We start from the raw sequence: 56,213 nt of genomic DNA, 5'->3' as shown, positions 1-56,213 counted from the left end.
AAAGTGTCCGGAAAGGTGTCCGCGGACACCCGGACACTTCAGCACGCCGCCCAACTCATTGACCTGAAAGGAAATAAACTTGGCACGCTACGTGCTTGGTACTGGCTACCACCGTCAGGCACGCACCCGATGATCCGCGACACTTCCGCACAGGACCAGATCGTTTCCTCCGCCCCGGCCGGCACCACCCGCGCCAACTGGCAGCGCTACCGCTGGCCGGCACTGGGCGCCATCGTGCTGCTCGCCGGCATCGGCTGGGCCGTGCACGCCTGGTCCAACGCCAGCCGCTCCTTCGACAGCAGCCGCGTGCGCATCGCCGAAGTGAAGCGCGGCGACCTGGTCCGCGACATCGCCGCCGACGGCCGCGTGATCGCCGCCAACAGCCCGATCCTGTACGCCATCTCGGCCGGTACCGTGGACCTGAAGGTGGTCGCCGGCGATGTGGTGAAGAAGGGCCAGGAGCTGGCCATCATCGACAGCCCGGAACTGCGCAGCAAGCTGGCCCAGGAACAGGCCACCCTGGCCGGCCTGGAAGCCGAGGCCAGCCGCGCCGCGCTGGACGCCACCCTGGCCCGCGCCAAGTCGCGCAAGGAAACCGACCAGGCCACCATCGAGCGGCAGGCCGCCGACCGCGACCTGCAGCGCTACCAGCGCGGTTACGACGGCGGTGCAGTACCGCAGATCGATCTGGCCAAAGCCAAGGACTCGCTGAAGAAGGCCGACATCACCCTGGCCAACGCCACCACCGACGCACGCCTGCAGAGCCAGGGCGCCGACCTGGATGCCCGCAACAAGCGCCTGCTGGCCGACCGCCAGAAGGCCGTGGTGGCCGAGGTGCAGCGCCAGGTCGATGCACTGACCCTGCGCGCCCCGTTCGATGGCCAGGTCGGCCAGGTGCAGGCCGTCCAGTCCACCAACCTGGCCGCCAATGCGCCGGTGCTGGGCGTGGTCGATCTGTCCAAGTTCGAGGTCGAGATCAAGGTGCCGGAAAGCTTCGCCCGCGACCTGGCGATCGGCATGCCGGCACAGCTGACCGGCGGCAATGGCCAGCCGTTCCCGGGTGAGATCAGCGCGGTGTCGCCGGAAGTGGTCAATGGCGAGGTCAATGCCCGCGTGCGCTTCGCCAGCGCGCAGCCGGAAGGCCTGCGCCAGAGCCAGCGGATGTCGGTGCGCGTGCTGCTCGATACCCGCAAGAACGTGCTGAAGGTCGAGCGCGGTCCGTTCGTCGAACAGGGCAACGGCGTGGCCTACGTGATGGATGGCCGCACCGCCGTGCGCCGTCCGGTCGAACTGGGCGTCAGCAGCCTGGGCGAAGTGGAAATCAAGTCGGGTGTGCAGCCGGGCGACCGCATCGTGGTCTCCGGCAGCGACCTGTTCAAGGACGCCGAACGCGTCTCCGTCAACTGATACCTGAACCCTGAATCCTGGAGAGAGGACACCCCATGTACATGCTCGAAATGCGTTCGGTCGCCAAGGTCTTCCGCACCGAACAGGTGGAAACCCACGCACTGCGCTCACTGGAACTGCAGGTCAAGGAAGGTGAGTTCGTCGCGGTCACCGGCCCGTCAGGCTCCGGCAAGACCACCTTCCTCAACATCGCCGGCCTGCTGGAAACCTTCACCAGTGGCACCTACATGCTGGACGGCCAGGACGTGAGCACGCTGGGCGACGACGCCCGCAGCCGCCTACGCAACCAGAAGATCGGCTTCATCTTCCAGGGCTTCAACCTGATCCCCGACCTGAACCTGTTCGACAACGTCGACGTGCCGCTGCGCTATCGCAAGATGAGCGCCAACGAGCGCCGCGAACGCATCGAGAAGGCGCTGACCCAGGTCGGCCTCGGCTCGCGCATGAAGCACTACCCGAACGAGCTGTCCGGCGGCCAGCAGCAGCGCGCGGCGATCGCACGTGCCCTGGCAGGCAGCCCGCGCCTGCTGCTGGCCGACGAACCGACCGGCAACCTGGACACGCAGATGGCCCGCGGCGTGATGGAGCTGCTGGAGGAGATCAACGCTGCCGGCACCACCATCGTGATGGTCACCCACGATCCGGAACTGGCCGCGCGCGCGCAGCGCAACGTGCACATCGTTGATGGCCAGGTCACCGACCTGGTGCGCGAGCCGGTGCTGGCCACGCCGCCGCGCCACATCGTCGCCGTCAACGAGTGAGGGCCCTATCATGTTCGCCTACTACGCCCGACTGGCGGTGCGCAGCTTCCGCCGCAACAAGGTCCTGACCGCGCTGATGGTGGTTGCCATCGCGCTCGGCATCGGCGCCTCGATGACCACCCTGACCGTGTTCCACGTGCTGTCCGGTGACCCGATTCCCGGCAAGAGCGACCGCCTGTTCTACGTCCAGCTCGACGCCGCGACCGGCGCCTACGTCGCCGGCGAGGAGCCGGAAACCCAGCTGACCCGCTTCGACGGTGAAGCCCTGCTGCGCGAAGCCAAGGGCGAGCGCCAGGCGCTGATGAGCGGCGGCGGCGGCACCATCGAACCGGACAACAGCACCCTCAAGCCCTTCAGCATCGACACCCGCTGGACCTCGGCCGACTTCTTCCCGATGTTCGAGGTGCCCATGCAGTACGGCCGCCCCTGGACGCGCGAGGACGATGAAGGCCGTGCGCGCGTGGTGGTCATCTCCAAGGCGCTCAATGACAAGCTGTACCAGGGCGCCAACAGCGTGGGCCGCGACCTGCGCATGGAAGGCCAGAGTTACCGCATCGTCGGCGTGATGAAGGAATGGAGCCCGGAACCGCACTTCTACGACCTGACCACCGGCAGCTACGGCAAGAACGAAGACCTGCTGCTGCCGATCTCCACCTCCTTCGACCTGAAGCTGGGCAGCAACGGCAACATGAACTGCTTCGGCGAGAATCCCGACGGCAACAGCTATTCGCTCAACGCACCGTGCGCGTGGCTGCAGTACTGGGTGGAGATGGACCCGGCCAAGGCTGGCGACTACCGTCGTTACCTGGAGAACTACTCGACCCAGCAGCGCGAGGCCGGCCGCTTCAAGCATCCGCCGAACGTGCGCCTGCGCACCGTGATGGAATGGCTTGACTTCAACGGCGCGGTGCCCAGCGACGTGCGCCTGCAGCTGTGGCTGGCGTTGGGCTTCCTGGGTGTCTGCCTGGTCAACACGGTGGGCCTGCTGCTGGCCAAGTTCCTGCGTCGCAGCGGTGAGATCGGCGTACGCCGCGCGCTCGGTGCCAGCCGCGGCCAGATCTTCCTGCAATGCCTGGTGGAAGCAGGTGCGGTCGGCGTGGTCGGTGGCGTGCTGGGTATCGGCCTGGCGCTGCTCGGCCTGTTCGCGGTGCGCCAGCAACCGGTGGAATACGCCAAGCTGGCCCACCTGGACGGCAACATGCTGCTGCTCGCACTGGGCCTGACCCTGCTCGCCAGCCTTGCTGCCGGTTTCCTGCCCGCCTGGCGCGCCATGCAGGTCACTCCGGCCATCCAGCTCAAGTCGCAGTAAGCACCCGAACGAGGACTCCCATGGACATCCGCCCCATCCTCAGCACGCTGCGCCGGCACAAGACTGCCGCTGCCCTGATCGTGCTGGAAGTCGCACTGACCTGCGCCATCGTCTGCAACGCGCTGTTCCTGGTCAGCCAGCGCGTGGAGAAGATCAGCATGCCCAGCGGCATCGCCGAGAGCGAACTGGTGATGCTGCGCGTCAGTGGCATCGGCAAGCAGACCGACGCCATGGCCCGCACCCGCGAGGACCTGGCATCGCTGCGCGCGATTCCTGGCGTCAGCAACGTCACCATCATCAACCAGGTTCCCTTCCGCAACGGCTCCTCCAGCAGCAGCATCTCGCGCGAGGTCGACCAGGAACGGCCGACCACCAACGCCTCGATGTACACCCTGTCCGAGAACGGGCTGGCCACGATGGGCATCAACCTGATCGCAGGCCGCGATTTCCTGCCCGACGAATACCAGAACTTCGAAGACGCCAGCAAGGGCGGCGCCAAGGAAAAGGCGATTCCGGTGATCTTCACCCAGGCCACCGCCGCCAAGATGGAACCCAACGGCAGTGCGCTGGGCAAGACCTACTACATGGGCAAGCAGCCGCTGCATGTGGTCGGCATCGTCGACACGCTCAGCACGCCCAATGGCTGGAATGACAACTGGACCAACTCGATGCTGCTGCCCATGCGGCGCACCTTCGATGAAGGTGGCACCTATGTGCTGCGCACTTCGCCAGAGCGCCGCCAGGAGGTCCTCGATGCCGGTGCCGCCGCGCTGGAACGCAACGATCCCAACCGGCTGATGCGCGACAAGCTGACCTATGAAGACCAGCGCAAGGACTTCTTCAAGAACGACCGCGCGATGGTCGGCCTGCTGATCACCGTCAGCATCTCGCTGCTGGTGGTCACTGCGCTGGGCATCATCGGCCTGGCCAGCTTCTGGGTGCAGCAGCGCAGCAAGCAGATCGGCATCCGCCGTGCGCTGGGCGCGACCCGCGGGCAGATCCTGCGCTACTTCCAGACCGAGAACTTCCTGCTGGCCTCGCTGGGCATCGTGCTGGGCATGCTGGCGGCCTACGCGATCAACCTGGCGCTGATGAACCTGTACGAGCTGCCGCGCATGCCGCTGTACTACCTGCCGCTGGGTGCGCTGCTGCTGTGGGTGCTGGGCCAGATCGCGGTGTTCGGTCCGGCACGGCGTGCGGCGGCGGTACCGCCTGCGGTCGCCACGCGGGGCGCCTGAGATGCGTGCCTGCGCGATGTGCCTGATGCTGCTCCTGCCGCTGCCGGCGCTGGCCGGCGGTGGCAACGCGCAGACACTGGAATGGCGCCAGGATGCCGCGCGGCTGTCACTGCGCTCGACCGAGGGCCAGGTACGCGTGGAGGCTGCCAGCCCGGAAGCACGCTTCGGCGTGCGCAGCGGTGATCGCATCCTCCGCGTGGACGACACGGCGGTGCGCCGGGTCGAACATCTGGCCGAGGCACTGCGCCATTCCCACGCCGCCACCGCCTATCTGTTGCTGCGCCGCGACAGACGCGAACTGACGGTGGCGGTCGACGCCGCAGCCTGGCGCCAGGCACTGGAAGTGCCGCCGCCACCTGCGCCGCCAGCGCCCCCGGCGCCTCCCCGGCGCTGAGCAGGGGCCGCTCCTGCACAGCCACGGGTTTGGCTATGCTTGATGGGTGGCGCCGGGCTCTCCCGGTGCGTGGACACGAACGGCTCCAACGGCGCCGCCCATCCCTTTCTGCAGAACCGTTTGATGCCTGCGATCCTGATCATCGACGACAACGCCAGCGTGGGTACCGCGCTGGACGTACTGTTCTCCCTGCACGACATCGACACCCTGCAGGCGCAGACGCCCGCCGACGGGCTGGCGCTGCTCGAATCTCAGCCGGTCGACCTGGTCATCCAGGACATGAACTTCAGCGAGGACACCACCTCCGGCGAGGAAGGCGAGGCCCTGTTCGCGCAGATCCGCGCGCGCCATCCGGACCTGCCGGTGATCCTGCTCACGGCGTGGACCCATCTGAGCAGCGCCGTGGACCTGGTCAAGGCCGGCGCCGCCGACTACCTGGCCAAGCCCTGGGACGACCGCAAGCTGATGACCACGGTCAACAACCTGCTGGAACTGTCCGAGGCGCGCCGCGAACTGGACCGGCGCCGCAGCCGTGAACTGCACCAGCGCAACGCACTGGAAGAGAAGTACGACCTGTGCGGCGCGGTCTTCGCCGACCCCGCCAGCGAGCGCGTGATCGCGCTGGCCTGCCAGGTCGCACGCTCGGAACTGCCGGTATTGATCACCGGCGCGAACGGTGCCGGCAAGGAAAAGATCGCGCAGATCATCCAGGCCAATTCCCTGGTGGCCAAAGGGCCGTTCGTGGCAGTCAACTGCGGCGCGCTGCCCTCGGAACTGATCGAAGCCGAACTGTTCGGTGCCGAAGCCGGTGCGTATACCGGCGCCAACAAGGCCCGCGAAGGCAAGTTCGAGGCCGCCGATGGCGGCACCCTGTTCCTGGATGAGATCGGCAACCTGTCACTGGGCGGGCAGATGAAGCTGCTGCGCGTGCTGGAAACCGGCCGCTTCGAGCGCCTGGGCTCCAACCGCGAGCGCCAGGTCAAGGTCCGCGTGGTCAGCGCGACCAATGCCGACCTGCCGGCGATGATCCGCGACGGTACCTTCCGCGAAGACCTCTATTACCGCCTCAACACGGTAGAACTGGTGCTGCCGCCGCTGGCCGAACGACCGGGCGACATCGTGCCGCTGGCCGAGCGCTTCCTGACCGCTGGCAAGCCGTTGTCCACTGCGGCCACCGCGGCCTTGCAGCGGCACCCCTGGCCGGGCAACGTGCGCGAGCTGCGCAACGTGATCCAGCGCGCCGAGCTGCTGGCCACCGGCAACCGCATCGAAGTGGCCGATCTCAACCTGCCGCGCGCAGCCGCCACACCGCGCCCGGCCCCCAGTGCGGGCAATGATCCCGACCGTGCACGCATCGAAGATGTGCTGGCGCGCAACCATGGCGTCATCGCCCAGGCCGCCGCAGAACTCGGCCTGAGCCGCCAGGCGCTGTACCGGCGCATGGACCGCCACGGTATTCCCCGCGAATGAAACGCCGCTCGTTCACTTTCCGCCTGTTCCTGCGCCTGCTGCCGGTATTGGCACTGGCGGCGGCACTGCCGTGGCTGCTGGCCTACTGGATGGACCATGGCTGGGTGGTGACCACGGTGTCGGCGTTGATCCTGCTGTCATTGATGTGGTGGACCCTGCGCCGGGCGACCGCCCCGGTGCGATCTCTGATGCGGGCCCTGGCGGGTACCACCAGCAGCTATCGCGACGGCGAGTACAACTTCGGCGTGCACTGGCCGGGGAACGACGAGCTGGGCGACCTGGTGCAGGCCCACCGCGAACTGGGCGATGTACTGCGTGAGCAGCGGCAGGGCCTGGTGCAGCGTGAACTGCTGCTGGACACAATGGTGCAGAACACGCCGGTGGCGATGCTGCTGATCGCCTCGGGCGGTGATGGCATCGCCCGGGTGGTGTTCTCCAATCTGGCGGCACGCAAGCTGCTGCATGGCGGCTGGAAGCTGGAAGGCCAGCGCCTGGAGGACGTGCTGGAACAGGTGCCGGTGGAACTGCGCGATGCCATCGCCCGTGGCGGTGACAGCCTGTTCGCGGTGCATGCCGAGGGCGAGGACGGCGACGAGGATGACGAGCAGGTCTACCACCTCTCGCGCCGCGCGTTCCAGCTCAACGGCCGCCCGCACGACCTGTTGCTGGTGCGGCTGCTGACCGCCGAACTGCGCCGCCAGGAAGTGCAGACCTGGAAGAAGGTAATCCGGGTGATCAGCCACGAACTGAACAACTCGCTGGCGCCGATCGCTTCGCTCGCCCATTCCGGCGGCGTGCTGGTGCAGCGTGAGCGCTTTGACCGGCTGCCCGAGATCTTCACCACCATCGAGGACCGGGCGCGTCACCTGGAAGGCTTCATCCGTGGCTACGCACGCTTTGCCAAGTTGCCGCAGCCGCAACTGCAGACCGTGCACTGGGCCCCCTTCCTGTCCAGCTTGCGCCAGCAGATCCCGTTTACCATGGAGCGCGAGCCGGACGAAGAACTGAGCAGCCGCATCGACATCGCGCAGTTCGGGCAGGCGCTGCTGAACCTGTTGAAGAACGCGCACGAAGCCTGCGCCGAAGCAGAGCCCCCAAACGATGACGTACAGGTGCAGCTGACGCGGCTGCCGCAGTGGCTGCGGCTGGACGTGCTGGATCGTGGCAAGGGCATGAACGAGCAGGTGCTGCAGAACGCACTGATGCCGTTCTATTCGACCAAGCGCAATGGCACCGGGCTGGGGCTGGCCCTGACCCGCGAGATCGTGGAGGCCCACGGTGGTCGGGTGTCGTTGCAGAACCGCGGCGATGGCGGGCTGTGCGTGTCGATTCTGTTGCCGGTGGGCTGAGCGGGCAGATCCACGCCATGCGTGGACGTGCCGACCAAGGTCGGCACCTACCAGGCCTGCCGCATCGCCACCCGCAGGTGCATCGGGAACCCAAGCGCGGCTTCTTCGGCCATCACCGCACGCAGGCCATCGTTCCACTGCGCCTCGGGCACTACCTCGAACCCTTCACTGGCATAGAAGGCCGCATTCCATGGCACGTCGGACAACGTGGTCAGCACCGCTGCCCCGTAGCCGCCAGCCCTGGCCTGTGCCAACGCATGGCGCAACAACACGCGACCATGACCGCGGCGCGCGTGCGCGGGGTCCACGTCCATCTGCAGCACATGGAAGTCACCGCACAGCTCACCGGCCAGCAGGTAGCCCGCGATGCCACCGTCAGCCGCATCCACCACCCACAACTGGCCACGTTGAAGGCCATCCTGCAGCGTCGGCAGGTCCAGGCCATGCCCGGCAAATACCGGGTAGGCCTGGTGCCCCTTCAGCAGTTCACCGGCACGTTGCTCAATTGCCGGCAGCATGCCGAGTTCGTCGGCGTGCGGGATGCGTGGCTCAGGACTTCTTGAGCGGGCGCTTCCAGCCATCGATGGTTTCCTGTCGTGCACGTGCCAGTGTCAGCTTGCCATCCGGGGCGTTGCGGGTGATGACCGAACCGGCAGCGATGGTGGCGCCCTCACCGATCAGCACCGGTGCCACCAATGCGCTGTTGGAACCGATGAAGGCGTTGTCGCCGATGGTGGTGGTCGACTTGTTCACGCCGTCGTAGTTGCAGGTGATGGTGCCGGCACCGATGTTCACCTTGCTGCCGATCACCGCGTCGCCCAGGTAGGTCAGGTGATTGGCCTTGCTGCCAACACCGAGGGTGACCTTCTTGGTCTCGACGAAGTTGCCGACATGCACGCCATCGGCGAGCACTGTACCCGGGCGCAGCCGTGCGAACGGCCCCACCAATGCAGCACCTTCGGTGACCACGCCTTCCAGGTCACAATGCGCGCGCACTTCGGTGCCCGGGCCAAGATTGACGTCCTTCAGCCGGTTGAACGGGCCCACGGTGACGCCGTCGCCGAGCACGATATTGCCTTCCAGAACGACGTCGACATCGATCAGCACGTCGCTGCCCACGGTGACGGTGCCACGGATATCCAGGCGTGCCGGGTCACGCACGCGCGCGCCCTGCGCGCACAGGGCCCGAACCGCACGGCGCTGCCAGGCACGCTCCAGCTGCGAAAGCTGCCAGGGATCATTTGCCCCTTCGGCTTCCTGCGCGTCGGCCACCAGCGCCATCTCGGCCGGGGTGTACTCGTGCGCGGCAAAGGCGAACACGTCGGTCAGGTAGTACTCGCCCTGCGCGTTGCTGTTGGACAGCTGCGACAGCCAGCGCCGCAGCGCGGTCGACTCGGCGGCAATGATGCCGGTGTTGATCGTGCGCACACGCAGCTGGTCGTCGGTGGCGTCCTTCTGTTCGACAATCGAGCCGACCTTGCCTTCGGCATCGCGCAGCACGCGGCCGTAACCGGTCGGGTCATCGACATCGGCGACCAGCACCGCCAGTCGACCCGGCTGTGCCAGCAGGTCGCGCAGGGTCTGCGCGCGGATCAGCGGCACGTCGCCGTACAGCACCAGCACCTGCGCGGCGTCGGGCACCTGCGGCATCGCCTGCGCGACGGCGTGCCCGGTACCGAGTTGCTGTGCCTGCTCGGCCCATTGTAGATCGGGCTGGTCGGCAAAGTGCTGGCGCACCGCTTCACCACCATGGCCGTAGACCACGTGGATCGCGGCCGGCTGCAGCTCGCGGGCGGCATCGATCACATGCGCCAGCATCGGCTGCCCAGCGATCGGCTGCAGCACCTTCGGCAGCACCGACTTCATGCGCTTGCCCGCGCCAGCGGCGAGGATGATGACGTGCAGGGCTTGGGTCATGGGAGCAGCAGTCCGTAGTTCGTTGCCGGTGATTCTAGAGCGTGGGCCGTTAACATGTGCATCCCACCTCCTTCACCACGCTGATGGGCCTCGTTCGCCAGGGAAGCACCTATCTCGTCATCGGGCTCGTGCAGCTGCTGCTCGACTGGCTGATGTTCGTCGCCGCGACCGCGCTGGGCCTACCCGTGGTGCCAGCCAACATTGCCGGTCGACTGGCCGGGATGCTGCTGGGCTTCTGGCTCAACGGCCGTTACACCTTTGCCAACGCAGGTGACGCGCGCCATGGCTGGCGTCGATTTTCACGTTTCCTGGGGATCTGGGCCGCCCTTACCGCGGCCAGCACGGTGCTGGTCGCTTTGACCAGCCGCCACCTTGGATTGGATTGGGCCTGGCTGGCAAAGCCGCTGATCGAAGGTGGGATCGCTTTGATCTCCTTCCTGCTCCTGCGCCATGTGGTCTTCCGCTGAGACCTTCAGCCTGCTCCACCCTTCGCGAATCGCTTCCGCAACCCATCCCGCCATAGCTGCAGGGGACTGTATCCAAGTTCCACGCGATGCCGCCCCGCGGGCACGCACACCGCGTGGAAAAGCCCATTGGCACGCATCAGCGGCAACGACGCTCCGCCATCCAGGCGGGCCTGCCAACCCTGGGCGGTCACCTCATTGATCACCAGCCACGCCGGATGCTCGGCGTTCACGTCAAGGGCAATCCATCCGGGCTGATAGGCCTGCGAGAGCACCTTCAGCTGGCCTGCCTCACGATCAGGGCAGTCCGTCTGCTGCCCGCTGGGCAGCCAGACCACCTGGCTGAAGTCCGTCTGGTTGAACTCAGCGGCCGGTGGCAGGCGTTCAAGGTGCCGTTGCACCCGTTGCGGGTTGAGCGTACGCGGCAGCACACTGCCACGTAGCGCCAGCTGCACGTCGCTGCCTTGGTCATCGGACCCTGCAAACGGCTCCGGTGACAGCAGCCAGCGGACCCCCAGCAGGTCGTACACGGGGGCATCCATGTCTGGCGCCCAAGGGGTCGTTGCCTTCTGTTGGAAGGCAGCCACGGGCTCTGTCGGCATGCCGACCATCTGCTGGTAGTCACTGGACAGCAGCGGGTTGTAGCCATTGGCCAGTGGAATCGCGTGCACGGCCGCGCCATTGGTCAGCACACCGATGCCGAAAACGATGGCGCGCTCGGGCAGGCCTGCGCTCCGCTCGGCAGCGAGCAACGCATACGCGCGCTGCGTGGCGCCATTGCGCTCGGCCGTCATTACCGGCGGACGGGCACCCGATGTATTGAAGCGTGCTCCTACGTTGAACAGCAGCATGTCGAACACGACCAGTGCGATCAGCCACCGCATCGGAGCCGGGTGCCGGCGCAGCAGCTGCACTGCGGCAATGCCGATGCCGGCACTGGCCGCCAACCACGCGAAGGCGTCCAGATGCCCGTGGCTCACGGCCAGCCAGGAGGCAACGGACACGAGGACAACGACCACCCCAAACGACACCCGATGCGGGCGCAGTGCGCGCTTTTCCAGCGCGACCTGCAACGCCTGTGCCCCCAGCCAGGCCGCCGCCGGTACCGCAAGGAACAGCGCATCGGAGGGCCGTCGGAACAGATCAAGACCGGGCAACCCGCTGAAGAGCCACGCGAACAGCGGCGTGACGTCACCCAGGGCGACCAGCGTCGTCAACAGCAGTACGGTCAGTGCCAAACAGGTGGCGCGTCGCTGCCGGTGCACAACGCTGCCACCCCAGGCCAGCCAGAGCGCAAGAGGCACCGCGCCGAAATAGAGGTAGTCGGTGCTGATGTCGCCGAAGGACCAGCTGGTCCCACGCACCTGTGAGAACACATTCCCCGAGAGCACTGTCACCAGTCCCTGCCAGTGCATCGCACCGGCCAGCGCCGTCTCCAGGTTCATGCCATCTCGATTGGTGTCCCCCAGCCAGGCCAACGTGGAAAGCCACTGGGGGGCGCTCACTGCTGCGGCGATCAGGGCGACCGCGGACAGCTGCAATGCGAGGCGGAGTCGCTTGCCCGTTGCCCAAAGCACTGCACCTACGGCGTACACGGCACACGCAAGGATGATGAAATAGGTCACCTGGGTCAGCTGCAGCGCACACAGGCCTCCTGCAAGTCCCGCCAGCAGCACGTCACGCGCGCGGCCCTGGTTCCGAACATTCGACAGGCCCAGCCAGATCCAGGGAAGCAGGCTGTAGCTGACGATCATCGGCGTGTGCTGCAGGCGGGAGGCTGCCACCGCACCGAACATCAGCACCATCGCAAAGAACCACTGTGCGGGTGCAGAAAGACCGAATGAACGCGCCAGGCGCAGGGCGCCGAAGCCACCCGCCAGCACATGCAGCAGCACCACCGCGGTGAACAGATGCAACGACGCGGGCGCCAGCAGCATCGGCAGGACCATGGTCGGTTGCAGCGTCATCATCTGCGGATCGGCGATCTGCGGATAGCCACCGAACAGGTAGGGATTCCACCAAGGGGCCTGCAGGTTCCGAAGCTGCTCGGCACTGAAACTGACCGCCGGGAAGAACTGCTGCACGGCGTCGTACGGAATGACCTTGGTACCGATCAGCCACGGCAGGCACAGCAGCAGCCAGCTTGCCACCCACAGCGTTTCAGGCCGAGCCCATCGGGTGCGGGCTGCATCCGTGGCGCCGATGCTCGTGGTCGATGCGTACTGCATTCCGTGCATGCCTCCCTTCTCCTCAACGAAAATCGCCGGCACTGAGCCGGCGATCTTCCATCACTACCGGCGTTGCTGCCGATGGTTCCCGAGCACGTATCAGTGCTTGAGGTTCTTGCGCAGGCGCTCCAGCGCCTGCAGCTGGACAACGGCTTCAGCCAGCTTCTGCTGGGCCTCAGCCACTTCCATCGCCTCGCCGCGGTTGGCCAGGATGCGCTCGGCTTCTTCCTTGGCCTTGCGGACCGAGGCTTCGTCGATGTCCTGCGCGCGGATCGCGGTGTCGGCCAGCACGGTCACCACCTGCGGCTGCACTTCCAGGATGCCGCCGGAAATGGCGAAATCCAGCTGCTCGCCGTTCGGCGTGGTCACCACCACCTTGCCCGGCTTCAGGCGGGTGATCAGCGGCGCGTGCTTGGGCGCGATGCCCAGTTCGCCCAGCTCACCGGTGGCCACGACCAGGGTCGCTTCGCCACGGAAGATTTCCTGCTCGGCGCTGACGATGTCGCAACGGATCGTGCTCATGCAAATCTCTTCGCTGTTCGCGGCGGCGCAATGCCACCGTGGGGGTCCACCGGCGCGGGCGGTTGCCCGGCGCCGGCGTCAGGTCGGGCAGGATCGCTCCCGCCCGTCCCGGATCAGGCCTTCTCGGCCATCTTCTTGGCCTTCTCGACCGCTTCTTCGATGCCGCCGACCATGTAGAACGCCTGCTCCGGCAGGTGGTCGTACTCGCCATCAACGATGGCCTTGAAGCCACGGATGGTGTCCTTCAGCGGCACGTACTTGCCCGGCGAACCGGTGAACACTTCGGCCACGTGGAACGGCTGGCTGAAGAAGCGCTCGATCTTACGGGCGCGCGACACGGCCTGCTTGTCCTCTTCGGACAGCTCGTCCATGCCCAGGATCGCGATGATGTCCTTCAGTTCCTTGTACTTCTGCAGGGTCTGCTGGACGCGCTGGGCGGTGTCGTAATGCTCGTGGCCGATGACCAGCGGGTCCATCTGGCGGCTGGTGGAGTCCAGCGGATCGACGGCCGGGTAGATACCCAGCGAGGCGATCGAACGCGACAGGGTGACAGTCGAGTCCAGGTGGGCGAAGGTGGTCGCCGGCGACGGGTCGGTCAGGTCGTCCGCGGGAACGTAGACGGCCTGGATCGAAGTGATCGAACCGTTCTTGGTCGAGGTGATGCGCTCCTGCAGGACGCCCATTTCCTCGGCCAGGGTCGGCTGGTAACCCACGGCCGACGGCATACGGCCCAGCAGTGCCGACACTTCGGTACCAGCCAGGGTATAGCGGTAGATGTTGTCGACAAACAGCAGGACGTCCTTACCCTTGCCGTTTTCGTCCTTCTCGTCGCGGAAGTACTCGGCCATGGTCAGGCCGGTCAGGGCGACGCGCAGACGGTTGCCTGGCGGCTCGTTCATCTGGCCGTACACCATCGCCACCTTGTCGAGGACGTTGGAGTCCTTCATTTCGTGGTAGAAGTCGTTGCCCTCACGGGTACGCTCACCCACGCCGGCGAACACGGACAGACCGCTGTGCGCCTTGGCGATGTTGTTGATCAGTTCCATCATGTTGACGGTCTTGCCGACGCCGGCGCCGCCGAACAGGCCGACCTTGCCGCCCTTGGCGAACGGGCACATCAGGTCGATGACCTTGATGCCGGTTTCCAGCAGTTCGGTGGCCGGGGACTGGTCTTCGTACGACGGGGCCGCACGGTGGATTTCCCAGCTGTCGCTGGCGGCCACCGGGCCGGCTTCGTCAATCGGACGGCCGAGCACGTCCATGATGCGGCCCAGGGTGCCGGCGCCGACCGGCACGGAGATGCCGCGGTTGGTGTTGGTGGCAACCAGGTTGCGCTTCAGGCCGTCGGTGGAACCGAGGGCGATGGTACGCACCACGCCGTCACCCAGCTGCTGCTGGACTTCGAGGGTGATTTCGGTGTTGTCGACCTTCAGTGCGTCGTACACCTTCGGCACCGACTCACGCGGGAATTCGACGTCGACGACCGCGCCGATGATCTGAACGATCTTGCCCTGACTCATTGCTGCATCCTCTAAATGTGTGCTTTGAACGAACGCGGTCAGACTGCTGCCGCGCCGCCGACGATTTCGGAGATTTCCTGGGTGATCGCTGCCTGGCGCGCCTTGTTGTAGACGAGCTGGAGGGTGCCGATCAGCTTGTTGGCGTTGTCGCTCGCCGCCTTCATCGCAACCATGCGTGCGGCATGCTCGGAGGCGACGTTTTCCAGCAGTGCCTGGTACACCAGCGACTCGATGTAACGCGTCATCACGTGCTCCAGCACGGTCGCGGCATCGGGTTCGTACAGGTAATCCCAGTCGTGGTGAGCGACCTGCTTCTCAGCCGGCGGCAGCGGCAGCAGCTGATCGAAGCTGGCCTTCTGCACCATGGTATTCACGAAGCGGTTGTAGACCAGGTACACGCGGTCGACCTTGCCTTCGGTGAAGGCGTCGAGCATGACCTTGATCACACCGATCAGCGATTCCAGCTTCGGCACGTCGCCGATGTGGGTCACGCTGCCGACCATGTTGACCTTCACGCGGCGGAAGAAGGTCGATGCCTTCTGGCCGATGGTCACCAGGTCCACTTCCGCACCCTTGTCCTGCCATGCCTTGGCTTCGCCCAGCATCTTGCGGAACAGGTTGTTGTTCAGGCCGCCGGCCAGGCCGCGATCGGAGGAGATCACGATGAACCCGACCCGCTTGACCTGCTCGCGCTCGACCAGGAACGGATGCTGGTAGTCGGTGCTGGCCTGGGCCAGGTGGCCGATCACCTGCTTCATCGCCTGCGCGTACGGACGCGAGGTCTTCATCCGATCCTGCGCCTTGCGGATCTTGGAGGCCGAGACCATTTCCAGGGCGCGCGTCACCTTGCGGGTGTTCTGCACGCTCTTGATCTTGGTTTTGATTTCGCGTCCGCTTGCCATCTCTTGTTTCCCGTGGCGCGGGGCTGATGCCCCGCGTTGTTCAACCGTTTGAGCGGGGCGAGCCCCGCTCTACGAGCGCTGGATTACCAGCTGCCGGTGGTCTTGAACTCGGCGATGCCCTTCTTGAAGGCACCTTCGATGTCATTGTCCCAACCGCCGGTGGCGTTGACCTTGCTGACCAGTTCGCCCTGGGTGTTGGCGAAGTGGGCGTGCAGGCCTTCTTCGAACGCCAGCAGCTTGTTGACCGGCACGTCGTCGAGGTAACCCTCGTTGACGGCGTAGATCGACAGCGCCTGGTTGGCGATCGACATCGGCGCGTACTGCTTCTGCTTCATCAGCTCGGTGACGCGCTGGCCACGCTCCAGCTGCTTGCGGGTCGCCTCGTCCAGATCCGAGGCGAACTGCGCGAACGCAGCCAGCTCGCGGTACTGGGCCAGCGAGATACGGATGCCGCCCGACAGCTTCTTGATGATCTTGGTCTGGGCCGAGCCACCGACGCGCGACACCGAGATACCGGCGTTCACGGCCGGGCGGATGCCGGCGTTGAACAGGTCGGTTTCCAGGAAGATCTGACCGTCGGTGATCGAGATCACGTTGGTCGGAACGAAGGCGGACACGTCGCCGGCCTGGGTTTCGATGATCGGCAGCGCGGTCAGCGAACCGGTCTTGCCGGTGACCTTGCCTTCGGTGAACTTCTCGACGTATTCCTCGGACACGCGGGCAGCGCGCTCGAGCAGGCGGGAGTGCAGGTAGAACACGTCACCCGGGTAGGCTTCACGGCCCGGCGGGCGCTTCAGCAGCAGCGAGATCTGGCGGTAGGCAACGGCCTGCTTGGACAGATCGTCGTACACGATCAGCGCGTCTTCGCCGCGGTCCATGAAGTACTCACCCATGGTGCAGCCCGAGTAGGCGCTGATGTACTGCATGGCAGCCGATTCGGAAGCAGTCGCGGCCACCACGATGGTGTGGGCCAGCGCGCCGTTCTCTTCCAGCTTGCGCACGATGTTGGCGATGGTCGAAGCCTTCTGGCCGATCGCAACGTACACGCACTTGATGCCGGTGCCCTTCTGGTTGATCACCGCATCGATCGCCATCGCGGTCTTGCCGGTCTGGCGGTCACCGATGATCAGCTCGCGCTGGCCACGGCCGATCGGGATCATCGAGTCGACCGACTTGTAACCGGTCTGCACCGGCTGGTCGACCGACTTGCGCCAGATCACGCCCGGAGCAACACGCTCCACCGGAGCGGTCAGGTCGGTGCCCAGCGGGCCCTTGCCGTCGATCGGTTCGCCCAGCGCGTTCACGACGCGGCCCAGCAGCTCCGGACCAACCGGCACTTCCAGGATGCGGCCGGTGGTCTTGGCGACGTCGCCTTCGCGCAGGTGCTCGTAGTCACCCAGCACCACGGCGCCGACCGAGTCGCGCTCCAGGTTCAGGGCCAGGGCGAAGGTGTTGTTCGGCAGTTCGATCATTTCGCCCTGCATCACGTCGGCCAGACCGAAGATGCGCACGATGCCGTCGGACACGCTGGTCACGGTGCCTTCGTTGCGCGATTCCGCGGCCAGCTTGACCTTCTCGATGCGGTTCTTGATCAGTTCGCTGATTTCGGAGGGGTTGAGCGTGGTTGCCATCGTCAAGTCCTAGTGCCGGCAGCGGGGCCGGACGTTAAATGAATTCAGTTAGCGAGCGCGGTCTGCAGACGGGCCAGCTTGCCCTTCAGCGAACCATCGATGACCACGTCGCCGGCGTCGATCACGGCGCCGCCGATCAGCGAGGCATCAACCGCGGTGGTCACATCGACCTCGCGGTTGAAGCGCTTGCGCAGCGCGACCTTGATCGCGTCCAGCTCACTGGCCGACAGTTCGGCGGCCGAGGTGACGGTGGCCTTGACCACGTGCTCGGCTTCGGCGCGCAGGGCGTCGAACATGCCGGAGATTTCCGGCAGCAGCGGCAGACGATGCGATTCGGCCAGGATGGCCAGGAAGCGCGAGTAGGTCTCGCCGTGCGACACCGGCGCCAGCAGGGCGACGGCGTCGTCACGACCCAGCTCCGGGTTGGCGAGCAGGGCCGCCACGCGCGGGTCGGCGGCGACGTGGGCGGAGAACGCAAGGGCATCCGACCACGGCGCGAACGCGCCTTCGTCGCGCGCGGTCGCGAACGCGGCGCGGGCGTACGGGCGGGCAAGCGTGAGGGCCTGGCTCATCCTTAGATCTCCGAGGCCAGCTCGTCGAGCAGCGCCTTGTGGGCGTTGGCGTCGATTTCGCGCTTGAGCAGCTTTTCGGCACCGGTCACGGCCAGCGCGGACACCTGCTTGCGCAGATCTTCACGGGCGCGGTTGGCGGCGGCGTCGATTTCAGCCTGGGCCAGTTCCTTCTGACGGGTGGCTTCGGTGATCGCTTCGTTACGGGCAGCATCAACGATCTGGTTGGCACGTGCGTGGGCCTGATCGATGATCTCGTTGGCCTTGGTGCGTGCTTCCTTCAGCGCTTCGTTGACCTTCTCCTGCGCCTGGGCCAGATCTTTCTGGCTGCGGTCGGCAGCAGCGAGGCCTTCAGCAATCTTCTGCTGGCGCTCTTCGATCGCGTTCATCAGCGGCGGCCAGATCTTGGTCGCGATGATCCAGATCAGACCAGCGAAGGCCAGCGCCTGCGCAAGAAGGGTGAAATTGATATTCATGGTTAGCTCGATCGCTGGTTTCGGGGTGGACGCGCCGCCGTAGCGGCGCATCCGGCCTTCATCCGAAACCGGGTGCATCAGCACCCGGTCGTCTCAAACCGCTGTATCAGCCGGCCAGAGCCTTGGTGACGGCGCCAGCGAAGGCAGCCGACAGCGGGTTGGCGAAGGCCAGCAGCAGGCCGACGGCGACCGAGATGATGAACGCGGCGTCGATCAGGCCGGCGGTGATGAACATACGGACCTGCAGGACCGGGATCAGTTCCGGCTGGCGGGCGGCCGACTCCAGGAACTTACCAGCCATGATGGCCAGACCCAGACCGGCGCCCAGCGCGGCCAGGCCGATCATGATGCCGACGGCAAGGGCGGTGGAGCTCTGAATCTGCGCGAAGTTGGTCAGGACGGCGAAGTACATGGTTATCTCCAGGAACTTAAGTTGCTAAGGGTGATGAAACGGATGAAGGTTGAAACGCGTTGAAGCTTGAAACTCAGTGAGCGTCTTCCGACAGGCTCAGGTACACGATCGACAGCATCATGAAGATGAAGGCCTGCAGCGGGATCACCAGCAGGTGGAACAGCATCCAGCCGAGGCCGAACACACCACCGGCAATGGCACCGAAGAAACCGGCACCACCCAGCACCCAGATCAGCAGGAACACGATTTCGCCGCCGAACATGTTGCCGAACAGTCGCATCGCCAGCGAGATCGGCTTGCTCAGCCACTCGACGATGTTGAGGATCAGGTTGAACGGCATCATCCACTTGCCGAACGGCGCCGTCAGGAATTCCTTGATGAAGCCACCCAGGCCCTTCGACTTCAGTGCGAAGAACAGCATCAGGAAGAACACGCTGATGGCCATGCCCAGGGTGGCATTGACGTCAGCGGTCGGGACCGGCTTCCAGTAGTGCACGCCCACCCACTCCAGCGGCTTGGCGATGAAATCGGCCGGGATCATCTTCAGCAGATTCATCAGCAGAATCCAGAAGAAGATGGTGATGGCGATCGGCGTGACCAGCTTGCTCTTGCCGTGGTAGGTGTCCTTGGCCTGGCGGTCGACGAACTCCAGGCAGATCTCGACGAAGGCCTGCCACTTGCCCGGCACGCCGGCGGTGGCCTTGCGGGTCCCCAGCCAGAACGCGACAACGATCACCAGGCCCATCAGGACCGCAGTGAGGAAGGTATCGACGTGGATATGCCAGAACATACCCTCACCCTTGCCGACCGGTGCGGTCAGGTTGTGCAGGTGATGCTGGATGTAGCTGGTAGGGGTTAGAGCCTCGCCCGCCATGTGTCCGGAACCTTCAGTTAATTGAATTCTGTCAACGCCTGGCCATGGCCAGGACCTGGAACATCAAGCCGACGGCGATACCGGCCAACAGCGCCAATGCAGGCAGCTTGAAGACCAGGAACCCCACCAGCAGGACGCCGAAAACCACCACCCACTTGGCCACGATCGCAATGATCAGGCGAGCCATCGCCGATCCTGCGGCCAGTGCCCCACCACCCAGTGCCATCCGTGCCGCCACCCAGCCACCGGCCGAAATGGCCACACCGGACGCCAGCGCGCCGAGGGCATATTTCGGACCTACCAGCAGGAAGGCCAGGGCCAGGACAGCCACTGCGGCCAGCGGGTAGACCGCGGCGCGCAGCATCAGTCGCCGACCCGCATCAACGGAGTTCAGCACAGGACGTCCCGCGTGGTTGCAAGTGGAGGGCTGAGGCGGCTACAGCAGGGGGGCCTCATCGAGCCGCCAAATTATAGCAATGGGACAATTTGCGAGACAACCGCTGCCTGTTCATCCCGGGAAGCCGCAAGTTGCGGTAACGGTTACATTTTTGCGTGCCACCCGGGGGACAATGACGTCCGTATGATGCTGCGGCGCAATATTGAACTTTGGTCGCATCCGGCGGAACTTTCGCCGAATGCGCCGGTCCGATCTTTCGACCTGCCTGCAGCAACCTCGTCGACGCTCCGCCCCGCAGGTCCCACGATGGCCCCGAAGCCCGGCTCCGGGGCCATCTTTTTGCATCGTAGCGACAGCGCTGAACCGTGCACACGCCGTGGACCATACGTTCACGGATGGTGGACGGGCCTGTCCGGCACAGTGGTCTTCATTCTGATGAACCACTGCAAGGACTCTTCGATGCGCCCTGTACCCACCCTGCTCGCCCTCTCCCTGCTCGCCGCCGGCGCCTCGTTCGCCACTGCCGCCCACGCCGCTGAAGGCGACGACCGCTTCGCCCTGCGCCTGGGTGCGATGAACATCGACTCGGACAATACTCTCCGCGGCAAGACCAACGTGGCCGGCCAGGACATCGGTTTCTCCGAGGACTTCAAGCTGGGTGGCAAGGAGTGGGAACCACGCATCGACGGCATGTTCCGCATCAGCAACCGCCAGCGCCTGCTGTTCAACTACTTCAAGTACGACAAGGACCGCCGCGAGACTCTCGGCCAGGACATTTCCTTCGGTGACGTCAACGTGCCGTCGGGCAGTTTCGTCAAGGGCGAGCTGAAGTACCAGGTCGCCAGCCTGGTCTATGACTACTCGGTGGTGGACACCGATACCTTCGACCTCGGCCTGCAGCTGGGTGCCGAGTACGCCAAGGTGAGCACCAAGGCCTACGCCGATCTGGGCACCGTCTACGAAGGCCAGTTCCTCAACGAGAAGACCGACGGCGTGGCGCCGGTGGTCGGTGCGCGGCTGAGTTTCACCCCGTCCGAGAAGTGGATGATCACGCTGCAGGGCCAGTACCTCAACACGCGCTGGGGCAGCTTTGATGACTACAAGGGCGACCTGAGCCGCGCCAACGCCATCGTCGATTACCGCTTCACGAAGAACTTCGGCGTGTTCGCCGGCTATGACTGGTTCAAGCTGGACGCGGACAAGAAGGGCAGCGACGGCACCATCGGCCTGAAGCAGGAATTCAAGGGCCCGGTGGCCGGCGTCAGCTTCGTGTTCTGACACCCGCCCCTTCCACGGCATTCTCTCTCCTGGCGCGGCCTCCGGAACATCGGGGCCGCGCTTTTTTGTTTGCACGGTCAAGCAGAAGCGGGTTGGTCGAGCGCGGGGGGAGAGGGGCTTGCGAGCGAATGTCCCCCGGCGCCGGCCTGCGGCCGTCACCTCCTCCTTTACTTCGCACGCAAGCCCCTCTCCCCCCGCGTGTCAGGCATCCGGGCGGCTTTGGCACGGGCTCTTACTATCCGCAAGCCGAGCCGCTGCGTGGGTGGCAGGCGTTTGGACAAAGTAAAGGAGGAGGCGACCGCCACAGGCGGGCGACGGGGGACATTTGTCCAAATGCCTGCCACCCGCGCTGCGGCCCGAACGCTCGCAATGAGAGTGATCGAGGCTCAACAAAAAAACCCCGGCAAATGCCGGGGCTTTTCATTTGGAACGGCGCAGGCGCCTTACTTCTTCTTCGGCATGTACAGATCGGTGATCGTGCCGTCGTAGATTTCCGAGGCCATTGCCACCGATTCGCTCAGTGTCGGGTGCGCATGGATGGTGTGGCCGATGTCTTCGGCTTCGGCACCCATCTCGATGGCCAGGCCGATCTCGGCCAGCAGGTCACCGGCATGCACGCCAACGATCGCACCACCGATGATGCGGTGGGTCTCTTCGTCGAAGATCAGCTTGGTGAAGCCCTCGGTACGGCCGATGCCGATCGCGCGGCCACTGGCGGCCCACGGGAACTTGGCCACGCCCACCTTCAGGCCCTTGGCCTTGGCTTCGGTCTCGGTCACGCCGACCCAAGCGATTTCAGGGTTGGTGTAGGCCACCGACGGAATCACGCGGGCCACCCACTCCTTCTTGTGGCCGGCAGCCACTTCGGCGGCCAGCTTGCCTTCGTGCGTGGCCTTGTGGGCCAGCATCGGGTTGCCGACGATGTCGCCGATGGCAAAGATGTGCGGCACGTTGGTGCGCATCTGGCGATCCACCGGGATGAAGCCACGCTCGGTGACCTGCACGCCGGCCTTCTCGGCATCGATCTTCCTGCCGTTCGGCGAGCGGCCCACGGCCACCAGCACGCGGTCGAAGGTGCCCTGCGCCAATGCCGGCGCCTGGCCTTCCTCGGCAGCTTCGAAGGTGACGGTGATGCCCTTGGCATCGGCGGTGACGCCCGAGGCCTTGGTCTTCAGGTGCACTTCGATGCCCTGCTTCTTCAGGCGGTCGGCCAGCGGCTTGACCAGGTCCTTGTCGGCGCCCGGCATCAGCTGGTCCATGAACTCGACCACGGTGACCTTGCTGCCCAGCGCACCGTACACGGTGGCCATTTCCAGGCCGATGATGCCGCCACCGACGACCAGCAGCGAGCCCGGCACTTCGGCCAGCTCCAGCGCGTCGGTGGAATCCATCACGCGCTTGTCGTCCCACGGGAAGTTCGGCAGCTTCACCGCCTGCGAACCGGCGGCGATGATGCACTTCTGGAAGCGCAGCAGCTGGGTGCTGCCGTCAGCTCCGGTGATTTCCAGTTCGTTGGCGGAAACGAACTTGCCGACGCCCTGCACGTTGCGGACCTTGCGCTGCTTGGCCATGCCGGCCAGGCCCTTGGTCAGCTGGTTGACGACTTTTTCCTTGTACTGGCGCAGCTTGTCCAGGGTGATGGTCGGCTTGCCGAACTCGACGCCGAAATCACCGGCGTGGGCCACTTCGTCGATCACCGCAGCAGCATGCAGCAGTGCCTTGGACGGAATGCAGCCGACATTGAGGCAGACGCCGCCGAGGCTGGCGTAGCGCTCGACCAGCACCGTATCCAGGCCGACGTCGGCGGCGCGGAACGCCGCCGTGTAGCCGCCCGGACCGGAGCCCAGCACAACCATCTCGCATTCGATGTCGGCCGGCTTGCCGCTGGACAACGCCGGCTTCGGTGCGGCAGGTTCGGCCGGGGCGCGGTGCGACGGGGTCACCGGCGGCTTGCTGGCCGGAGCAGCTGCTGCCGGAGCCGGCGCAGCGGCCTTGGCTGGGGCTTCGGCGACGCCTTCAGCGTCCAGCACCACGACCACGGCACCCTCGGACAGGGTGTCGCCCAGCTTGACCTTGATTTCCTTGACCACGCCAGCAGCCGAGGACGGCACTTCCAGAGTGGCCTTGTCCGATTCCAGGGTCACCAGACCCTGATCCTTCTTCACCGTGTCGCCAACGGCGACCAATACTTCGATCACCGGCACATCGCTGTAATCGCCGATGTCGGGAACCTTGACTTCAATCGTGGCCATGGTGGTTTTCCTCGTGCCCGCCTGGCATGGCCGGCGGACTGTCACTGCATCTGTTCACGCGGCCGCGCCAGGGGCTGCGGCCGCACGGTGGGGGCGAAACGGTGCCTTACAGCAGCACGCGGCGCATGTCGGCCAGTACCTGCGACAGGTACGTGGTGAAGCGTGCGGCCAGGGCGCCGTCGATGACGCGGTGGTCGTAGCTCAGCGACAGCGGCAGCATCAGCTTCGGCGCGAATTCCTTGCCGTTCCAGACCGGCTGGATGGAGGACTTGGACACGCCCAGGATGGCCACTTCCGGTGCATTGACGATCGGGGTGAACGCAGTGCCACCGATGCCACCCAGCGAGCTGATCGAGAAGCAGCCGCCGCTCATGTCGGCCGGGCCCAGCTTGCCGTCGCGCGCCTTCTTGGCCAGTTCGCCGGTTTCCTGCGCGATCTGCACCACACCCTTCTTGTCCACGTCGCGGATCACCGGCACGACCAGGCCGTTCGGCGTATCGGCGGCAAAGCCGATGTGGAAGTACTTCTTCAGGGTCAGGTTTTCACCGCTGGCATCGAGCGAGGCGTTGAATTCCGGGAACTTCTTCAGTGCCGCGGCACTGGCCTTGATCAGGAAGGCGAGCATGGTCAGCTTGATGCCGGCCTTCTCGTTTTCCTTGTTCAGCGCCACGCGCAGGCCTTCCAGATCGGTGATGTCAGCCTGCTCGAACTGGGTGACGTGCGGGATCATGGCCCAGTTGCGGGCCAGGTTCGCACCCGAGATCTTCTTGATGCGCGACAGCGGCTGGACTTCGGTCTCGCCGAACTTGCTGAAGTCGACCTTCGGCCACGGCAGCAGGTTCAGGCCACCACCGGCAGCGACGGCAGCACCGCCGGCAGCCGGCACGCCACCGCTGAGTGCGGCCTTGACGAACTTCTGCACGTCACCCTTGGTGATTCGGCCACCCTTCTCGGTGCCGTTGATCTGCAGCAGGTCCACGCCCAGTTCGCGGGCGAACACACGCACCGCCGGGGTGGCATACGGCACCTTGGCCGGCAGCACGCCATCGGCGTTGAACTGCACCGGCGGGCTGGACGGGGTACCGGCCGAGGCGATCTCGCGGGCCGCCAGCCTGTCCGGCTGCGCCGGCACAGCGACCGGCTCGACCTTGGTGGCGGTCTCGGCGGCAGCCGGAGCGGCGGCGGCGGCAGCCTTGGTCGGCGCCGGTGCGCCTGCGCCCTCGGCTTCGATGATGGCGACCACATTGCCCTGCGACAGATTGTCGCCAACCTTGACCTTGATCTCCTTGACCACACCGGCCACCGACGACGGCACTTCCATGGTGGCCTTGTCGCTTTCCAGCGTGACCAGGCCCTGGTCCTTCTTGACCGTGTCGCCGACGGCGACCAGCACTTCGATGACCGGGATGCCGGAGTAATCGCCGATATCCGGCACCAGCGCCTCCACCGCGCCACCGCTGGCGGCCGGGGCAGCAGCGGCCGGAGCCGGCGCGCTCTGGGTAGCGGCAGCCGGGGCAGCGGCCTTGGCCGGTGCCGGAGCAGCAGCGGCCGGCTTGGCGGCTTCGCCTTCGGCCACTTCGATCAGCGCCACGACCTTGCCTTCGGACAGGCTGTCGCCGACCTTGACCTTCAGTTCCTTGACCACGCCAGCCACCGACGACGGCACTTCCATGGTCGCCTTGTCACTTTCCAGCGTCACCAGGCCCTGGTCCTTCTTGACCGTGTCGCCGACGGCGACAAGCACCTCGATTACCGGGATATCGCTGTAGTCACCGATATCGGGGACAAGTGCTTCCTTGATTTCGGCCATGGGGATAACTCCGGCAATCTGGTGTAGGGAAACGTCTATTGTGCGGCCAGCGGGGGCCAGCGCCAACCGTTACAGGTGTTTTCAGTACTCACGCAGCCGGGACACGCTGTTGCTCATGGGTTGCGGCCGCGACCAGTCGGTAGCGTATTGTCCGGACGATGTCCGCTTCATGTCGCCAGTGCGTCGGCTACCGGCTGCCAGGCCTGGCGCAGCCGCGGCAGCGACCAGGCCGCGTTGGCCGGGCTGGTGGACGGCAGTGCCAGCAGCCTTGGCGGAGTCTCCAGGCAGGGCAGCACCCAACGCTGGAATGCCTTCAGCGAAGCGGCACCGTTGCAGCCGATCAGCTCCAGCTCAGGAAGCGAAGCGATCAATGCCGGCAGCGCATTGGGCACTTCCGTGCCACGCACGATGTCGGCATCCAGGCTGCCGCGCCGCTCGCACTGGCCGATCACATCCCACAGGCCGATACCTGCCGCCTGTAGTGCCTGCAGTCGCTGCGCATAGGGCAGACCCGCGTCGAAGCCACAGATATCGGCCAGCACAGGCCAGAAGCGATTGCGCGGATGCGCGTAGTAGCGCTGCTCCTGCAATGACGCAACGCCGGGCATCGAACCCAGCAGCAGCACCCGGCACTTCATGTTCACCTGCGCTTGCAGGCCGATGCACACCGTTGCTTCGCTCACATCTTCTCCAACTGCATGAATGTCGCCGAAGGCCGAAAAGCCCATGAAAACAGGCTTTTCGCTCCGGTCGCTGAACAAGGAAAACTATTTTTTAACGTGCGTCGGATTCGATTCATGTTGGGGCGACTACGGTGTGCTCGCCCCGCAACCGGGGGCCCAAAACAAGAAACATTAGGAGATACCCCCATGCGCTCCATCCGTATCCTGAGTCTCGCCCTGCTGACCTCCGCCGCCTTCGCGCCGGCCGCTTTCGCCCAGGACAGCAGCAGCACCGACACCGCTTCGGGCAAGCATTTTGCCGTTGTTGGCGGCATCTCGCTGCTGGAACCGAAGAACGACCCGATCACCGGCGTGAAGAAGACCGATGGTGGCCCGGCGCCGACCGTCAGCTTCAGCTACTACATCAACGACAACTGGGCCGTTGAGCTGTGGGGCGCTGCCGACAAGTTCGACAACAAGTTCAAGGGCCCGGACAACGCCCGCCTGGGCTCGGTCGAGCAGCAGCCGATCGCGCTGAGCGGCCAGTACCACTTCGGTCAGGCTGACAACGTGTTCCGCCCGTTCGTGGGCGTGGGCTACTACCAGTCGAGCTTCAGCAACGAGAAGCTGGGCAACGGCGCTGACACCGACATCCGCTTCAAGGATGCCAAGGGCGTGATCGGCACCGTCGGTGTGGACATGAACATCAACTCCACCTGGTTCGCCCGTGCTGACGCCCGCTACATGCGTTCGCGCCCGGACGTGAAGGTGGGCGGCGAGAAGATCGGCGAAGCCAAGATGGATCCGTGGACCGTCGGCTTCGGCATCGGCGCCCGCTTCTGATCCAGGCTGCACCTGCTTCACTGATGTAACGCGACGGGCCCTTCGGGGCCCGTCGTCGTTTCTGTCACCCGCGTTCCACCTGTAGAGCCGAGCCCATGCTCGGCTGCTTTTATGTAGAGTCGAGCCAAGCCCCTATCCCGAGTCGAGCGGCGGGCTCCGCGCGCATTGCGATGCGTTACGTTCAACGGCGCCCACGGTCAATGGTGGCGCGGCTCGGCTCTACATAAACAGGATGCGGAGGCACGATGCACGACGTCGACCTGCTGGTGATCGGTGGCGGCATCAACGGCGCCGGCATCGCCCGTGATGCCAGCGGCCGCGGCCTGCGCGTGCTGCTGTGCGAACAGCACGACCTGGCCGCGCATACCTCCAGTGCCAGCAGCAAACTGGTCCACGGCGGCCTGCGTTACCTGGAACAGGGCGAGCTGGGCCTGGTGCGCAAGGCGCTGGGCGAACGCGAGGTGGTACGCCGGCAGGCGCCCCATCTGGTCCATCCATTGCGCTTCGTACTGCCGTGGGAGCCCCACCTGCGCCCACGCTGGATGCTGCGCATGGGACTGTGGCTGTACGACCACCTGGGCCGGCGCAGCCCGGCATTTCCCGCCTCGCACGCCCTGGACCTTCAGCGTGATCCGCTCGGCCCTTGGCTCTCTCCGGACCTGCGGCAGGCCTTCAGCTACGCCGACGCGCAGGTGGATGACGCGCGCCTGGTGCTGCTCAACGCCCTGGACGCTGCCCAACGTGGCGCGCAGGTACATGTGCGCAGCCGCTGCATCGAGCTGCGCCCTGTACAGGGCCATTGGCAGGCCATGCTGGAATCCGCCGATGGACAGCATCATGTGACCGCGCGCGCCGTCGCCAATGCGGCCGGTCCATGGGCCGGCGGCCTGCTGGAGCAGATGGAGGCACGCAGCGGCGGCCCGTCACTGCGGCTGGTACAAGGCAGCCACATCGTGCTGCGCCGTCCCTGGCCCGGTGACAGTGCCTGCCTGCTGCAGCAGCCCGATGGCCGCGTGGTGTTCCTGCTGCCGTTCGCCCACGATCATCTGCTGGTCGGCACCACCGACACCGACTACCGCGGTGACCCGGCGCGCTGCGGCGTACTGCCCTCCGAGGTGAGCTACCTGTGCGCGGCCGCCAACCGTTATCTGCGCGAGCCGATCACTGCGCAAGACGTGGTCTGGCAGTTCGCCGGTGTGCGCCCACTACTGGCCGACCCGGACCCGCGTGCGGCAAAGCTGAGCCGAGACTACCGCCTTCAGCTGCAGTCCGACCCGGCGCCGGCGCTGCATGTGCTGGGCGGCAAGCTGACCACCTACCGGGTGCTGGCCGAAGAAGCGCTGAACCTGCTGCGGCCAGCTCTGCCACAGATGGGACCGGCCTGGACGGCAGATGGAGACCCGCTGCCGGGCAGCGACTGGGGTGACGCCGCACAGGCGCGCTCCCGCCTGCGGGCGCTGGCACCGTGGTTGCCCGAGGAAATCGCACGCCGCTGGGCCGGCGCCTACGGCAGCCGCAGCGCGGAGCTGCTGCATGGCCTGCAGGGTGTGAACGATCTTGGCGAGGACTTTGGCGGCGGCCTGCATGCGCGGGAAGTCGCCTTCCTGCGTGAGCACGAATGGGCCCTGGATGCCGAGGACGTGCTGTGGCGGCGGAGCAAGCTGGGGTTGCGGCTGGATGCGGCGCAGGTGGCGCGGCTGCAGGCGTGGATGGGGGGGCGGATCCCTTTCCCACGGAACGGGCTCTGACCCCCCGTGTTGCCACGTGTGCCAACCAGGGTTGGCAGCTACCAGGGCGGCCGCGCGCGACGCGATCGATGCATTAGGATCTCCCCATCGCTACCGGAGACGCTGCATGACGCCCCGCTACGTGCTGGCCATCGACCAGGGCACCACCAGTTCGCGCGCGATCCTGTTCGACCGTGCCGGCGACATCGTCGGCAGTGCGCAGCGCGAGTTCGCGCAGATCTTCCCGCAGCCCGGCTGGGTCGAGCATGACCCGCGCGAGATCCTCACGAGCGTCTATGCCACGCTGACCGAACTGCTCAGCCGCGGGCAGATCGACCCGCGCCATATCGCCGCGCTGGGCATCACCAACCAGCGCGAAACCACCGTGGTCTGGGACCGTGCCACCGGCCAGCCGATCCACAATGCCATCGTCTGGCAGTCGCGGCAGAGCCACGCCATCTGCGAGCGGCTGAAGTCCGACGGGCATGAAGCGCTGATCCGCGAGCGTACCGGTCTACTGATCGACGCCTATTTCTCCGCCACCAAGGTGCGTTGGATTCTTGATCACGTGGAGGGCGCGCAGCAGCGCGCCGAGCGCGGCGAACTGCTGTTCGGCACCATCGACAGCTGGCTGGTGTGGAACCTCAGCGGTGGCCAGGCGCACGTGACCGATTACAGCAATGCCGCGCGCACCCTGCTGTTCAACATCCACACGCTGGACTGGGATGACGACCTGCTGGCGCTGCTGGACATCCCGCGCGCGATGCTGCCTCAGGTGCGCGATTCCAGTTCGGTGTATGCGCACACCCGGCCGCAGTTCTTCTTCGACCACCCGATCCCGATCGCCGGCATCGCCGGTGACCAGCAGGCGGCGTTGTTCGGCCAGGCCTGCTTCCAGCCGGGCATGGTCAAGAACACCTATGGCACCGGCTGCTTCATGCTGATGCACACCGGCACGCAGGCGGTGCGTTCGCGCAACGGCCTGCTGACCACCATCGCCTGGGGCCTGGATGGCCGCGTGGAATATGCGCTGGAAGGTTCGATCTTCATCGCCGGCTCGGTGGTGCAGTGGCTGCGCGACGGCCTGCGGATGATCGAGCGCGCCAGTGACAGCCAGGCGCTGGCCGCGCAGGTGCCCGACAGCAGCGGCGTCTATCTGGTTCCCGCCTTCGTCGGCCTGGGGGCGCCGTACTGGCGCAGTGATGTGCGCGGTGCGATGTTCGGCCTGACCCGTGGCACCCGCAAGGCGCACTTCGTGCGCGCGGCGCTGGAAGCGATGGCCTACCAGACCCGCGACGTGCTCGATGCGATGCAGTCCGATGCCGGTATCGCGCTGACCGAACTGCGCGCCGATGGCGGCGCGATCGGCAACGACTTCCTGGCCGGCTTCCAGGCCGACATCCTTGGGGTGCCACTGCTGCGGCCGCGGCTGACCGAGACCACCGCACTGGGCGCGGCCTACCTGGCCGGGCTGGCGGTGGGGTTCTGGTCCAGCCGCGAGCAGATCGCCGCGCAGTGGGGCCTGGACCGGCGCTTCGAGCCACAGATGGACGAGGTCCGGCGTGAAAAACTGTATGCAGGATGGCAGCAGGCCGTTGCCGCCACCCTCGCCTTCCACGTCGACTGACTTTGTAGAGCCGAGCCATGCTCGGCTGCCGTTGGTGGGGTGCCGCAAAAAAGCAGAGCCGAGCATGGGCTCGGCTCTACAGGGACATTGGCGCCGGCAATCAGAACGCCGGCAGCACCGCGCCCTTGTACTTGGTCTCGATGAAGGCCTTCACCTGCGGGCTGGTCAGGGCCTTGGCCAGCTTCTGCACGCGGGCGTCGTCCTTGTTGTCCGGGCGCGCGACCAGGAAGTTCACGTACGGCGAGTCCTTGCTTTCGATCGCCAGTGCATCCTTGGTCGGGTTGAGGCCGGCGTCCAGCGCGTAGTTGGTGTTGATCAGGGCCAGGTCGACCTGGTCCAGCACGCGCGGCAGCATCGCCGAGTCCAGCTCGCGGAACTTCAGGTTCTTCGGATTGGCGGTGATGTCACGCAGGGTCGACAGCGCGTTGGTCGGATCCTTCAGCTCGATCACGCCGGCCTTGTGCAGCAGGATCAGCGCGCGGCTGTTGTTGCTCGGGTCGTTCGGGATCACCACGTCGGCGCCTTCGCGCAGCTCGGCCAGCGACTTGATCTTGCGCGAGTACGCACCGAACGGCTCGATGTGCACGCCGATCACCTTCACCAGATCGGTCTTGCGGTCGCGGTTGTAGGCGTCCAGGTAAGGCTCGGTCTGGAAGTAGTTGGCGTCCACCTGCTTCTGCACCAGCTGGTCGTTGGGCTGCACGTAGTCGTTGAATACGCGCACGTCCAGATCCACGCCTTCCTGCTTGAGGATCGGCTTGACCACTTCAAGGATCTCGGCATGCGGCACGGCCGTGGCGGCCACCACCAGCTTCTGCGAGGGCTCGCCGGACGTGCCGCAGGCGGTCAGGGCCAGCGCAGCGGCGAGCAGGGGCAGCAACAGGGTCTTCTTCATGGGCGGGAGGGTTCTCGGGGGGAGTGTCAGGAGTTGTCGTAGTTGCTCAGGGCGAGCTCAAGCAGCGCCTTGGCCTGCTCGCGCAGCATCACCGGTTCGACGATCTCGGCATCCGAGCCGTAGTGCAGCACGTCCATCAGCAGCTCGCGCGAGACACTGTACGGCACCTTCAGTTCATAGCGGCCGTCGGCCAGGAAGCGGCCCTGCTGCTTGGAATGCCAGTGCTCGTCGGCCACCCAGCGCGCGGCCTTGGCGCTGAACAGGATGGTCGCCCAGCCCTTCGGCGCGCCGGAGAAGATGCCGTAGCTGGCCCCCAGCTGCTCGTCCAGTTCGCTGTCGGCCACGTCGCGGGCGGTGCTGTCGATCACCCGCGCCTTGTGGATGCGATCCACGGCAAAGCTGCGCAGCGCCTCGCGGTCATGGTCCCAGGCATCCAGGTACCAGTTGTCGCGGTAGTGGGTCAGGCGCTGCGGCGAAACGGTGCGCTTGGTCGGCTCGTCGGTGGAGCGGGCGCGGTACTCGAACGCCAGCTGGCGGCGCTCCAGCACCGCCGAAGCCACGCTGCGGAAGCTGCCTTCATCGAACTTGCGGCCACGGTGCGGAATTACCCGCACGCGGTCCACCGGCCAGCTGGAAACACCAGCCTGGGCTGCCAGCAGGCTCTCGATGCGCTGCTGCAGAGGTGCCAGCACCGAGGACAGCACGCCGCCGCCGGTCCGCGCCAGCAGGTGCTGCGAGGCCAGCAGGGCATGCAGTTCCTCCGAGCTCAGCCACAGGCCGGGCAGCTCGAAGCGGTCGCTCTCGTCGGCCTGGTAACGGAAGCCGGCCTCGCCGTCGCCCTCGATCGGTGCCATCAGCGCGTCGCGCAGGAAGGCCAGATCGCGGTAGACGGTGGCACGGGAGCAACCGAGCTTGTCCTGCAGGGTCGCCACCGTCACCGGATAGCGTGCGGACTTGAGCAGACGATGCAGGGCGGTGATGCGTTCGTATCGGTCCATACCCCCGATTATGTCCGAGTCGCGGGTCTTGTGTGGGACGTTTGGGCTATCGTGGTCGCCCCCACCCCTCTGGAACACCCGATGCGCCGGTTGCCTGCCCTGTCCCTGCTGGCCTGCCTGCTGCTGGCCGCCTGTGATCGCGCCCCCGCGCCGGCCAGCACCGACGCGCCCGTGCCTGCGGCGGATCCGGCGCAGGCGGTACTGGGCGCCAGCCAGCGCTTCTCGGCCCTGCGCAGCTTCCACGCCGAACTGGAGGTGCTGGGTGCACCGCAGCCGGTGCGCAGCGCCATGGACTTCGTCGCCCCCGACCGCTTCCGGGTGCAGACCCCGGCCGGTCCGCAGACGATCATCGGCGACACCATGTTCCTGCAGGCCGACGACGCGATCCGGCAGGTGCCGACCCCACCGGGTCTGCTCGAGCAATGGCGCAACCCGCTGCCGGCCGATGCCCTGCCTGCCGATCTGCAGGCCGAAGACCTGGGCAGCCAGTCGCTGGACGGGGTCGAGACGCGTCACTACCGCCTGCGTGGCGCGCAGCCCGGCGAACGCCTGGAGTACTGGGTGGACGCGCAGGGCCTGCCGCGGCAGATCGTCCGCAGCGGCAGCAGCAATGGCCGCAGCTTCCAGCTGCGCCTGCGCTATTCGCGCTTCAACGACCCGGCATTGCGCGTCGATCTGCCCTGAATAGGCGATCGCGGCAACGTCTGCTGAAGAAACCGTTTGGATCGATTCGGACCGCCATCACGCTTCCAGTATCATCACCGGCTGTCAACCGCTTCGGAGAAGCCCCGATGTCCCTGCGCGTGTCCCTGCTGATCCCCCTGCTGCTGTGCGCACCGCTCGCGTATGCGCAGGATGCCTCCGAACTGGCGGCGATGTCCTCGCCGTGGAGCGGCAGTGGCGGCGAGCTCGGCTTCGCTTCGGCACGCGGCAACAGCAGCACCGAGAGCTTCAACGGCCGCCTGCGCCTGCGCTACACCGATGGCGACTGGGTGCACAGCATGGACCTGGCCGGCCTGCGTTCCAGCTCCAAGGTGATCGAGACCCGTGACGACGGCTCCACCAGCCGCCGCAACAACACCACCGCCAACCGCTACACCGGCAGTGCCGGCAGCGCGCTGCAGCTGGGCGAGCACCGCCAGCTGACGGCCACGGTGCGTACCGAGCGCGATGACTTCGCCACCTACGACCGCCAGAGCTCGTTCGGTCTGGGTTACGGCACCCGCCTGTGGAACACCGAGCGTTTCTCGTTCGACGCACAGATCGGCCCCGGTGTGCGCCGCACCCACAGCACCGAGGACGACCGCACCCGCACCGGCATGATCGGCCGCGGCCTGTTCGACATGAAGTACTCGCTGACCGACAACACCGACCTGGTCAACACCCTGCTGGTCGAATCGGGTTCCTACAACACCTTCGGCCAGAACGACTTCGGGGTTTCGGTGAGCATGAACGAGCATCTGGCGCTGAAGGCCGGCTGGCAGGCGCGTTACAACAGTGACGTGGCCGAGGACAAGCGCAAGACCGATACGCTGACCACGATGAACGTGGTCTACAAGTTCAAATAAGCAGAACGGGCGCCGAGGGCGCCCGTTTCGTTTTTGTAGAGTTGAGCCATGCTCGACTTGAGCGCGAAGCCCGGGATTTTCCCGGCGAAGAGCAGCCGAGCATGGCTCGGCTCTACAGACATCGGGGCTCAGGCGTTCAGCAGTTCGCCGGCGCCATCGTCCAGCAGCAGCTTCGCCACGCGCTGGCCCAGCGCTTCCGGGGCATTGGCCGGGCCCACCGCCTCGGCACGCACCGCACGGCCATCGCTGGCGCTGCCAACCAGCCCCTGCAGGTGCAGGTCGTCACCCTGCCACTGCGCGATGGCCGCAACCGGTACATGGCAACTGCCATGCAACGCACGGTTCATCGCTCGCTCGGCTTCCACGCAGGCACGCGTGGCCGTGTCATCAAGCGGGGCGAACAACGCCATCAGGCGCGCATTGCCGCCATCGCACTCCACTGCCACCGCGCCCTGCGCCGGGGCCGGCAGCCACTGCGGCGGTTGCAGGCGCGCGACGATGCGCCCGCCCAGGCCCAGACGCTCCAGGCCGGCCACGGCCAGCACGATGGCGTCGTAGCCGCCGTTGTCGAGCTTGGCCAGGCGGGTGTTGACGTTGCCGCGCAGGTCCAGCAGCTCCAGGTCCGGGCGCAGCGCGCGCAGCTGGGCCTGACGACGCAGCGACGAGGTACCGACCCGCGCGCCGATCGGCAGCGCGTCCAGCGAAGCGTACAGATTGGAGACGAAGCCATCGGCGGGATCGTGGCGGGTCAGCATTGCCGGCAACGCGAACGGCGCGTCCAGTTCCATCGGCACATCCTTCAGCGAATGCACGGCGCAGTCGGCCTCGCCACGCAGCATGGCCAGCTCCAGTTCCTTCAGGAACAGGCCCTTGCCACCAATCGCGGCCAGCGAACGGTCGAGCACCTCGTCACCGCGGGTGCTCATCGGCACCAGTTCCACATGCAGGCCGGGGTGGGCCTGGCGCAGGCGGTCGGCGACGTGTTCGCTCTGCCAGAGGGCGAGCGGGCTCTTGCGGGTGGCGATGCGGACGGTTTCCATCCGGTCATTATCGCGCCTTCGGCGCGGATACGGCCAACGGCGGAGCCCCTCGTGGCTTGAAGCAGCAGCTGGGCTTGGCCGGTCGGGGTGGGCTGCGCAGGGGTCGCTGCAAGTACGTCCATGTAAGCTCGGTCGCCGCATCCATGCGGCTCACGCCCCTGCGCAGCCCACCCCGCCCGGCCTCTGACAGTTTCCGTGTGCGTCAGCCACGGAAGATCAAAAAAAGAGCAGAAGCAAAAGCAACAGCCGGCAGCTGCCGGGGTCAGATCCCTTTTCCGCAGGAAAAGGGATCTGACCCCTCTTTCCCGCCCGATAACAACAATGCCTTTGCCGTCCGACGCAGTGGACCGCGAGAGGGTTGGGCCGGGGTGGGGTGGCGGGACCGTTGGCGCCATGGATGGCGCCATCGAGCCCCCATGGATGGGTTTACGGCGTGTCCCGCCACCCCACCCCGGCCCGACCCAGCACGTAGAAACACCGAGCCATGACCCGCTGTTGCTGTTGCTGTTGCTGTCGAAGCAGTCGCGGCCGCAGGCCGCGCGGAACACTCACAGATGCCGCAATTCCTGCTTCAACGTCGCCACGCAGCGGCGGCTGACTTCCAGCGGCTGCTTGCCATGGCGCAGCATCGCCTGCACCTGGCCGCCCGTGCCTCGACGCAGCTCCACCAGCTCATGGCGTGCCACCAGGCAGTTGCGATGGATGCGGATGAAGCGGCTGGCGAACTCCTCCTCCAGCGACTTCAGCGACTCCTCGATCAGGTCTTCGCCGCGTGCGTGGTGCACCACCACGTACTTCTCTTCGGCCTGCAGGTAGTGGATGTCGTCCAGCGGAATCAGGCGCAGGCTGCCGCGCAGGCGCGCGCACAGCATGCTGCGGGCCTGCTGCCCGCGGTGGTCCTGCGGCTGGCCGTCGCGGCCGGCCAGGAACGTGCGTGCGCGTGCGATCGCTGCAGCCAGGCGCTCGGCACGCACCGGCTTCATCAGGTAATCGATCGCTGCCGCTTCGAAGGCCGACAGTGCATGCGCGTCGTAGGCAGTGCAGAACACCACCGCCGGGCGTGGCTCGAAGCTGGCCAGGTGGCGGGCCGCTTCCAGCCCATCCAGCCCGGGCATGGCGATATCCAGCAGGACCAGGTCCGGCTGCAGCTCCGCGCACGCGTGCAGGGCCTGCTCGCCGTTGCCGGCCTCGGCCACCACATCCACGCCGTCCTGCGCGGCCAACAGGCTGCGCAGGCGCTCGCGCGCCAGCGGTTCGTCATCGGCGATGACTACCCTCACGATCGCTCCCTCACTGGATCGGCACTGTCACCTGGCAGGCATAGTAGCCCTCGCTCCAGCCAGCCGTCATCCGCGCGGCGCTGCCGAAGCGCCAGGCCAGCCGATGGCCGATGCTGTGCTGGGCATGGCCGGCACCGCGCGCCAGGGCCAGCCCGGGGGCCTGCGGATCGGGCGCCGGATTACGCACGCGGATCTGCAGCTCATTGCCCTCGCGCGCCAGCTGCAGCTCGATGGTCCCACCCTCGGGCAGCCGCGAGATGCCATGCAGCACTGCGTTCTCCACCAGCGGCTGCAGTACCAGGCGAGGCAGGGGAAGATCCCAGGGCAGTGGCTCGTCGCGTTGCCAGCTCACCTGCAGGCGCTCGCCCAGTCGAAGTGATTCGATCGACAGATAGCGCTCGGCCAGCTCGCATTCGTCACGCAGGGTGGAATCGCCCTCGCCCGCCCCCAGCGCGGCACGGAACAGATCGGACAGGTCCAGCACCGCCCGCTCGGCCACCACCGGGTCGCGATGCAGCAGGCTGGCGATCAGGTTCATGCTGTTGAACAGGAAATGCGGGCGGATCCGCGCCTGCAGCGCGTCGGCCTGTGCGCGTGCGTTGGCCTGTACCTGCGCGGCCCAGCGATCACTCACATAGAAGTAGCGCAGGGCCAACGCCGTGATCAGCGCCGTCGTCGCGGCGCTGCCCAGCGTGAAGCGCCAGAAGCTGATGCCGCGGGCGAAGTTGTCGCCAAGCACCGCGTACAGGGCATGCACGATGCCCGCGCAGACCACCGCGATCAGCGTCGCCAGTGCGATGGCCGAGACCGCCCCCAGGACCTGTGGCAACCTCGACAACGCGTTCCGCAGCAGGCACAGGCTGGCCGTTACGGCCAGCGCCAGCCACAGCGCGAAACCACTGGCCGACAGCAGTTCGCCCACGGTCCAGTGGCGGCTGCCATCCGGGGCCAGGGCCAGCACCACCACCACCAGTTCGGCCAGGCCGAGCATCGCCGCCAGCCGCGGCAGGCGGCACAGTTCCGGCATCCAGGGCGGGGCGCTGGCCGGTGACATGGCTCAGGCAGCGCCCAGGCGTTCCTGCAACCAGTCACCCAGCGCCTGGATCTCTTCGGCGCAGACCTGGTGGGCCATCGGGTAGCTGTGCCATTCCACCTCCAGGCCCAGTGCCTGCAGGGCCTGCGCGCTGTGTACGGCCACCGCCTGCGGAATCACCGGGTCGCTGCTGCCATGGGCCATGAACACCGGCACCTGCACCGCTCCGTCAACGCGCTTGGCGCTCTCGGCTTCCGGCAGGTAGGTGGACAGTGCGATCAGGCCAGCCAGTGGCGCGGTGCGTGACAGCGCGGCGGTCAGGATGATCGCGCCCCCCTGCGAGAAGCCGGCCAGGAAGATCTTCTCCGGCGCGATGCCGCGCTCGACCTCCCGCGCAATCAGCGCATCCAGCTGCACCACCGATTCCTGCACGCCGGCCATGTCGGCGCGCGAACGGAAATCCATGCCGACGATGTCGTACCAGCCACGCATCGGCACGCCGTTGTTGATCGTGATCGGCCGCACCGGTGCATGCGGGAACACGAAGCGCAGCGCCGGCCAATGCGGACGCACCAGCTCCGGCACGATCGGTGCGAAGTCGTGGCCGTCGGCGCCGAGGCCGTGCAGCCAGATCACCGACCACTGCGGCGAGGCGCCGGTTTCCTGTTCCACCGTTTGCAGCATGATGCGGCTCCTTCAAGTTCGAGCCGCATTATGCCGCTGCCGCGGGACGATCAGTACAGCGTCGGTTGTTCGGCGGCTTCCCGTCGCAGCTGCGCGGCGCGTACCAGCACCGGCGGCGGGATGTTCTCCTCGGGAATATCGAGCAGGCCGAGGCGATGCAGGAAGGCACCCGGGCCGCGCGAAGACGTCAGCGCCACCACCGGTACCGCCAGCACCATGCCGATCACCACCGGCGCCATCCACGCGGCCAGCGAGGGCGATACCGCCCAGGCCAGCACGCCCATGAAGGCACCGAACACGCCCAGGCCGCCGTAGCCGCGGATCAGCGCCAACCACGAGATGCCGCCATCGTCGCGCTGCTGTGCGTCCCAGCCGGAATCGCGGCCGGACAGCACTTCGGCCACGCCGCGCGACTGCACGTACATCACCACCGGTGCCATCAGTGCCGCCAATACGGTTTCCACCAGCATCGAGACGAACGCGCGGATCGCACCACCGCAGCCGCGGCGGTCGACCGGGTCCAGCAGCATCGCCAGGTAACCCAGCACCTTGGGCAGCAGCAGCACCGCCATGGTCGCCGCGAACAGGCGCACCACCTGCTGCTCGTCCTGGGCCCGCCAGTACACGCTCGGCGACAGGTGCAGCAGGGCGTTGAAATCGATGCCTTCCTGGAACAGCGGGATGGCGATGCCGATCAGCATCAGCATCGCCCACATCGGCGCGGTGAAGTAATGACCGATGCCGATCAGCATGTGCATGCGGCTGATCCAGTGCAGGCCGCGGCTGCCGACCACCTTGCCGTGCTGCAGGTTGCCCTGGCACCAGCGGCGGTCGCGCACCAGCAGGTCGGTCAGCGTCGGCGGACCTTCTTCATAGCTGCCCCCCAGGTACGGCACCATGTGCGCGGCCCAGCCGCCACGACGCATCAGCGCCGCTTCGACGAAGTCATGGCTGAGGACGTGGCCACCGAACGGCTTGCGCCCCGGCAGCGCCGGCAGCCCGGCCTGATCGGCAAAGGCGCGGGTGCGGATGATGGCGTTGTGGCCCCAGTAATTGCTCTCGGCACCGTGCCACCAGGCCACGCCGCGGGCGATCACCGGACCGTACACGCGGCCGCCGAACTGCTGCATGCGCGCGAACAGGGTGCGCCCACCGATCACCGACGGCAGGGTCTGGATCAAGCCGACATCGGCGTTGTGTTCCATGCCCGCGACCAGGCGCACGATGCTGTCGCCGGTCATCAGGCTGTCGGCGTCGAGGATCAGCATCTGCGGGTAGGCGCCGCCGAAGCGACGGACCCAGTCGGCGATGTTGCCGGCCTTGCGCCCGCTGTTGTCGCCACGGCGGCGGTAGAACAGCCGCGCCTGGCCATCGGGCACGCGCTCGCGCAGTTCGGCGAACACCTGCTCCTCGGCCCGTGCGATGTCTTCGCGGCGGGTATCACTGAGCACGAAGAAGTCGAACCGGTCGAGCTGGCCGGTGGCGGCCACCGACTCGTAGATCGCCTGCAGGCCGGCCAGCAGCCGGCGCGGGTCTTCGTTGTAGGTCGGCATCAGCAGCGCGGTGCGGCTGTGCACCGTCGGCAGCGGCTTGTCCGGGTCGATGCCGAGGCGGTAACCCCGGTCGAACACGGCAGTCAGGAAGCCGGCCACTGCACTGGCGAAAGACAGCGCGATCCAGGCGAACAGGCCGACAAACAGGACCAGCAGGCAGGCTTCGAGCACGCTGATGCCATTGGCCGACAGCACCCGCCACATCATCCGGGTGGCGATGGCAGTCATCGCCAGCGTGCCGCCGAAGATGTAGAACCGGCGCAGGCCGATCAGACGCGGCGAGGTGCGGTGGCGGCGAACCTTCAGTTGGCCTTCGCGCAGGGTCTGCTCGGGCATCTGCAATGGCGATTCGGCCGGCAGCAGCGTCCAGCCGGCATCACGCCGGGACGTATCTGCTTCCGCACGGATGGTCTGCACCCCCATTGCCGCCTACTCCGCGCAGTCGGCACGGCCGGCCATCCCGGCCGGGCTGCATGCACCAAGGTTCCCGGCGCGCTTTCCCGGCGCCCGCACTTGTCCTGGCTGCGTCGGCCTCACGCCACGCAGTCGCTGTCTGTCACTACCGGAACCCACACGATCTCCAACGGGGCGGAATCGAAAATGCGGCTCAGTCTAGGGCGCCGGATGTAAGCCGAGTGCGAAGGTCTACGCCGGGATTTATCCCCATTCAGCAAACAGCAGGCGAGTGCCGGGGCATGGGTACGTATGTCACTTGGTCGCCCCAGGTACTGGATCGTAACAAACGCGAACGGTTATCATTTCATTAACCAGGCAGGTCACCGTCTTCCGCACGGCCGAGACCCACCCAGCTGCGCCGGTTCGAGCCGCGCGCCCAACGACCCATGGAAGGGGGGCCTGCCTGCTTGTCTGCTTGCGCCCGTTGCTTCCATCCGGTCCCCCTCATCCGATGGAAGCCGTCATGTCCCAGCTGTTCCGTTCCCGTTCCCGTTCCGCGCGCCTGCTGCGCACCCGCCTGGCCAGTGCCCTGGCCACCGCCTGCCTGCTGGCCCTGCCCGGCCTGGCCGCCGCAGAGGCCAGCGCCGATGCCTCCACAAAGGATCTGGATACCGTGGTGGTCACCGCCTCGGGCAACCAGCAATGGATCAAGGATGCGCCGGCCAGCATCAGCGTGATCAGCCGCGAGGACATCGAGCGCCAGCCGGTGCACGACCTGGCCACCCTGCTCAGCCGCGTGCCGGGCGTGACCGGTGGCCTCAGTGCGGTCGGCGAGCAGTCCAAGATCAAGCTGCGCGGCATGCCGTCCAATTACACGCTGGTGCTGGTGGACGGCAAGCGCATGGGCAGCTCGGCCTCGACCAACTACCGCCCCGACCTCGGCCGCCAGGATCTGAACTGGATCTCGCCCGACCAGATCGAGCGCATCGAAGTGGTGCGCGGACCGATGTCGTCGCTGTACGGCTCCGACGCCATGGGCGGCGTGATCAACATCATCACCCGGCGCATCGGCGATGACTGGAGCGGCAGCGCAACGCACAGCTATACCCGCCCCGGCGATGACAAGCGCGGTGATACCCAGCAGATCGGTGCGACCTTCTCCGGCCCGCTCGGCGAGCGCTTCGGCCTGCGTATCGGTGCCAACAGCATGCGCCGCGACTCGGACCGCTCCAACGGCGGTGTCTACGGCAACGCCTACGCCGGCGAGAAGGACCGCAACGTCGACGCGCTGCTGCAGTGGAAGCTCAGCGATGCGCAGGAACTGTCGCTGGAAGCCGGCCATGGCGTGCAGCAGGCCTTCATCGATGCCTCGCTGGAGAAGCAGGACGAAGGCGCCTGGGGTGCCAGCGAACTCAAGCGCAGTTCGCTGGCGCTCAACCACGACGGCAAGTGGAGCTTCGGCAACTCGAAGATCAGTGCGTACTGGACCGAGTACAAGAACGACATCGGTGCCACAGGCCGCTCCGAAGCCACCGATACGATCATCGAGGGCAGCCTGACCACGCCCTTCACCCTGGGGGTTGAACACCAGTTCGCCGTGGGCGGCCAATGGAAGCGCCAGGAACTGACCAACACCGACACCATCGGCCGCGCGCCGATCGACTATGCCGGCAATGCCGTCAGCGGCTCCGATCTGGAAGTGGATACCTGGGCCCTGTTCGTCGAAGACGAACTGAAGCTGCACCGCACCTTGGCGCTGACCCTCGGCGCACGCCTGGATCACCATGAGAAGTTCGGCGGCCACGTCAGCCCGCGTGCCTACCTGGTCTGGCATCCGGCCGAGCAATGGACCATCCGCGGTGGCGTTTCCAAAGGCTTCCGCGCACCCAGCCTGACCGAGAATTCGGCCACCGCCGCCACCCAGTCCGGCGGCCGAGGCTGCACCTCGCTGATCCCGCTGGGCTATACCCGCGGCGGCTGCTACATGGCCGGCAACCCGGACCTGGACCCGGAAACCAGCACCAACCGCGAGATCGGCATCAGCTTCGACAACGACCTGGTCGATGCGGGCCTGACCTACTTCCATACCGACTTCAGGAACAAGATCGAGTACGCGCCCCTGGGCAACTTCAACGGCATCTGGTGGACGCGCATGAGCAACGTGCAGCGCGCACGCACCAGCGGCATGGAAGGCAACCTCAATTTCCGCTTCGGCGAGCACTGGCGCTGGCGCACCTCGGCGACCTGGATGAAGGAAGCCAAGAACCTGACCACCGGCCGCAACCTGATCGATACTCCGGAATTCTCTGGCTATTCGTCGCTGGACTGGACGCCCAGTACGGTGTTTTCCAGCAGCCTGTCGGCGCAGTACACCGGCAAGCAGACCGGCACGGCGACGACCTTCCTCAAGGCCTACACGTTGTATGACCTGACCGCGGCCTGGAACGTCAACGAGGTACTGACCCTGCGTGGCGGCGTCAGCAACCTGGCCGACAAGAAGCTGTATGCCGAAGGCTCCACCGACTACTTCGTGGCCGGGCGCAGCTACTTCATGAGCATGACCGCGCGGTTCTGACCGGCCGCGCGCGCCGCGATCGCGCTGGCAGCACGCCAGCGCGATCGGCGGTGTTGCGGATTACTCGCTTTCCAGCGCCGCCGCGGCCGCGTTCTGCGTAGCGGCCGTGCGTGCACGGTCCATCGCTACCGCCAGTTGCTGGCGTGCGAGCAGTTGTTGAGCCTGCACCACTTCAGGTGTCGGCAGGAGCACCGGTCCCGGTGCGTTTTCCGGTGTAGCAGGTGTGGTCATGCAACCTCCATGGACATCCCGCCGCCACCCGGGTTCAGCTGGGGCAGCAGCGGAACTGCGCACCCTATCCTAAAAACAAGGCGGATGGGTGACGGTGCGGCGCCCCGCCGCACCACAAGGAACAAGGCGGGCGTCACATTTTTGACGCCGAAGCTTGGATCCTGAATAGGACTTGTCCTATCATGAAAACGTTTTCCAACAGGGATGTTTCCCATGAATACCACTGACCTGTCCCAGTTCAGCCCGAAGTGGCAGTTCCGCTTCAACTTCTTCCGCCAGCACGGCGCCCCCAAGAATCCCGGCTTCAAGCAGGCCTGGAAGGCGCTGTCCTTCGGCGACCGCCTGAAGATCAACCTGAACTTCTTTGCGTTGTTCTTCGGCGCCATCTACCTGTTGATCCTGGGCATGTGGCGCAAGGCACTGGTGTTGATCGGCATCAACATCGTGCTCGCCATCATCACCATGTTCCTTCCGGACGTGGTGGGGCGCATGCTGTTCATCGCCATGAACCTGCTCGTCGCCTCCAGCACCAACTACAGCTACTACCTGGAGAAGGTGGAAGGACGCACCAGCTGGAACCCGTTTGAAGGCATGTTCTGAGCCCTCAGAACTGCGCAGGGATGCGCGGCAAGGATGCAATCGACGCCCGGCCCCCGCCGGGCGTCTTCGTTTGCGGGATCAGGCCGCGCGGCGAGCCGTGGCCACCGGCTCGGCCTGCAGGCGGAAGCGCGAGACCGCCACCGCCAGCTGCTCGGCCTGTTCTTCCATCGCACGCGCGGCGGCACTGGCTTCCTCCACCAGCGCGGCGTTCTGCTGGGTGGTCTCGTCCATCTGCACCACGGTCTGGTTGACCTGCTCGATGCCCGCCGACTGCTCGCGAGAGGCCGCCGAGATCTCGGCCATGATCTCGTTCACTCGACCGACCTGGCCAACGATTTCCTGCATGGTGCGGCCCGCGCCGTGCACCAGCTGCGCACCGGCACCGACCTGCGCCACCGAGGCGTCGATCAGCTCCTTGATCTCCTTCGCCGCACCTGCCGAGCGCTGGGCCAGCGCGCGCACTTCGCTGGCGACCACGGCGAATCCACGTCCCTGTTCGCCGGCACGCGCCGCTTCCACCGCCGCGTTCAGCGCCAGGATGTTGGTCTGGAACGCGATGCCGTCGATCACCGAAATGATCTCCGCAATGCGCTGCGACGAGGCCTCGATCTGCTCCATGGTCTGCACCACCTGGCTGACCACCTGCCCGCCTTCGCTGGCCACACCCGCTGCGGAGCCGGCCAGGGTGTTGGCCTGCAGCGCGTGGTCGGCATTCTGGCGCACCGTGGAGGTCAGCTCCTCCATCGAGGCCGCGGTCTCTTCCAGGTTCGCTGCCTGCTGCTCGGTACGGCGCGACAGGTCACTGTTGCCCGCGGCAATCTCACCCGCCGCCAGGCGGATGCTGGCCGCCGACTGCTGGATCTGGCCGACGATCTGGGTCAGCTGCTGCACGGTGCTGTTGGCATCGTCGCGCATCACCGCGAACACACCGTGGAAGTCGCCGTGCATGCGTGCGCTGAGATCGCCTGCGGCGATCGCGCGCAGCAGCGTCGACAGCTCGGCCAGGTTGTGGTCGCTGACCTGCATCATGGTGTTGAGGGTTTCCACCATGCGGCGGAAGTCGTGGTCGAAGCGCAGCGTGTCGCCGCGCACCGCGAAGTCGCCGGCGGCGGCGGCGGCGGCCAGCTGCTGGATCTGATCGTTGATCGCCGCCAGGTTGCTCTTGGTGGTGGCCATCGCAGCGGTGAACACCGCCTTCTCGCCCGGCAGCGCTTCCATGTCCACGCTCAGGTCACCCACCGCATAACGCTGCATCACGTCGACCAGACGCTGGGTGACGGCGTTGCTGGAGGCCACCAGCTGGTTGCTGTCGGCCACCATCCGGCCGTACTCGCCCGGGAACGCCGCAGCGTCCATGCGGTAGCTGATTTCGCCGGCGTCATGGCGACGCGCCATCTCCGCCTGCGCCGCCATCACCGACTGCAGCTGACCCCGCATGCCCTGCATCGCTTCCAGCAGGCGGCCCACTTCGTCGTTGCTGCGTGCCGGCAGGGTGCTGTCCAGCTTGCCTGCGGCGACGTCGCCGGCCACGCGCACGGCTTCGGCCAGTGGGCGGATCGCCAACCGGCGCAGCAGCACATAGACACCCACACTCAGCGTCAGCGCGGCTACCACGCCAACCAGCAGGGTCAGCCACAGCAGCTGGCGCGCCTCGGCCACGATCACCGCGTGTGGCATCACCACGCCCAGCGCGAAGCGCTGCGGCGCATCGCCCACGCGCAGCGGCACGTACACGCGCACGTTGCCTGCCGCATCCGGAGTGAAGGCTTCGAACCGGCGGTCGGCGGCGATGTCGGCCAGCATGCTGCGGGTCAATGCGTCGTTGCGCGGCTTGCCGATCTCGGCGGCGTTCGCCGAAGCCAGCACCACGCCGTTCGGCGAGAGCAGTTCAACGCGCCCGGCGCCCATCGGCTTCAGCGTGGCCAGGTGCTTCTGCAGCGCCGCCAGCGAGAAGTCCACGGTGAACACACCGAGGAACGTGCCGTTTTCGATGATCGGAGTGCTCAGCGTGCTCATCAGCACCTGCTGGCCGGCGATGTCGTAGGCATAAGGTTCACTGACCTTGGGCAGCTTGTCGCGGCTGGGCACCACGTACCAGTCGGCCGAGCCGTCAGCGGCTTCGGTGTAGTCGGTCATGGTCGACTGCTGTGGCTTGCCGTCATGCCAGGCCCAGTAGCTCATGTAGCGGCCACTGGCATCGTGCATCTCGGCATTGGCGAACTCGGCATCCTTGCCATCGAAGGCGTCGGCTTCCCACATGGTGCTCTTGCCCAGCCATTCTGGATGGCTGCGCAGCTGCTCGCCCAGCACGGCCGCCAGGCTGGCGCGATCAGGCGCGTCACCCCGCGCACGCTGGGCGAGCACGGCCTCGACCATGGCGTCGTTGCTTGCAAAGGCGGTGCCCAGATCCGCCGCGACCTGGCGGGCTTCGGCGGTGGCTTCGCTGGCCATGGTCTGGCGCGAGGCATCGATCAGGCTGGCGCTGGCCTGGCGGTAGATCAGGAACGCGGTCAGGCCGAAGCACAGCAGCGCGATCGCAGCGGTGCCCAGCATCAGCTTGTGGGCGATGCTGCCCGGGCGGCGGGCAGCGGCGGAACGGGGAGAAGGCATGGAAGGGTCCGCAAGGCAGTTCAGGACGACCGGCACCGCGAGGGCACCGCGCAGGTGCGCGATCCGTCGCGCAGGCCACCGGCCGCCGGGACCCGCCCGGCGCAGGAAGCGCACCGGGTTAGCGGCCGCCTGCGAACGAGGTTGAGACGCTCCGCCTGCACATTCCTGAACCTGCTCAGGGTCGGGTCAGGAACCCGCCCCGTTCCGTCCTATTCGGCAACCCGATCCTTGATCCACTGCGCCCGAGGCAGCACTTCGATGCTGCCAGCCGCGTACTGCTGCAGCACGTCGTCCGGGCCGAAGCGCGGCTGCCAGCCCAGTGTGCTGCGCATCAGTGCACTGTCGTAGACGCGGTCGATGCTCAACGGCAGCGGCCAGCCGCGGCGCTCGAACTCGGCCAGCAGCAGCGGGGCGCGGCGGGCCAGCACCCGGCGGGGCTGGGTCGCCAGTTCCAGGCAATCCTCGCGCAGGAACGGTGTCGGTGCGCAGGCAATATAGCGTGCGAAGGCAGCGCCCTCATCGTGCAGCAGCGCGGCATGTGCACTGGCCACGTCGCGCGCGTCGATGCCGCGGTGCAGGCGGAACATCGCCATCCGCTCCGGTGGCTCGGGGAAGCAGCGGGCCATGCGCAGCACGCGCACGCTGAAGCCCGGTGCCGCAGCGGCTTCGGCCAACGCCTCTGCCTGCAGCTTGCTGCGATGGTAGATCGTGCGCGGCAACGGCTCGGTATCTTCATCGATCCAGCGGCATCCGCCCGCCACTACCGCATGGCCATACAGCGCCGTGGTGCTGGTCAGCACGAAGCGGCGTGCACCGGCCTCGCGGGCAGCCTGCAACAGGTGTGCGGTCGCCTCCACATTGATCTGCTGGAATACCGCATCCGGCACCAGGCCGACATGAGGTGCGTGCAGGGCGGCGGTATGGATCACCGCATCGACCCCCTGCACCGCCCGCGTCACGGCCTGACGATCGGTGACATCGGCAATGATGCGGGTGGTGGCAAATGGGCTGCGATCCAGCCCCACCACTTCGTGGGCCGCCGCCAGCGCGCCGAAGATCGCACGCCCGATCCGCCCGGAACTGCCGGTCAACAGAATCTTCATTGAGTCCATTCACTCGAAGCGCCCGGGAACTACCGGGATGCTTCGATTCTAGGCACGCTGCATGTCGTCTGCGATAGGGCGCGGTTGCAATTGTGCGTTCATTTTGGCGATGCCGATCGGGCCAGCAGCTGCCGGGCGACGAACAGCGGATCGTCACCGCCTGCCGCATCAGGCGTGACCCCGGTACGTTCCCAGTTGGTTCCGGTACGAAGGTTGATCGGCTGCCGGTCGGGAATGCTGATCTGATAGCCCTCCGGCAGCAGCACAGGATCATCGAACATATGTGCCGCGCCGCCACTTCGACTCCCAACGACACGTGCCCGCCCCTGCGCCTGCAGCGAGTACGCGACGAATTCGGCGGCCGAGCCGGTGCGGCGGTCGATCAGCACCACCAGCGGCTTCAGGTACAGCCCCAGGCTCGCCGGTGGCAACGGTACCGGACTGCGTTGGCCACGTTGTTGCAGTGACTGCACCTGGGTGATCTCCGCCGCCAGCAGGGTCCGCACCAGCAGGTCCGCACTGCCGTCATCACCCCCCCCGTTCTGGCGCAGATCGAGCACCAGGCCATCGGTGTCGGCCAGAAGGGTGAAGGCCGCGGCCAGCTTCGGCCGGGCCAGATCGAGCGGATAGAAGGTGCTCAGGCGCAGGTAGCCGATGTTGCCTTCCAGCACCCGCACCTCGCGCACGCCCGCACCATTGCTGCGTGCATCCGCGCGCCAGGCCATCAGCCAGTCATCCAGGCCGGCGCTGGCATCCACCCGCTCGACATGGAAGTGGCCATCGAACACGTCCAGGTCCTGGTTCAGGCGTGCGCTGAACGCCTTGGGGTCCGCGCAGCTGTCCGCATAGCGCTGCTGGGCGGACCAGCCGCGCACCACCTCGGCAATGCGCGCGCCTTCGGCCACGTCCAGGTACTGCGCCTGTATCGCCTTGGCCGCCGCCTGCAGCACCGCGTCCTGGGCCGGGCAGGACGCCGCCAGCAGCGCGCCCAGCATCCACGAAACCACCATGACCGCACTCCACGTTGATGATATGTAAGTGCTTATATATCATCGCGACCATGGATCTCCAACATGCCTCCCTGGGAACGCTGCTGCGGGCCCTGCTCGACCAGCTCGACCCGGCGGTCGAGCAGGCCTACCGCGACCTGAAGCTGGACTACCGGCCGCGCTACACCCCGGTGCTGCGCACGCTGATGGCGCAGGGCCCCTGCCGCATCAAGGACCTCGCAGTGGCCTGCGGGCTCAGCCATTCGGCACTCAGCCAGACGGTTTCAGCAATGGTGCGCGACGGCTGGCTGCACGCTGCGGTCGGTGAAGACAGCCGTGAGCGCATCCTGCAGTTGAGCCCGCGCGCACTGCAGGCGCTGCCGGCGCTGCAGGCGCAGTGGCAGGCCACGGCTCGCGCGGCGCGCAGCCTCGATGCCGATCTTGGACAGTCGTTGGAGCAGGTGCTGCGCGACGCACTGCAGGCGCTTGAGCAGCGGCCGTTCGCGCAGCGACTGCGCGACACACCCCAGCGCTGAGGCGCCTACTGTTCGGCTGCCATCTCGATTTCACTGAGGAAGGTCCAGCTGCCATTGGCCAACCGCAGCTCCAGCGTGCGGCACTGCGCGGCCAGCGGCGCGGCATTGCCCAGCACGTATTCCTCTTCGGTCGAACCGCTCAGCCCGGCCTGGGTGAATGGCGCCGACAGCACGCCGATGCGGGTTGCGGCAGAGCCCGGCTCAGCGCACATCACCTCCACCGACGTCGGCGTGACGATGCCCCAGGCCGGGCGGGTCATCGTGTGCAGGCCGATCCAGTCAACCCGCCGGCGCTGGCCGAGGTCGATGGTGATGCTGACATTGCCGTGCACGCCCACCCAGCCGGCATCCATCGGGTTGCGCGGATCCCCCACCCGGCGATCGAACAGTTCATGCCCGGTGCTGTCGGGATAGTTTGCGTCCGGCGCCGTGCTGTAGCTGTAGGTGGTCTGCACCGGATCGACACTGTAGGACGCACCGAGGCCATACAACCCGCGATAGGTGTTCATCATCCGCGGCGATTCGCCATACCCCTGGCCGGGGCCGACCACCTCGGACATGTGGTACTGGTTGAGCCAGGCAACGCGCTTGCCGGCCGAACGCGCACTCCACAACTGCTGGTTGATGCGCTGCACCGACGCGGAGCGATAGGCACCGGACAGCCCGTTGCCGGTCTCCAGGAACAAGGGGCTGCCATGGTTGAACAGTTCGATGTCGGCCCACAGGCCGCTGGCACCCAGCGCCGCCGACAGCGCCTCGTAGTACGCCTCGGTGGAATGACCCGCGCGATCCCACTGGAACAATCGGGCATGCGAGGCAGCACCGATGCCGTCCTGCCAGATCTGCACGTCCACGCCGGTGGCGGTGCGGAACTGTGCAGCAGCCCGGCCCACGCTGGCCGGATCCACGCTGGATGACGCCAGGTAGGGTGCCACCATCACCGGCCGCGAGGGTGTACTGCCTTTGAGCGCCGTCACGATCGCGCGATAGAACGACGCGCGATCAATCGGCACCTGTGCCGGCTCGTCGGTGATGTACCAGCCGGCGAACGCCGGATGCGATCCGTACTGCTGGCCAAGCTGCGCCAGCGACTGCGCCGCATCCTGTGCCACGGCCGTTGCATTCTGGCCCTGCCAGAAGGTGGCGCACTGCCCCGAACTGTAGGTGGTGCCCACCACGACCTTCATGCCGCGCGCGGCTGCCGCATCGAGCACGGTGCCGAGCTTGCCGGGAAAGCCGGCAATCCATTCGAAATCCTGCACACCGCTGGCGCATCCCACGCCGGCACGGGTGGCACGCACCTGACCGAGGATGATCGTGTCGTTGCCGAGGTCCTGCAGTTCATCCAGGAACAGCGGCAATTGCGCGGCTGGCAGCTGTTCGTCGGTGGCCGAATAGCCGACGTGGACGAAGCTGCCGGACAACAGCGGGTTACCTGCATGGACGGAGCCGGCACACGCCAGCAAGGCGATCAATCCAATCCTGTTCATCTTCTACGTCCCTGTCGTGGCCAGGCGAGTGGCGTTGTCACTCATCCTATCAACAGCGGCCAGCACGCCACGATCACCTGCAGCGCTGCGCAGGCGCCGACTTCCACTGCTCCCGCAGCAATGCCCATGCAAAGTCGATTCAAGCGGTTGATTCATTCATCTGCGTGATCGAGCCTGCGCGCTCCTTCCCCTGGAGTACCTCTCATGCGCACGCCGCCCGCACCGCTCAGCCTGATGGAACGCGACCGCCGCTGGGCGCTGGCCCGCGACATCATGGCCGGTGAGTGCCTCGATGCCCTGGTTGTACATGGCGACCGGGAAGCCGCCGCGCCCGCCGGCTTCTCGCCAGACTGCTACTTCACCAATGACCGGCCCGGCTCGATCGTGGTGTTCGTCGGCGACCAGCCCCCCCCGGGTGTTCACCTTTGCCTCGCTGATGATTGCCGACCACCTGCAGGCCGGCCTGCGCGGCGATCTGCAATGGATCGCACCCGAACAGCTGTGGGTGGGCAAATCCGGGCAGGAGGTGGGCCGCTGGCTGCAGCAGTGTGGCCTGCACTCGGCACGTATCGGCGTGCTGGGGCTGGAGCCGTATCCGCCGTTCTACTTCGACGGCGCGATGCCTGCGCGCACCCTGCAGGGCATGCAGGCGGCAGTGCCGGGCGCGGAATTCGTACCGGTGTATCGTGCGTTCTTCCAGCGCGCCTCGGTCAAGAGTCAGGAGGAACTGGCGCTGATCGCGCATGCCGCCTGGATCGGTGAATCCATGAGCGAGGCGCTGCGTGCCACCGCTCGCCCCGGTGTTTCCGAAGCCGAACTGGTTGCCGCAGTGACCGCCACTTGTTTCTCGCTGGGAGGCTATACCGCCGAGGTGCTGCTCGGCTCGGGTCCCGAGTATGTAGGCTGGGGACCGCCCGCCTGGCAGTACCGTGCACAGCCGCCGCGCATTCTGCGCGATGGTGACCTGGTGTTGTCGGAGATCTTCGCACTGTACGGGCTGATGGAAACACAGCATCAGGCCGCGGTTGCCATCGGCGAGGTACACGACGACATCCATCGCGCCGCCGCTGTCGCCCGCAGCAGCTACGAAGCGGGCCTGTCTGCACTGCGCGTGGGCAATACCTTCGGCGACGTCGTCGACGCGATGGAAGCGCCCCTGCTGGAGGCGGGGGGTTGGCACGTGCATCCGTTGGTCCACAGCCTCAACCCCTATGGACCGGTTGGCTTTGGCCGTGCGCCGGGCATCGAAGCGCTGCCGGAGGCCGCGCGCTATGCGCACATCGCGCCGCTGCCGACTGTCGGGCGCGAACTGCCCCTGCAGGCCGGCATGTGCTTCGCCTTCGAACCGAACTGTGCATTCGGCCGGCACATGGCCAACATCGGCGGTACGGTCATCGTCGGCACGGATGCGGGTACCGCGCTGAATGAAAACTCGACACGGTTGATGCAGGCCGATGCCTGAGTTCATCGCCCACCTGCAGACACCGGCACGGCGGCGCGCGGCCGAGACGCGCAGCGGGCAGACCCGAGCCCGACTGCTGCACGCGGGGCTGCAGCTGTTCAGCGCGTTCGGCGTGGAGGGCGTGCGTACCCGCCAGCTGGTGGACATGGCTGGCTGCAGCCAATCGGCCATCCCATATCACTTCGGCGGCAAGCAGGAACTGTATGCCGCAGTGCTGCAGCGCTGTGCCCAATCCATTGCCGAACGACTGCCGCTGCCGGCAGCACCGCCGACTGGCGTGCGGCAGGCCGCGCAGCAGCTGCAGCAATTGATGCAGGTATTTGTCCATGCCTTGCTGTCGGCACCGGATGCGGGGCCACGCACGCTGCTGTTGGCGCGCGAACAGATCCAACCGACGGCCGCGTTCGCCAGCGCCCACCGTACGCTGTTCGAACCCCTGCACACCACGTTGGCCGCGTGCGTGGCGTGCCTGCGTGGCAGCGAACCAACCAGCGTCGAGACGCTGCTGCGTACCCACGCCCTGCTCGGGCAGGCGATCGTCTTCGCCGTCTCCCATGGCGCTCTGCAGGCCAGATTGAACCAGGGAGCACCCTTGGCAGACGTAGAGACGATCGCGGCGGTGGTCGGTGGCATGGCATTGGCTGCAGCGAAGGCAGCGCCCACCTGAATGGCTGCGTGATCGGTCCCGTGCGCAGGGCGCGTGAAAACCGTGGCGAAGATGGCGACCTGGACTTAGCGTGCGATGGCCAAGCATGGAGGCCGTCGTCTACGAAGGCGACGCCCACACCGCAGGAGATTTCACATGACTGAGCAGAACCCGCGCAGCTCCAACCGGGGCTTCGCATCAATGGACCAGGCCAAGCAGCGCGCGATCGCTGCCAAGGGCGGGCGTGCAGCACATGCGTCCGGCAACGCGCATGAATTCAGTCCGGCCGAAGCACGTGTCGCAGGCCGCAAGGGCGGCGAGGCGATCAGCCGCAACCGCCAGCACATGGCCGCGATCGGTCGTGAAGGTGGACACGCTCGCCACGCCAATGCGCGCCAGCAGCAACAGCAGCCACACGAGATCGAACGCACGGCAGAGGGCCCGCAACGCCAGCAGGGCTGACCGCTGCGCGTCAGGCCGGTGCGCGCTGGCGATACAGACCCAGCGCAGCAAGCAGGACCAGCGCACCGGCCACAGCCATCGCCCAGCCGAAACCACTGGCCATCGCACTGCGATACCACGCCAGTGTCTGCGGCGCGGCGTGCATCGAGCTTGGTTGCAGGATGAGTTCGCGCGCCTGTGCCACCAGCCCCCGCTGCCCGGCCGCCTGCGCGGAAACGGCGAAGTGCTGCACGGCGCGCTGGCCCATCAAGCTGCCCAGCAGCGCGATGCCCAGGCTCATGCCTGCCTGGCGTAACGCGTTCATCGTGGCTGAGGCGATACCCGCGCGCTCGACCGGCGCGCTGGCCATGACCGCCATGCCGGTCGCCGGCACTGCCAGCCCCATGCCAATGCCAAGCAGCACCAGCACAGCGCTGGCAAAAGCACGCGACGTAGCCGGTTCGAACGTGGCCATCGCGCACAGCGCTATCCCGGCCAGGGCGTAGCCCAGCACCAGCGCGGCATGCAGCCCGAGGTGGGCGACCAGACGACCGAACAACAGCGAGACGCCCCCCATCAACAGGAACTGCGGAGCCAGCTGGGAGCCGGCCTGCGCAGCGCTGTGGCCCTGCGCCTGCTGGAAGAACAGCGACAGGAAGAACAGGCTGGCATAGGCAGTGAAGCCCAGCACGAACGATGCCAGGTTGAACATGCCGAAGCGGCGGTCGGCAAACAGGTCCAGCGGCAGCAATGGGCGTACAACCCGGCGTTCAACGATGCCGAACAGGATCAGTCCGGCGGCTGCGACGCCCAGCGCCAGCAGGGTCACCGGCGCCAGCAGGCCATGCTCGCCGATCGCGATCAGGCCATAGCTCAGCGCACCCAGCGCGACGATGCTGAGCAGCTGCCCGGCGGGGTCCAGTGCGGCGTGCTGCGGATGCCGCCGCTCCGGAATTCCCCAGACGCCCAGCGCCAGCGCGAGCAGGCCCAACGGCAGGTTGATCAGGAAGATGCTGGGCCATCCGGCGCGCTGCACCAGCACGCCGCCCAGCAGCGGGCCAAGCACCAGGGCCAGCGCACTGAACGCGGACCAGCCACCGATCGCACGTGCACGTTGGCGCGCATCGGGAAACGCATGGCTGAGGATCGGCATTGCGGCGGGAATCAACAATGCGCCCGCGATGCCCTGCACTGCGCGCCCGGCCACCAGGGTTCCAAGATTGCCGGCACAAGCGCACAGCAGGGACCCCAGCGTGAAGGTGGCGACGCTGAGCAGCCACATCCGCCGATGACCGTAACGATCCCCAAGCGGCCCCGCCGACAGCATCAACGCCGACAACGCGATCGCGTAGGCGTTGATCACCCATTGCAGGCCGGCCATGTCGGTGTGCAACGCCTGCTGCAGGGTCGGCAGGGCGACGTTGACGATGCTGATGTCCAGCGAGGCGAGGAATGTGCCGAGGTAGGCGGCCAACACCAGGGCCGGACGTTGGAAACGCTGCATGTGTGGATCCCGGGGGAGGACGTGCGCGCATCGTAGCCACTGACTGACCGTCGGTCAATGACCGACGGTCAGTCAGTGCCGAAGGACAGCTAGAATGGCCACCGTCGCACCCGGACCTTGCCCACCATGCAGACCCCAGCTGTCGCCAGGCCTCGCACCAAGCCTGCGGAAACCCGCCAGGAAGAACTGATGGACGCCGCGCAGGCACTGTTCCTGTCAAAGGGAGTGGACGCCACCACCATCAGCGACATCGTCGCCGCGGCTGATGTGGCCAAGGGCACCTTCTATACCTACTTCGCCTCGCGCACCGAGATCCTGCAGGCGCTGGCGCAGCGCTACACGCGGCAGTTCATGGAAGCGGTCGACCAGGCCGTGCAGCAGCACCCCGTCGGCGATGGCGTAGCACGCCTGCGCGCCTGGATCCGCGCCAACATCGAACTTTACGTGCGCACCCATGCACTGCACGACGTGGTGTACGCCAACCATCATCACCACCAGCGCGGCAACGCCGAACGCAATGCAATCCAGCAGCAGCTGCTGGGCATCCTCGAAGCGGGCAACGCCGCCGGTCTGTGGCAGCTTCCGGCGCCGCAGGTTACCGCCTCGTTGATCTACGCCGGCGTGCACGGCGCTACCGACGACCTGATCGCCACACCGGCACAGGATGCCGATGCGTTCATCGAAGCCGTGCAGGCCGATTGCCTGCGCATGGTCGGCGTGCCACCGGCCGGTGCCAAGCGGCGCTGACGAACCGTCTGTCGCTCAGCTATGGGCGAGGATGTTCAACAACCGCCCGAACGGGTCACGGACGAAGAAGCGACGCACGCCCCAGGGCTCATCGGCCGGGCCATATTCCAGCGGGATGCCGGCCGCGCGCATGCGCTCCAGTACCTGCTGCAGATTGTCCACTTCGATCGACAGATCCGGCACTGCGGTGCCGGACCCCCCTTCACTGGCAAAGCTGACCTGCGCCAGCGCGCTGCCCTCGCCGCCGTGGGTGACGATCCAGCCGTGGTCCATCACCACCGGCATGCCCAGCAGCTCGCCATAGAACACTGCGGCACGCGCAGGATCAGGCGTGGCGATGTTGGCGACGACACGTTTGACGGCCATGTGCAGCGGCTCCGATGCGATTCCCCATCCTCGCCGCTGCGTGCATGGCCTGCAAGCGGGCTGCGCTGAAACAGAAGAGCCCCGTCGGTGACGGGGCTCGTCATCAGTCCTGCATTGCCACTGCTTACACAGCGCCGCAGCGATCCATGACGCAACGATCGTATTCGTACTGGCATTCCATCGCATCACCGCCACCGGACAAACAGGCCTGGTAAGCCTTCCAACAGGGAAGATCGCATGGCGGAATCGGCCCGGCCACAGCAACCGAACCGCTGCAGGCCAAGGCGAACACGGCACCTACGATCATTTTCCTGAAAGTACGCATCGACATCACTCCTTGATAAGCCTGGTGAGCCCAGGCCGGGCCACGGTAGCGGGGTTTCCCGGAGATGGAGTGAACACGCGCGTCACGAAACATTAACCTGTTCATTAAATTTTCTTCACACCACTGGGGGTGATCGGCGCGCTGCGGGGTTAACGGCCTTGTTGTCCGTCAATCAAGGAAGTTGTCCGATGAATCACCCGCTGCACGGCCGTTCGTCCCGCTCCCGTTCTCCGATGCACAGCCGCCTCGCACTGGCGGTCACCAGCACATTGCTGCTTGCCAGCACGTTGCCCGCCATGGCCAACGACTCATTCGAGGTCTGGCAACAACAGCGCCAGTTGCAGGCGGCCTGGGCGCAACCAGGCGTCGGCGCGTCCGCAGCACCGACGGCCACCACGCCAGCGGCGGCCAACACGTCCGTGCTCGGCAACCCCGGCGATGCAGCCAGTTGGCGCAGCGATGAATTCAACGCTGACTGGGGGCTGGGTGCGATGGGGGCCGATTACGCCTATGCACGTGGACTGACCGGCCAGGGCGTACGTCTTGCCCTGTTCGATTCGGGCTCGGCACTGGCCCATCAGGAATTTGCGGGGCGCAATACGTCCAGCATCACCATCGGCGCGGACTGCGCCACGCCAGGCGTGGTGGCCGGTACCGGTGCCTGCGAACAAACCCGTGGCGAGCAGCCAGGCTACAACTACTACGGCCTTGGCCCCGGCGTTCCCGCCGCACTGGCCGCACGCCTGATCGCGGCAGGCCAGCCCTATGGCTTCAGCTACGCCGACCACGGCACCCACGTGTTGGGTACCATCGGTGCCAACCGCGATGGCAAAGGCATGCATGGCGTAGCATTCGGTTCGAACCTGACCGCAGCCCGTGTGTTTGGTGATACCTACTATGAGTGGCGCCTGGATCCGGACAACTTCTATCGTCCGCGCGCGCTATATCGCACCGATCCCGATGACACCGCTACCTTGGATATGTATGCGCAGATCCAGGCGCAGGGCGTGCGCGCCATCAACCACAGCTGGGGTATCTCTACCCGCAACATGACTGCTGCCGCGCTGGATGCACAGTATGCAGCGATCGGTGACGGCTACGG

General features: G+C 66.4%; 52 protein-coding genes (1 of these 52 cut by a window edge). 22 read left to right on the top strand and 30 right to left on the bottom strand.

Going from position 1 to position 56,213, the window contains the following annotated elements; translation table 11 throughout:
- The first annotated feature begins 129 nt into the window (after window positions 1–129).
- The 7 genes from AC5P8D_RS13445 (at window position 130) to AC5P8D_RS13415 (ending at window position 7,928) form a co-directional block, all read left to right on the top strand.
- On the top strand, window positions 130–1,407 hold the full coding sequence (locus AC5P8D_RS13445; RefSeq protein ID WP_019338855.1) for an efflux RND transporter periplasmic adaptor subunit: 1,278 nt from the start codon (window positions 130–132) through the stop codon (window positions 1,405–1,407).
- A 35-nt stretch (window positions 1,408–1,442) separates the two neighbouring features.
- Window positions 1,443–2,168, top strand: coding sequence for an ABC transporter ATP-binding protein (locus tag AC5P8D_RS13440; protein WP_014038558.1), 726 nt, complete (start codon window positions 1,443–1,445; stop codon window positions 2,166–2,168).
- Window positions 2,169–2,178: 10 nt separating this feature from the next.
- Window positions 2,179–3,477: an ABC transporter permease gene (locus AC5P8D_RS13435; RefSeq protein ID WP_049411040.1), complete on the top strand. Its 1,299-nt coding sequence runs from the start codon at window positions 2,179–2,181 to the stop codon at window positions 3,475–3,477.
- Window positions 3,478–3,497: 20 nt separating this feature from the next.
- Window positions 3,498–4,715, top strand: coding sequence for an ABC transporter permease (locus AC5P8D_RS13430; protein ID WP_010481336.1), 1,218 nt, complete (start codon window positions 3,498–3,500; stop codon window positions 4,713–4,715).
- Window positions 4,716–4,731: 16 nt separating this feature from the next.
- Window positions 4,732–5,109, top strand: a complete 378-nt coding sequence (locus AC5P8D_RS13425; RefSeq protein ID WP_019338856.1) for a PDZ domain-containing protein — start codon at window positions 4,732–4,734, stop codon at window positions 5,107–5,109.
- Window positions 5,110–5,232: 123 nt separating this feature from the next.
- A complete protein-coding gene (locus tag AC5P8D_RS13420; protein WP_010481334.1) occupies window positions 5,233–6,579 on the top strand; it encodes a sigma-54-dependent transcriptional regulator in 1,347 nt (448 codons plus the stop codon).
- On the top strand, window positions 6,576–7,928 hold the full coding sequence (locus tag AC5P8D_RS13415; protein WP_010481333.1) for a sensor histidine kinase: 1,353 nt from the start codon (window positions 6,576–6,578) through the stop codon (window positions 7,926–7,928). Before AC5P8D_RS13420 ends, AC5P8D_RS13415 begins: the two co-directional genes overlap by 4 nt.
- Before the next feature lie 47 nt (window positions 7,929–7,975).
- Here the strand turns inward: AC5P8D_RS13415 and AC5P8D_RS13410 are convergent, their stop codons facing one another.
- The gene (locus AC5P8D_RS13410) at window positions 7,976–8,509 is read right to left on the bottom strand and encodes a GNAT family N-acetyltransferase (protein ID WP_043401085.1); all 534 of its coding nucleotides are present in this window, start codon (window positions 8,507–8,509) and stop codon (window positions 7,976–7,978) included.
- Window positions 8,478–9,845: a bifunctional UDP-N-acetylglucosamine diphosphorylase/glucosamine-1-phosphate N-acetyltransferase GlmU gene (gene glmU, locus AC5P8D_RS13405; RefSeq protein WP_010481330.1), complete on the bottom strand. Its 1,368-nt coding sequence runs from the start codon at window positions 9,843–9,845 to the stop codon at window positions 8,478–8,480. Before glmU ends, AC5P8D_RS13410 begins: the two co-directional genes overlap by 32 nt.
- Window positions 9,846–9,928: 83 nt before the next feature.
- Between glmU and AC5P8D_RS13400 the strand changes: the two genes are divergently transcribed.
- Window positions 9,929–10,312 (top strand): GtrA family protein, encoded by a 384-nt coding sequence (locus tag AC5P8D_RS13400; RefSeq protein ID WP_100447176.1) that lies wholly within the window; start codon window positions 9,929–9,931, stop codon window positions 10,310–10,312.
- A gap of 5 nt (window positions 10,313–10,317) precedes the next feature.
- On the opposite strand, the gene AC5P8D_RS13395 is transcribed toward AC5P8D_RS13400, so the two are convergent.
- The 10 genes from AC5P8D_RS13395 to AC5P8D_RS13350 form a co-directional block, all read right to left on the bottom strand.
- Complete coding sequence (locus AC5P8D_RS13395) at window positions 10,318–12,459, bottom strand: putative glycosyltransferase family protein (RefSeq protein WP_235652190.1); 2,142 nt, start codon at window positions 12,457–12,459, stop codon at window positions 10,318–10,320.
- Between the two features lie 177 nt (window positions 12,460–12,636).
- Window positions 12,637–13,059, bottom strand: a complete 423-nt coding sequence (locus tag AC5P8D_RS13390) for a F0F1 ATP synthase subunit epsilon (RefSeq protein WP_005419509.1) — start codon at window positions 13,057–13,059, stop codon at window positions 12,637–12,639.
- A 113-nt stretch (window positions 13,060–13,172) separates the two neighbouring features.
- Window positions 13,173–14,579 (bottom strand): F0F1 ATP synthase subunit beta, encoded by a 1,407-nt coding sequence (atpD, locus tag AC5P8D_RS13385; protein ID WP_010481327.1) that lies wholly within the window; start codon window positions 14,577–14,579, stop codon window positions 13,173–13,175.
- 38 nt (window positions 14,580–14,617) lie between these two features.
- A complete protein-coding gene (gene atpG / locus AC5P8D_RS13380) occupies window positions 14,618–15,481 on the bottom strand; it encodes a F0F1 ATP synthase subunit gamma (protein WP_010481324.1) in 864 nt (287 codons plus the stop codon).
- 83 nt (window positions 15,482–15,564) lie between these two features.
- Window positions 15,565–17,112 carry a F0F1 ATP synthase subunit alpha gene (gene atpA / locus AC5P8D_RS13375; protein ID WP_005411130.1) on the bottom strand — a complete coding sequence of 516 codons (1,548 nt, stop codon included), beginning with the start codon at window positions 17,110–17,112 and terminating at the stop codon, window positions 15,565–15,567.
- A gap of 44 nt (window positions 17,113–17,156) precedes the next feature.
- Window positions 17,157–17,684 (bottom strand): F0F1 ATP synthase subunit delta, encoded by a 528-nt coding sequence (locus AC5P8D_RS13370; protein ID WP_010481321.1) that lies wholly within the window; start codon window positions 17,682–17,684, stop codon window positions 17,157–17,159.
- Window positions 17,685–17,686: 2 nt separating this feature from the next.
- Complete coding sequence (locus AC5P8D_RS13365; protein WP_005419512.1) at window positions 17,687–18,157, bottom strand: F0F1 ATP synthase subunit B; 471 nt, start codon at window positions 18,155–18,157, stop codon at window positions 17,687–17,689.
- A 106-nt stretch (window positions 18,158–18,263) separates the two neighbouring features.
- On the bottom strand, window positions 18,264–18,569 hold the full coding sequence (gene atpE / locus AC5P8D_RS13360) for a F0F1 ATP synthase subunit C (RefSeq protein ID WP_005411133.1): 306 nt from the start codon (window positions 18,567–18,569) through the stop codon (window positions 18,264–18,266).
- 73 nt (window positions 18,570–18,642) lie between these two features.
- Window positions 18,643–19,443, bottom strand: coding sequence for a F0F1 ATP synthase subunit A (atpB, locus tag AC5P8D_RS13355; protein ID WP_010481316.1), 801 nt, complete (start codon window positions 19,441–19,443; stop codon window positions 18,643–18,645).
- Between the two features lie 31 nt (window positions 19,444–19,474).
- A complete protein-coding gene (locus AC5P8D_RS13350) occupies window positions 19,475–19,840 on the bottom strand; it encodes a hypothetical protein (RefSeq protein WP_006394654.1) in 366 nt (121 codons plus the stop codon).
- 459 nt (window positions 19,841–20,299) lie between these two features.
- Here AC5P8D_RS13350 and AC5P8D_RS13345 point away from each other — a divergent pair, with 459 nt between their 5' ends.
- On the top strand, window positions 20,300–21,118 hold the full coding sequence (locus tag AC5P8D_RS13345; protein WP_010481314.1) for a hypothetical protein: 819 nt from the start codon (window positions 20,300–20,302) through the stop codon (window positions 21,116–21,118).
- Window positions 21,119–21,561: 443 nt separating this feature from the next.
- Here the strand turns inward: AC5P8D_RS13345 and lpdA are convergent, their stop codons facing one another.
- The 3 genes from lpdA to AC5P8D_RS13330 form a co-directional block, all read right to left on the bottom strand.
- On the bottom strand, window positions 21,562–23,370 hold the full coding sequence (gene lpdA, locus AC5P8D_RS13340; RefSeq protein ID WP_495203402.1) for a dihydrolipoyl dehydrogenase: 1,809 nt from the start codon (window positions 23,368–23,370) through the stop codon (window positions 21,562–21,564).
- Window positions 23,371–23,476: 106 nt separating this feature from the next.
- Window positions 23,477–25,180, bottom strand: coding sequence for a dihydrolipoyllysine-residue acetyltransferase (aceF, locus tag AC5P8D_RS13335; RefSeq protein ID WP_100446775.1), 1,704 nt, complete (start codon window positions 25,178–25,180; stop codon window positions 23,477–23,479).
- A gap of 167 nt (window positions 25,181–25,347) precedes the next feature.
- Window positions 25,348–25,863, bottom strand: coding sequence for a DNA-deoxyinosine glycosylase (locus tag AC5P8D_RS13330; RefSeq protein ID WP_029379745.1), 516 nt, complete (start codon window positions 25,861–25,863; stop codon window positions 25,348–25,350).
- Window positions 25,864–26,049: 186 nt separating this feature from the next.
- On the opposite strand from AC5P8D_RS13330, the gene AC5P8D_RS13325 reads away from it, so the two are divergent.
- From AC5P8D_RS13325 to glpK, 3 genes are all read left to right on the top strand, one after another.
- Window positions 26,050–26,685: an OmpW/AlkL family protein gene (locus AC5P8D_RS13325; RefSeq protein WP_010481310.1), complete on the top strand. Its 636-nt coding sequence runs from the start codon at window positions 26,050–26,052 to the stop codon at window positions 26,683–26,685.
- A gap of 245 nt (window positions 26,686–26,930) precedes the next feature.
- Entirely contained in the window at window positions 26,931–28,433 is a 1,503-nt protein-coding gene (gene glpD / locus AC5P8D_RS13320) for a glycerol-3-phosphate dehydrogenase (protein WP_100446777.1), read from the top strand.
- 106 nt (window positions 28,434–28,539) lie between these two features.
- On the top strand, window positions 28,540–30,039 hold the full coding sequence (glpK, locus tag AC5P8D_RS13315) for a glycerol kinase GlpK (RefSeq protein WP_100446779.1): 1,500 nt from the start codon (window positions 28,540–28,542) through the stop codon (window positions 30,037–30,039).
- A 100-nt stretch (window positions 30,040–30,139) separates the two neighbouring features.
- Here glpK and AC5P8D_RS13310 read toward each other — a convergent pair whose 3' ends face one another.
- Both AC5P8D_RS13310 and AC5P8D_RS13305 read right to left on the bottom strand, forming a co-directional pair.
- A complete protein-coding gene (locus tag AC5P8D_RS13310) occupies window positions 30,140–30,934 on the bottom strand; it encodes a MetQ/NlpA family ABC transporter substrate-binding protein (RefSeq protein ID WP_010481303.1) in 795 nt (264 codons plus the stop codon).
- Window positions 30,935–30,960: 26 nt separating this feature from the next.
- Window positions 30,961–31,932, bottom strand: a complete 972-nt coding sequence (locus AC5P8D_RS13305) for a helix-turn-helix transcriptional regulator (protein ID WP_010481302.1) — start codon at window positions 31,930–31,932, stop codon at window positions 30,961–30,963.
- Between the two features lie 81 nt (window positions 31,933–32,013).
- On the opposite strand from AC5P8D_RS13305, the gene AC5P8D_RS13300 reads away from it, so the two are divergent.
- Together AC5P8D_RS13300 and AC5P8D_RS13295 are read left to right on the top strand one after the other, a co-directional pair.
- The gene (locus tag AC5P8D_RS13300; RefSeq protein WP_010481299.1) at window positions 32,014–32,616 is read left to right on the top strand and encodes a LolA family protein; all 603 of its coding nucleotides are present in this window, start codon (window positions 32,014–32,016) and stop codon (window positions 32,614–32,616) included.
- A gap of 107 nt (window positions 32,617–32,723) precedes the next feature.
- On the top strand, window positions 32,724–33,500 hold the full coding sequence (locus tag AC5P8D_RS13295; RefSeq protein WP_010481298.1) for a DUF481 domain-containing protein: 777 nt from the start codon (window positions 32,724–32,726) through the stop codon (window positions 33,498–33,500).
- 128 nt (window positions 33,501–33,628) lie between these two features.
- Here AC5P8D_RS13295 and hemC read toward each other — a convergent pair whose 3' ends face one another.
- The 5 genes from hemC to mdoH all read right to left on the bottom strand — a co-directional run bounded on the left by hemC (window position 33,629) and on the right by mdoH (window position 39,513).
- Window positions 33,629–34,540: a hydroxymethylbilane synthase gene (hemC, locus tag AC5P8D_RS13290; protein ID WP_071305890.1), complete on the bottom strand. Its 912-nt coding sequence runs from the start codon at window positions 34,538–34,540 to the stop codon at window positions 33,629–33,631.
- 548 nt (window positions 34,541–35,088) lie between these two features.
- Window positions 35,089–35,820 (bottom strand): LytR/AlgR family response regulator transcription factor, encoded by a 732-nt coding sequence (locus AC5P8D_RS13285; protein WP_010481294.1) that lies wholly within the window; start codon window positions 35,818–35,820, stop codon window positions 35,089–35,091.
- Window positions 35,821–35,830: 10 nt separating this feature from the next.
- Window positions 35,831–36,874 (bottom strand): sensor histidine kinase, encoded by a 1,044-nt coding sequence (locus AC5P8D_RS13280; RefSeq protein ID WP_043397582.1) that lies wholly within the window; start codon window positions 36,872–36,874, stop codon window positions 35,831–35,833.
- Window positions 36,875–36,877: 3 nt separating this feature from the next.
- Window positions 36,878–37,537, bottom strand: coding sequence for an alpha/beta hydrolase (locus tag AC5P8D_RS13275; protein ID WP_100050030.1), 660 nt, complete (start codon window positions 37,535–37,537; stop codon window positions 36,878–36,880).
- A gap of 50 nt (window positions 37,538–37,587) precedes the next feature.
- Window positions 37,588–39,513 carry a glucans biosynthesis glucosyltransferase MdoH gene (mdoH, locus tag AC5P8D_RS13270; protein ID WP_495203401.1) on the bottom strand — a complete coding sequence of 642 codons (1,926 nt, stop codon included), beginning with the start codon at window positions 39,511–39,513 and terminating at the stop codon, window positions 37,588–37,590.
- Window positions 39,514–40,009: 496 nt separating this feature from the next.
- Here mdoH and AC5P8D_RS13265 point away from each other — a divergent pair, with 496 nt between their 5' ends.
- A complete protein-coding gene (locus tag AC5P8D_RS13265; RefSeq protein WP_495203400.1) occupies window positions 40,010–42,061 on the top strand; it encodes a TonB-dependent receptor domain-containing protein in 2,052 nt (683 codons plus the stop codon).
- A 60-nt stretch (window positions 42,062–42,121) separates the two neighbouring features.
- Here the strand turns inward: AC5P8D_RS13265 and AC5P8D_RS13260 are convergent, their stop codons facing one another.
- Window positions 42,122–42,292, bottom strand: a complete 171-nt coding sequence (locus AC5P8D_RS13260; protein WP_167345305.1) for a hypothetical protein — start codon at window positions 42,290–42,292, stop codon at window positions 42,122–42,124.
- A gap of 213 nt (window positions 42,293–42,505) precedes the next feature.
- Here AC5P8D_RS13260 and AC5P8D_RS13255 point away from each other — a divergent pair, with 213 nt between their 5' ends.
- The gene (locus AC5P8D_RS13255; protein ID WP_010481288.1) at window positions 42,506–42,892 is read left to right on the top strand and encodes a DUF2628 domain-containing protein; all 387 of its coding nucleotides are present in this window, start codon (window positions 42,506–42,508) and stop codon (window positions 42,890–42,892) included.
- A gap of 78 nt (window positions 42,893–42,970) precedes the next feature.
- Here the strand turns inward: AC5P8D_RS13255 and AC5P8D_RS13250 are convergent, their stop codons facing one another.
- From AC5P8D_RS13250 to AC5P8D_RS13240, 3 genes are all read right to left on the bottom strand, one after another.
- Window positions 42,971–45,502 (bottom strand): methyl-accepting chemotaxis protein, encoded by a 2,532-nt coding sequence (locus tag AC5P8D_RS13250; RefSeq protein ID WP_495203399.1) that lies wholly within the window; start codon window positions 45,500–45,502, stop codon window positions 42,971–42,973.
- Window positions 45,503–45,711: 209 nt separating this feature from the next.
- A complete protein-coding gene (locus tag AC5P8D_RS13245; RefSeq protein ID WP_049480185.1) occupies window positions 45,712–46,605 on the bottom strand; it encodes an NAD-dependent epimerase/dehydratase family protein in 894 nt (297 codons plus the stop codon).
- A 98-nt stretch (window positions 46,606–46,703) separates the two neighbouring features.
- Window positions 46,704–47,615: a S41 family peptidase gene (locus AC5P8D_RS13240; RefSeq protein ID WP_495203398.1), complete on the bottom strand. Its 912-nt coding sequence runs from the start codon at window positions 47,613–47,615 to the stop codon at window positions 46,704–46,706.
- 50 nt (window positions 47,616–47,665) lie between these two features.
- Between AC5P8D_RS13240 and AC5P8D_RS13235 the strand changes: the two genes are divergently transcribed.
- Window positions 47,666–48,130, top strand: a complete 465-nt coding sequence (locus AC5P8D_RS13235) for a MarR family winged helix-turn-helix transcriptional regulator (protein WP_126560059.1) — start codon at window positions 47,666–47,668, stop codon at window positions 48,128–48,130.
- 5 nt (window positions 48,131–48,135) lie between these two features.
- Here the strand turns inward: AC5P8D_RS13235 and AC5P8D_RS13230 are convergent, their stop codons facing one another.
- A complete protein-coding gene (locus AC5P8D_RS13230; protein ID WP_043397560.1) occupies window positions 48,136–49,620 on the bottom strand; it encodes a DUF4434 domain-containing protein in 1,485 nt (494 codons plus the stop codon).
- 415 nt (window positions 49,621–50,035) lie between these two features.
- On the opposite strand from AC5P8D_RS13230, the gene AC5P8D_RS13225 reads away from it, so the two are divergent.
- From AC5P8D_RS13225 to AC5P8D_RS13215, 3 genes are all read left to right on the top strand, one after another.
- Window positions 50,036–51,082, top strand: a complete 1,047-nt coding sequence (locus tag AC5P8D_RS13225) for a M24 family metallopeptidase (protein ID WP_495203397.1) — start codon at window positions 50,036–50,038, stop codon at window positions 51,080–51,082.
- Window positions 51,075–51,749, top strand: coding sequence for a CerR family C-terminal domain-containing protein (locus AC5P8D_RS13220; protein WP_010481273.1), 675 nt, complete (start codon window positions 51,075–51,077; stop codon window positions 51,747–51,749). The genes AC5P8D_RS13225 and AC5P8D_RS13220 overlap by 8 nt, the downstream gene beginning before the upstream one ends.
- A 135-nt stretch (window positions 51,750–51,884) precedes the next feature.
- On the top strand, window positions 51,885–52,190 hold the full coding sequence (locus tag AC5P8D_RS13215) for a KGG domain-containing protein (protein ID WP_043397558.1): 306 nt from the start codon (window positions 51,885–51,887) through the stop codon (window positions 52,188–52,190).
- 10 nt (window positions 52,191–52,200) lie between these two features.
- On the opposite strand, the gene AC5P8D_RS13210 is transcribed toward AC5P8D_RS13215, so the two are convergent.
- Window positions 52,201–53,673: an MFS transporter gene (locus AC5P8D_RS13210; RefSeq protein WP_043397555.1), complete on the bottom strand. Its 1,473-nt coding sequence runs from the start codon at window positions 53,671–53,673 to the stop codon at window positions 52,201–52,203.
- Between the two features lie 126 nt (window positions 53,674–53,799).
- Here AC5P8D_RS13210 and AC5P8D_RS13205 point away from each other — a divergent pair, with 126 nt between their 5' ends.
- Entirely contained in the window at window positions 53,800–54,420 is a 621-nt protein-coding gene (locus AC5P8D_RS13205; protein ID WP_029379742.1) for a TetR/AcrR family transcriptional regulator, read from the top strand.
- 15 nt (window positions 54,421–54,435) lie between these two features.
- Here AC5P8D_RS13205 and AC5P8D_RS13200 read toward each other — a convergent pair whose 3' ends face one another.
- Window positions 54,436–54,786: a VOC family protein gene (locus AC5P8D_RS13200; protein WP_043397553.1), complete on the bottom strand. Its 351-nt coding sequence runs from the start codon at window positions 54,784–54,786 to the stop codon at window positions 54,436–54,438.
- Between the two features lie 124 nt (window positions 54,787–54,910).
- Complete coding sequence (locus AC5P8D_RS13195; protein WP_029550896.1) at window positions 54,911–55,111, bottom strand: hypothetical protein; 201 nt, start codon at window positions 55,109–55,111, stop codon at window positions 54,911–54,913.
- 188 nt (window positions 55,112–55,299) lie between these two features.
- Here AC5P8D_RS13195 and AC5P8D_RS13190 point away from each other — a divergent pair, with 188 nt between their 5' ends.
- Window positions 55,300–56,213, top strand: partial view of an autotransporter domain-containing protein gene (locus AC5P8D_RS13190; RefSeq protein WP_495203396.1) — the beginning only. The gene runs 2,443 nt beyond the window's last position; 914 of the gene's 3,357 nt are visible here — the first part of the coding sequence; the start codon lies at window positions 55,300–55,302; its stop codon lies beyond the right edge, outside the window.

It is taken from the genome of Stenotrophomonas sp. YJH_SMC_101-4 (assembly GCF_059370395.1).
This window is presented reverse-complemented; position numbering and strand designations above follow the sequence as displayed.

What these genes read in the sequence shown, in the direction of transcription:
- AC5P8D_RS13445 (WP_019338855.1), top strand. Translation starts at nt 130, where the DNA reads ATGATCCGCGACACTTCCGCACAGGACCAGATCGTTTCCTCCGCCCCG.
- AC5P8D_RS13440 (WP_014038558.1), top strand. Translation starts at nt 1,443, where the DNA reads ATGTACATGCTCGAAATGCGTTCGGTCGCCAAGGTCTTCCGCACCGAA.
- AC5P8D_RS13435 (WP_049411040.1), top strand. Translation starts at nt 2,179, where the DNA reads ATGTTCGCCTACTACGCCCGACTGGCGGTGCGCAGCTTCCGCCGCAAC.
- AC5P8D_RS13430 (WP_010481336.1), top strand. Translation starts at nt 3,498, where the DNA reads ATGGACATCCGCCCCATCCTCAGCACGCTGCGCCGGCACAAGACTGCC.
- AC5P8D_RS13425 (WP_019338856.1), top strand. Translation starts at nt 4,732, where the DNA reads ATGTGCCTGATGCTGCTCCTGCCGCTGCCGGCGCTGGCCGGCGGTGGC.
- AC5P8D_RS13420 (WP_010481334.1), top strand. Translation starts at nt 5,233, where the DNA reads ATGCCTGCGATCCTGATCATCGACGACAACGCCAGCGTGGGTACCGCG.
- AC5P8D_RS13415 (WP_010481333.1), top strand. Translation starts at nt 6,576, where the DNA reads ATGAAACGCCGCTCGTTCACTTTCCGCCTGTTCCTGCGCCTGCTGCCG.
- AC5P8D_RS13410 (WP_043401085.1), bottom strand. Translation starts at nt 8,509, where the DNA reads ATGGCTGGAAGCGCCCGCTCAAGAAGTCCTGAGCCACGCATCCCGCAC.
- glmU (WP_010481330.1), bottom strand. Translation starts at nt 9,845, where the DNA reads ATGACCCAAGCCCTGCACGTCATCATCCTCGCCGCTGGCGCGGGCAAG.
- AC5P8D_RS13400 (WP_100447176.1), top strand. Translation starts at nt 9,929, where the DNA reads ATGGGCCTCGTTCGCCAGGGAAGCACCTATCTCGTCATCGGGCTCGTG.
- AC5P8D_RS13390 (WP_005419509.1), bottom strand. Translation starts at nt 13,059, where the DNA reads ATGAGCACGATCCGTTGCGACATCGTCAGCGCCGAGCAGGAAATCTTC.
- atpD (WP_010481327.1), bottom strand. Translation starts at nt 14,579, where the DNA reads ATGAGTCAGGGCAAGATCGTTCAGATCATCGGCGCGGTCGTCGACGTC.
- atpG (WP_010481324.1), bottom strand. Translation starts at nt 15,481, where the DNA reads ATGGCAAGCGGACGCGAAATCAAAACCAAGATCAAGAGCGTGCAGAAC.
- atpA (WP_005411130.1), bottom strand. Translation starts at nt 17,112, where the DNA reads ATGGCAACCACGCTCAACCCCTCCGAAATCAGCGAACTGATCAAGAAC.
- AC5P8D_RS13370 (WP_010481321.1), bottom strand. Translation starts at nt 17,684, where the DNA reads ATGAGCCAGGCCCTCACGCTTGCCCGCCCGTACGCCCGCGCCGCGTTC.
- AC5P8D_RS13365 (WP_005419512.1), bottom strand. Translation starts at nt 18,157, where the DNA reads ATGAATATCAATTTCACCCTTCTTGCGCAGGCGCTGGCCTTCGCTGGT.
- atpE (WP_005411133.1), bottom strand. Translation starts at nt 18,569, where the DNA reads ATGTACTTCGCCGTCCTGACCAACTTCGCGCAGATTCAGAGCTCCACC.
- atpB (WP_010481316.1), bottom strand. Translation starts at nt 19,443, where the DNA reads ATGGCGGGCGAGGCTCTAACCCCTACCAGCTACATCCAGCATCACCTG.
- AC5P8D_RS13345 (WP_010481314.1), top strand. Translation starts at nt 20,300, where the DNA reads ATGCGCCCTGTACCCACCCTGCTCGCCCTCTCCCTGCTCGCCGCCGGC.
- lpdA (WP_495203402.1), bottom strand. Translation starts at nt 23,370, where the DNA reads ATGGCCACGATTGAAGTCAAGGTTCCCGACATCGGCGATTACAGCGAT.
- aceF (WP_100446775.1), bottom strand. Translation starts at nt 25,180, where the DNA reads ATGGCCGAAATCAAGGAAGCACTTGTCCCCGATATCGGTGACTACAGC.
- AC5P8D_RS13325 (WP_010481310.1), top strand. Translation starts at nt 26,050, where the DNA reads ATGCGCTCCATCCGTATCCTGAGTCTCGCCCTGCTGACCTCCGCCGCC.
- glpD (WP_100446777.1), top strand. Translation starts at nt 26,931, where the DNA reads ATGCACGACGTCGACCTGCTGGTGATCGGTGGCGGCATCAACGGCGCC.
- glpK (WP_100446779.1), top strand. Translation starts at nt 28,540, where the DNA reads ATGACGCCCCGCTACGTGCTGGCCATCGACCAGGGCACCACCAGTTCG.
- AC5P8D_RS13310 (WP_010481303.1), bottom strand. Translation starts at nt 30,934, where the DNA reads ATGAAGAAGACCCTGTTGCTGCCCCTGCTCGCCGCTGCGCTGGCCCTG.
- AC5P8D_RS13305 (WP_010481302.1), bottom strand. Translation starts at nt 31,932, where the DNA reads ATGGACCGATACGAACGCATCACCGCCCTGCATCGTCTGCTCAAGTCC.
- AC5P8D_RS13300 (WP_010481299.1), top strand. Translation starts at nt 32,014, where the DNA reads ATGCGCCGGTTGCCTGCCCTGTCCCTGCTGGCCTGCCTGCTGCTGGCC.
- AC5P8D_RS13295 (WP_010481298.1), top strand. Translation starts at nt 32,724, where the DNA reads ATGTCCCTGCGCGTGTCCCTGCTGATCCCCCTGCTGCTGTGCGCACCG.
- hemC (WP_071305890.1), bottom strand. Translation starts at nt 34,540, where the DNA reads ATGGAAACCGTCCGCATCGCCACCCGCAAGAGCCCGCTCGCCCTCTGG.
- AC5P8D_RS13280 (WP_043397582.1), bottom strand. Translation starts at nt 36,874, where the DNA reads ATGTCACCGGCCAGCGCCCCGCCCTGGATGCCGGAACTGTGCCGCCTG.
- AC5P8D_RS13275 (WP_100050030.1), bottom strand. Translation starts at nt 37,537, where the DNA reads ATGCTGCAAACGGTGGAACAGGAAACCGGCGCCTCGCCGCAGTGGTCG.
- mdoH (WP_495203401.1), bottom strand. Translation starts at nt 39,513, where the DNA reads ATGGGGGTGCAGACCATCCGTGCGGAAGCAGATACGTCCCGGCGTGAT.
- AC5P8D_RS13265 (WP_495203400.1), top strand. Translation starts at nt 40,010, where the DNA reads ATGTCCCAGCTGTTCCGTTCCCGTTCCCGTTCCGCGCGCCTGCTGCGC.
- AC5P8D_RS13260 (WP_167345305.1), bottom strand. Translation starts at nt 42,292, where the DNA reads ATGACCACACCTGCTACACCGGAAAACGCACCGGGACCGGTGCTCCTG.
- AC5P8D_RS13255 (WP_010481288.1), top strand. Translation starts at nt 42,506, where the DNA reads ATGAATACCACTGACCTGTCCCAGTTCAGCCCGAAGTGGCAGTTCCGC.
- AC5P8D_RS13250 (WP_495203399.1), bottom strand. Translation starts at nt 45,502, where the DNA reads ATGCCTTCTCCCCGTTCCGCCGCTGCCCGCCGCCCGGGCAGCATCGCC.
- AC5P8D_RS13245 (WP_049480185.1), bottom strand. Translation starts at nt 46,605, where the DNA reads ATGAAGATTCTGTTGACCGGCAGTTCCGGGCGGATCGGGCGTGCGATC.
- AC5P8D_RS13240 (WP_495203398.1), bottom strand. Translation starts at nt 47,615, where the DNA reads ATGGTGGTTTCGTGGATGCTGGGCGCGCTGCTGGCGGCGTCCTGCCCG.
- AC5P8D_RS13235 (WP_126560059.1), top strand. Translation starts at nt 47,666, where the DNA reads ATGGATCTCCAACATGCCTCCCTGGGAACGCTGCTGCGGGCCCTGCTC.
- AC5P8D_RS13230 (WP_043397560.1), bottom strand. Translation starts at nt 49,620, where the DNA reads ATGAACAGGATTGGATTGATCGCCTTGCTGGCGTGTGCCGGCTCCGTC.
- AC5P8D_RS13220 (WP_010481273.1), top strand. Translation starts at nt 51,075, where the DNA reads ATGCCTGAGTTCATCGCCCACCTGCAGACACCGGCACGGCGGCGCGCG.
- AC5P8D_RS13215 (WP_043397558.1), top strand. Translation starts at nt 51,885, where the DNA reads ATGACTGAGCAGAACCCGCGCAGCTCCAACCGGGGCTTCGCATCAATG.
- AC5P8D_RS13210 (WP_043397555.1), bottom strand. Translation starts at nt 53,673, where the DNA reads ATGCAGCGTTTCCAACGTCCGGCCCTGGTGTTGGCCGCCTACCTCGGC.
- AC5P8D_RS13205 (WP_029379742.1), top strand. Translation starts at nt 53,800, where the DNA reads ATGCAGACCCCAGCTGTCGCCAGGCCTCGCACCAAGCCTGCGGAAACC.
- AC5P8D_RS13200 (WP_043397553.1), bottom strand. Translation starts at nt 54,786, where the DNA reads ATGGCCGTCAAACGTGTCGTCGCCAACATCGCCACGCCTGATCCTGCG.
- AC5P8D_RS13195 (WP_029550896.1), bottom strand. Translation starts at nt 55,111, where the DNA reads ATGCGTACTTTCAGGAAAATGATCGTAGGTGCCGTGTTCGCCTTGGCC.